General features: G+C 75.1%; 50 protein-coding genes (2 of these 50 cut by a window edge). 30 read left to right on the plus strand and 20 right to left on the minus strand.

Annotation, left to right across the window (positions count from 1 at the left end):
* Positions 1–520: the final stretch of an aminomethyl-transferring glycine dehydrogenase gene (gcvP, locus tag GQ466_RS24285; protein WP_161105339.1), read on the plus strand. Its footprint begins 2,348 nt before the window's first position; 520 of the gene's 2,868 nt are visible here — the last part of the coding sequence; the start codon falls outside the window, past its left edge; the stop codon is at positions 518–520.
* Between the two features lie 123 nt (positions 521–643).
* Entirely contained in the window at positions 644–1,765 is a 1,122-nt protein-coding gene (locus GQ466_RS24290) for a tetratricopeptide repeat protein (RefSeq protein ID WP_161105340.1), read from the plus strand.
* A gap of 184 nt (positions 1,766–1,949) precedes the next feature.
* Here GQ466_RS24290 and GQ466_RS24295 read toward each other — a convergent pair whose 3' ends face one another.
* Complete coding sequence (locus GQ466_RS24295) at positions 1,950–2,375, minus strand: PPOX class F420-dependent oxidoreductase (protein WP_161105341.1); 426 nt, start codon at positions 2,373–2,375, stop codon at positions 1,950–1,952.
* 56 nt (positions 2,376–2,431) lie between these two features.
* Here GQ466_RS24295 and GQ466_RS24300 point away from each other — a divergent pair, with 56 nt between their 5' ends.
* Complete coding sequence (locus tag GQ466_RS24300) at positions 2,432–3,040, plus strand: alpha/beta hydrolase family protein (RefSeq protein ID WP_161105342.1); 609 nt, start codon at positions 2,432–2,434, stop codon at positions 3,038–3,040.
* Positions 3,041–3,105: 65 nt separating this feature from the next.
* Here GQ466_RS24300 and GQ466_RS24305 read toward each other — a convergent pair whose 3' ends face one another.
* Positions 3,106–3,309, minus strand: coding sequence for a DUF5999 family protein (locus GQ466_RS24305; RefSeq protein ID WP_161105343.1), 204 nt, complete (start codon positions 3,307–3,309; stop codon positions 3,106–3,108).
* Between the two features lie 423 nt (positions 3,310–3,732).
* Here GQ466_RS24305 and GQ466_RS24310 point away from each other — a divergent pair, with 423 nt between their 5' ends.
* From GQ466_RS24310 to GQ466_RS32965, 3 genes are read left to right on the plus strand one after another with little or no spacing between them, the layout of a single operon-like run.
* Positions 3,733–4,449 carry a (Fe-S)-binding protein gene (locus tag GQ466_RS24310; RefSeq protein WP_161105344.1) on the plus strand — a complete coding sequence of 239 codons (717 nt, stop codon included), beginning with the start codon at positions 3,733–3,735 and terminating at the stop codon, positions 4,447–4,449.
* Positions 4,446–5,699: an LUD domain-containing protein gene (locus GQ466_RS24315; RefSeq protein ID WP_161105345.1), complete on the plus strand. Its 1,254-nt coding sequence runs from the start codon at positions 4,446–4,448 to the stop codon at positions 5,697–5,699. Before GQ466_RS24310 ends, GQ466_RS24315 begins: the two co-directional genes overlap by 4 nt.
* Entirely contained in the window at positions 5,696–6,310 is a 615-nt protein-coding gene (locus GQ466_RS32965) for a LutC/YkgG family protein (protein WP_337193610.1), read from the plus strand. The genes GQ466_RS24315 and GQ466_RS32965 overlap by 4 nt, the downstream gene beginning before the upstream one ends.
* Positions 6,311–6,476: 166 nt before the next feature.
* Here GQ466_RS32965 and GQ466_RS24325 read toward each other — a convergent pair whose 3' ends face one another.
* Positions 6,477–7,046: a TetR/AcrR family transcriptional regulator gene (locus GQ466_RS24325; RefSeq protein ID WP_161105346.1), complete on the minus strand. Its 570-nt coding sequence runs from the start codon at positions 7,044–7,046 to the stop codon at positions 6,477–6,479.
* 141 nt (positions 7,047–7,187) lie between these two features.
* On the opposite strand from GQ466_RS24325, the gene GQ466_RS24330 reads away from it, so the two are divergent.
* The 4 genes from GQ466_RS24330 (at position 7,188) to GQ466_RS24345 (ending at position 10,358) form a co-directional block, all read left to right on the plus strand.
* On the plus strand, positions 7,188–7,604 hold the full coding sequence (locus tag GQ466_RS24330; protein ID WP_161105347.1) for a plectin: 417 nt from the start codon (positions 7,188–7,190) through the stop codon (positions 7,602–7,604).
* A gap of 187 nt (positions 7,605–7,791) precedes the next feature.
* Positions 7,792–8,478 (plus strand): maleylpyruvate isomerase N-terminal domain-containing protein, encoded by a 687-nt coding sequence (locus tag GQ466_RS24335; RefSeq protein WP_161105348.1) that lies wholly within the window; start codon positions 7,792–7,794, stop codon positions 8,476–8,478.
* 81 nt (positions 8,479–8,559) lie between these two features.
* Positions 8,560–9,948: an MFS transporter gene (locus GQ466_RS24340; protein WP_161105349.1), complete on the plus strand. Its 1,389-nt coding sequence runs from the start codon at positions 8,560–8,562 to the stop codon at positions 9,946–9,948.
* A 161-nt stretch (positions 9,949–10,109) separates the two neighbouring features.
* A complete protein-coding gene (locus tag GQ466_RS24345; protein ID WP_161105350.1) occupies positions 10,110–10,358 on the plus strand; it encodes a hypothetical protein in 249 nt (82 codons plus the stop codon).
* Between the two features lie 24 nt (positions 10,359–10,382).
* On the opposite strand, the gene GQ466_RS24350 is transcribed toward GQ466_RS24345, so the two are convergent.
* Positions 10,383–10,865, minus strand: coding sequence for an NUDIX domain-containing protein (locus GQ466_RS24350; protein WP_161105351.1), 483 nt, complete (start codon positions 10,863–10,865; stop codon positions 10,383–10,385).
* Between the two features lie 381 nt (positions 10,866–11,246).
* On the opposite strand from GQ466_RS24350, the gene nirB reads away from it, so the two are divergent.
* From nirB to GQ466_RS24370, 4 genes are read left to right on the plus strand one after another with little or no spacing between them, the layout of a single operon-like run.
* Complete coding sequence (gene nirB / locus GQ466_RS24355) at positions 11,247–13,787, plus strand: nitrite reductase large subunit NirB (RefSeq protein WP_161105352.1); 2,541 nt, start codon at positions 11,247–11,249, stop codon at positions 13,785–13,787.
* The gene (gene nirD / locus GQ466_RS24360; RefSeq protein WP_161105353.1) at positions 13,784–14,176 is read left to right on the plus strand and encodes a nitrite reductase small subunit NirD; all 393 of its coding nucleotides are present in this window, start codon (positions 13,784–13,786) and stop codon (positions 14,174–14,176) included. Before nirB ends, nirD begins: the two co-directional genes overlap by 4 nt.
* Complete coding sequence (locus GQ466_RS24365; protein WP_161105354.1) at positions 14,160–15,353, plus strand: uroporphyrinogen-III synthase; 1,194 nt, start codon at positions 14,160–14,162, stop codon at positions 15,351–15,353. Before nirD ends, GQ466_RS24365 begins: the two co-directional genes overlap by 17 nt.
* Positions 15,346–16,077: a CbiX/SirB N-terminal domain-containing protein gene (locus GQ466_RS24370; protein WP_161105355.1), complete on the plus strand. Its 732-nt coding sequence runs from the start codon at positions 15,346–15,348 to the stop codon at positions 16,075–16,077. Before GQ466_RS24365 ends, GQ466_RS24370 begins: the two co-directional genes overlap by 8 nt.
* 17 nt (positions 16,078–16,094) lie before the next feature.
* Here the strand turns inward: GQ466_RS24370 and GQ466_RS24375 are convergent, their stop codons facing one another.
* Positions 16,095–16,598, minus strand: coding sequence for a MarR family winged helix-turn-helix transcriptional regulator (locus tag GQ466_RS24375; protein ID WP_161105356.1), 504 nt, complete (start codon positions 16,596–16,598; stop codon positions 16,095–16,097).
* Between the two features lie 99 nt (positions 16,599–16,697).
* Between GQ466_RS24375 and GQ466_RS24380 the strand changes: the two genes are divergently transcribed.
* Positions 16,698–17,678 carry an ATP-binding cassette domain-containing protein gene (locus tag GQ466_RS24380; protein ID WP_161105357.1) on the plus strand — a complete coding sequence of 327 codons (981 nt, stop codon included), beginning with the start codon at positions 16,698–16,700 and terminating at the stop codon, positions 17,676–17,678.
* Positions 17,675–18,562, plus strand: a complete 888-nt coding sequence (locus GQ466_RS24385; protein ID WP_237418323.1) for an ABC transporter permease — start codon at positions 17,675–17,677, stop codon at positions 18,560–18,562. The genes GQ466_RS24380 and GQ466_RS24385 overlap by 4 nt, the downstream gene beginning before the upstream one ends.
* A 30-nt stretch (positions 18,563–18,592) precedes the next feature.
* On the opposite strand, the gene GQ466_RS24390 is transcribed toward GQ466_RS24385, so the two are convergent.
* From GQ466_RS24390 to GQ466_RS24400, 3 genes are all read right to left on the minus strand, one after another.
* Entirely contained in the window at positions 18,593–19,930 is a 1,338-nt protein-coding gene (locus tag GQ466_RS24390) for an RNA polymerase sigma factor (protein ID WP_161105358.1), read from the minus strand.
* Positions 19,931–20,088: 158 nt separating this feature from the next.
* On the minus strand, positions 20,089–21,090 hold the full coding sequence (locus tag GQ466_RS24395; RefSeq protein WP_161105359.1) for a cation diffusion facilitator family transporter: 1,002 nt from the start codon (positions 21,088–21,090) through the stop codon (positions 20,089–20,091).
* Between the two features lie 29 nt (positions 21,091–21,119).
* The gene (locus GQ466_RS24400; RefSeq protein ID WP_161105360.1) at positions 21,120–22,274 is read right to left on the minus strand and encodes an AMP-binding protein; all 1,155 of its coding nucleotides are present in this window, start codon (positions 22,272–22,274) and stop codon (positions 21,120–21,122) included.
* A gap of 130 nt (positions 22,275–22,404) precedes the next feature.
* Between GQ466_RS24400 and GQ466_RS24405 the strand changes: the two genes are divergently transcribed.
* Genes GQ466_RS24405 through menD form a run of 3 tightly spaced genes read left to right on the plus strand, consistent with a single transcriptional unit; the run spans position 22,405 to position 25,966 of the window.
* A complete protein-coding gene (locus GQ466_RS24405; RefSeq protein WP_161105361.1) occupies positions 22,405–23,304 on the plus strand; it encodes a 1,4-dihydroxy-2-naphthoyl-CoA synthase in 900 nt (299 codons plus the stop codon).
* Between the two features lie 47 nt (positions 23,305–23,351).
* On the plus strand, positions 23,352–24,302 hold the full coding sequence (locus tag GQ466_RS24410; RefSeq protein ID WP_161105362.1) for an o-succinylbenzoate synthase: 951 nt from the start codon (positions 23,352–23,354) through the stop codon (positions 24,300–24,302).
* Positions 24,299–25,966, plus strand: a complete 1,668-nt coding sequence (gene menD, locus GQ466_RS24415; RefSeq protein WP_161105363.1) for a 2-succinyl-5-enolpyruvyl-6-hydroxy-3-cyclohexene-1-carboxylic-acid synthase — start codon at positions 24,299–24,301, stop codon at positions 25,964–25,966. The genes GQ466_RS24410 and menD overlap by 4 nt, the downstream gene beginning before the upstream one ends.
* An 86-nt stretch (positions 25,967–26,052) precedes the next feature.
* Here menD and GQ466_RS24420 read toward each other — a convergent pair whose 3' ends face one another.
* The gene (locus tag GQ466_RS24420) at positions 26,053–26,856 is read right to left on the minus strand and encodes a tyrosine-protein phosphatase (protein ID WP_161105364.1); all 804 of its coding nucleotides are present in this window, start codon (positions 26,854–26,856) and stop codon (positions 26,053–26,055) included.
* 185 nt (positions 26,857–27,041) lie between these two features.
* Here GQ466_RS24420 and GQ466_RS24425 point away from each other — a divergent pair, with 185 nt between their 5' ends.
* Positions 27,042–28,073, plus strand: a complete 1,032-nt coding sequence (locus GQ466_RS24425) for a fatty acid desaturase family protein (protein WP_161105365.1) — start codon at positions 27,042–27,044, stop codon at positions 28,071–28,073.
* A 64-nt stretch (positions 28,074–28,137) separates the two neighbouring features.
* Complete coding sequence (locus GQ466_RS24430) at positions 28,138–28,947, plus strand: Fpg/Nei family DNA glycosylase (RefSeq protein ID WP_161105366.1); 810 nt, start codon at positions 28,138–28,140, stop codon at positions 28,945–28,947.
* A 6-nt stretch (positions 28,948–28,953) separates the two neighbouring features.
* On the opposite strand, the gene GQ466_RS24435 is transcribed toward GQ466_RS24430, so the two are convergent.
* From GQ466_RS24435 to GQ466_RS24445, 3 genes are all read right to left on the minus strand, one after another.
* Entirely contained in the window at positions 28,954–30,174 is a 1,221-nt protein-coding gene (locus GQ466_RS24435; RefSeq protein WP_161105367.1) for an isochorismate synthase, read from the minus strand.
* Positions 30,175–30,277: 103 nt separating this feature from the next.
* Positions 30,278–30,877: a biotin transporter BioY gene (locus tag GQ466_RS24440; protein WP_161105368.1), complete on the minus strand. Its 600-nt coding sequence runs from the start codon at positions 30,875–30,877 to the stop codon at positions 30,278–30,280.
* A gap of 103 nt (positions 30,878–30,980) precedes the next feature.
* Positions 30,981–31,691 (minus strand): spermidine synthase family protein, encoded by a 711-nt coding sequence (locus tag GQ466_RS24445; protein ID WP_161105369.1) that lies wholly within the window; start codon positions 31,689–31,691, stop codon positions 30,981–30,983.
* A 75-nt stretch (positions 31,692–31,766) separates the two neighbouring features.
* Here GQ466_RS24445 and GQ466_RS24450 point away from each other — a divergent pair, with 75 nt between their 5' ends.
* Positions 31,767–32,597, plus strand: coding sequence for an SDR family NAD(P)-dependent oxidoreductase (locus tag GQ466_RS24450; RefSeq protein WP_161105370.1), 831 nt, complete (start codon positions 31,767–31,769; stop codon positions 32,595–32,597).
* A 3-nt stretch (positions 32,598–32,600) separates the two neighbouring features.
* Here the strand turns inward: GQ466_RS24450 and GQ466_RS24455 are convergent, their stop codons facing one another.
* Complete coding sequence (locus tag GQ466_RS24455; protein WP_161105371.1) at positions 32,601–33,344, minus strand: ZIP family metal transporter; 744 nt, start codon at positions 33,342–33,344, stop codon at positions 32,601–32,603.
* Between the two features lie 108 nt (positions 33,345–33,452).
* Here GQ466_RS24455 and GQ466_RS24460 point away from each other — a divergent pair, with 108 nt between their 5' ends.
* From GQ466_RS24460 to GQ466_RS24470, 3 genes are all read left to right on the plus strand, one after another.
* The gene (locus GQ466_RS24460) at positions 33,453–35,063 is read left to right on the plus strand and encodes a glycoside hydrolase family 10-like protein (protein WP_161105372.1); all 1,611 of its coding nucleotides are present in this window, start codon (positions 33,453–33,455) and stop codon (positions 35,061–35,063) included.
* A 67-nt stretch (positions 35,064–35,130) separates the two neighbouring features.
* A complete protein-coding gene (locus GQ466_RS24465) occupies positions 35,131–35,331 on the plus strand; it encodes a DUF3040 domain-containing protein (protein ID WP_161105373.1) in 201 nt (66 codons plus the stop codon).
* A gap of 362 nt (positions 35,332–35,693) precedes the next feature.
* Entirely contained in the window at positions 35,694–37,181 is a 1,488-nt protein-coding gene (locus tag GQ466_RS24470; RefSeq protein ID WP_161105374.1) for an MFS transporter, read from the plus strand.
* 6 nt (positions 37,182–37,187) lie between these two features.
* Here the strand turns inward: GQ466_RS24470 and GQ466_RS24475 are convergent, their stop codons facing one another.
* Entirely contained in the window at positions 37,188–40,028 is a 2,841-nt protein-coding gene (locus tag GQ466_RS24475; RefSeq protein WP_161105375.1) for a hypothetical protein, read from the minus strand.
* 263 nt (positions 40,029–40,291) lie between these two features.
* On the opposite strand from GQ466_RS24475, the gene GQ466_RS24480 reads away from it, so the two are divergent.
* The 3 genes from GQ466_RS24480 (at position 40,292) to GQ466_RS24490 (ending at position 44,418) form a co-directional block, all read left to right on the plus strand.
* The gene (locus GQ466_RS24480) at positions 40,292–41,389 is read left to right on the plus strand and encodes a hypothetical protein (RefSeq protein WP_161105376.1); all 1,098 of its coding nucleotides are present in this window, start codon (positions 40,292–40,294) and stop codon (positions 41,387–41,389) included.
* 211 nt (positions 41,390–41,600) lie between these two features.
* Positions 41,601–42,572, plus strand: a complete 972-nt coding sequence (locus tag GQ466_RS24485) for an acyl-CoA desaturase (protein WP_161105377.1) — start codon at positions 41,601–41,603, stop codon at positions 42,570–42,572.
* A gap of 82 nt (positions 42,573–42,654) precedes the next feature.
* A complete protein-coding gene (locus tag GQ466_RS24490) occupies positions 42,655–44,418 on the plus strand; it encodes a fatty acyl-AMP ligase (RefSeq protein ID WP_161105378.1) in 1,764 nt (587 codons plus the stop codon).
* A gap of 175 nt (positions 44,419–44,593) precedes the next feature.
* Here GQ466_RS24490 and GQ466_RS24495 read toward each other — a convergent pair whose 3' ends face one another.
* The 6 genes from GQ466_RS24495 to GQ466_RS24520 all read right to left on the minus strand — a co-directional run bounded on the left by GQ466_RS24495 (position 44,594) and on the right by GQ466_RS24520 (position 52,286).
* Positions 44,594–45,625, minus strand: coding sequence for an alpha/beta hydrolase (locus GQ466_RS24495; RefSeq protein WP_202421046.1), 1,032 nt, complete (start codon positions 45,623–45,625; stop codon positions 44,594–44,596).
* 231 nt (positions 45,626–45,856) lie between these two features.
* Positions 45,857–46,453 (minus strand): GNAT family N-acetyltransferase, encoded by a 597-nt coding sequence (locus GQ466_RS24500; protein WP_161105379.1) that lies wholly within the window; start codon positions 46,451–46,453, stop codon positions 45,857–45,859.
* Between the two features lie 130 nt (positions 46,454–46,583).
* Positions 46,584–47,330 (minus strand): SDR family NAD(P)-dependent oxidoreductase, encoded by a 747-nt coding sequence (locus tag GQ466_RS24505; RefSeq protein ID WP_161105505.1) that lies wholly within the window; start codon positions 47,328–47,330, stop codon positions 46,584–46,586.
* 107 nt (positions 47,331–47,437) lie between these two features.
* Complete coding sequence (locus GQ466_RS24510; RefSeq protein ID WP_161105380.1) at positions 47,438–48,562, minus strand: AAA family ATPase; 1,125 nt, start codon at positions 48,560–48,562, stop codon at positions 47,438–47,440.
* The gene (locus GQ466_RS24515) at positions 48,546–49,334 is read right to left on the minus strand and encodes an RNA ligase family protein (protein ID WP_161105381.1); all 789 of its coding nucleotides are present in this window, start codon (positions 49,332–49,334) and stop codon (positions 48,546–48,548) included. Before GQ466_RS24515 ends, GQ466_RS24510 begins: the two co-directional genes overlap by 17 nt.
* Before the next feature lie 48 nt (positions 49,335–49,382).
* Entirely contained in the window at positions 49,383–52,286 is a 2,904-nt protein-coding gene (locus GQ466_RS24520; RefSeq protein WP_272918099.1) for a helix-turn-helix transcriptional regulator, read from the minus strand.
* Positions 52,287–52,694: 408 nt separating this feature from the next.
* Between GQ466_RS24520 and GQ466_RS24525 the strand changes: the two genes are divergently transcribed.
* On the plus strand, positions 52,695–54,404 hold the full coding sequence (locus GQ466_RS24525) for an ABC transporter substrate-binding protein (RefSeq protein ID WP_161105383.1): 1,710 nt from the start codon (positions 52,695–52,697) through the stop codon (positions 54,402–54,404).
* Positions 54,401–55,393 carry the 5' portion of an ABC transporter permease subunit gene (locus GQ466_RS32970; RefSeq protein WP_161105384.1) on the plus strand. 30 nt of this gene lie beyond the right edge of the window, so only the first 993 of its 1,023 coding nucleotides appear in the window; it begins with the start codon at positions 54,401–54,403; the stop codon falls past the right edge of the window. Before GQ466_RS24525 ends, GQ466_RS32970 begins: the two co-directional genes overlap by 4 nt.

A 55,393-nucleotide genomic window follows, 5' to 3' on the forward strand; every position in this document is an offset into this window, starting at 1 on the left:
CAACTACCTCGCCGCCCGGCTCGCCCCGCACTACCCGATCCTCTACACCGGACGCGGCGGCCTCGTCGCGCACGAGTGCATCGCCGACCTCCGCAAGATCACCAAGCGGACCGGCATCACCGCCGAGGACGTCGCCAAGCGCCTGATCGACTACGGCTTCCACGCCCCGACGCTGTCGTTCCCCGTCGCCGGCACCCTGATGATCGAGCCGACCGAGAGCGAGGACCTCGCCGAACTCGACCGGTTCGTGGACGCCATGGTCGCGATCCGGCGGGAGATCGAGCGCGTCGACTCCGGCGAGTGGGACGCCGAGGACAACCCGCTGCGCAACGCCCCGCACACGGCCGCGTCGCTGCTGACCGACGACTGGAAGCACCCCTACACGCGCGAGGAGGCCGCCTACCCGCTGCCTTCGCTGCGCCAGGACAAGTACTGGCCGCCCGTCCGCCGCATCGACCAGGCGTACGGCGACCGCAACCTCGTCTGCTCCTGCCCGCCGCCGGAGGCGTTCGAGGACTGACCTGCGGGGGCGCGGCGGCCGGCCCGCCGCGCCCCTTCCGGCCGCGCGTCGCGGGTGGGTCCGGGCGTCCGTGAACGCTAGGCTTTTGGGCGCCGACCCCGACCCCCAGAGGGCAGTAGACCGATGAGCGACACGCCGGATCCGGCGCAGTTGTGCGAGCGCGCCCGCGCGCTCGCCGAGAACGGCGACGCGGACGGCGCCGCCCGGCTGTTCGAGCGGGTGCTCGACCTCGGCGACGGCCCGTACCGGGCGCGCGCCGCGCTCGGGCTCGCGGTCGTCCTGGACGACGCCGGGGACGTCGCGGGGGCGCGCGCCGCCGACCGCGCCGCCATCGCCACCGGCGATCCCGAGTACGGGCCGCGCGCCGCCTACCACCTCGCCCTCACGCACGAGCGCGCGGGCGAGCGCGACCAGGCCGCGCCCGCCTGGCGGACGGTCGTGGAGTTCGACAACCCGGCCTACCTCCCGCCCGCCCGCCTCGCCTTGGCGCGCATCGCGGACGACGCCGGGGACTTCGCCGCCGCCCGCGAGCACTGGGAGCAGGCCATCGCCACCGGCGACCCCGAGTACGGGACGCTCGCCGCGCACGACCTCGCGCAGCGGCTGCTGGAACGCGGCGAACCGGCCCGCGCCCAGCGCGTCCTCACCGCCGGCCTGAAGCTCATCGAGCCCGGCGGCGCCCCGTACGCGCACGCCAGGCTCGCCGTCGCGCTCGGCATCGCCTGCCTGGACCAGGCGATCGGCGCGTTCGGCGCCGCGCTCGCCGACGGCCCCGCCGACCCCGAGGTGGCGCCGCTGGCGACCGAACTCCTCGCCCGGACGCTGCCGCTGCGCGGCCGGGGCGAGGAGGCGCGCGAGGCGTGGCGGCGCGGACTCGCCGACCCGGCGGTGGCGGGCCAGGTCCGCGCCCGGCTGCGCCGCGACTTCGCCGCCGACGAGGAGGACCCCGGCGACCCCGCCGACCTCTGGTGGGAGCCGGTGCTGGAGAGCGCCGCCGCCGACGGGACCCTGCCCGCCGTCGCGGGCGAGGCCTTCGGGGCGCTGGACCACATGTACGCGCTGCTCGCCGTCCGCCAGACCGAGGACGCCGACGCCCCGGCCGACCGCCGCGCCCTCGCCGAGGCCGTGCAGGTCCCCGGCGCCTACGCGTGGGGACCTCTGCTGCACGAGAGCTTCGCCGAACGGCTGCGCCTGGCCCTCGGCGCACCGTCCGCCACCGACCCGGCCACCCCCGACCCCGCCTGACCCCCGCCGCGCCCCCTGCGCGCGACCGACGCAGCCGCGGACCTCGCCGTTCGGCCGACGATCTGCGCGCCCGGCACGGCGGCCTTCCAGCCGGTCGCGCACATGGCCGTCTACGGGGCGACCAAGGCGTTCGTGCTCTCCTTCGCCGCCCTCGACCGGGGCCGTCCGCCTGGCGGGCCGGGCGTCAGTCGGCCAGGTCGCGCTGGGCCACGACGTCGCGGACGCGGACGCGGACCAGCAGCTCGCCCGGGACGGCGTTGCGGCGGCCGAACTGCTCGCCGCGCTCCTCGCCCATGTAGCGGGCGCCGATGCGGATCGAGAGCGGCAGCATCGCGTCCACGTCGTCCGACAGCTCCGCCTCGCCGTGGATCGTCACGAACGAGTAGGGCGGGGTGTCGTCCTCGACGCACAGCGCGACCCGCGGGTCCCGGGCGAGGGCGCGGCCCTTGACCGTCTCGGCGCCGGTGTTGAAGACGAGGTCGTCGCCGTCCAGGACGAACCACACGGGCGTGACGTGCGGCGCCCCGTCCTTGCGGGTGACGGCGACCTTCGCGGTGCGGGTGCCCTCGGACACGAATGCGCGCCACTCCGGCTCGCTCATGTTCTCCATGTCCGGGAGTGTGCCCACGGTGATCAACTTTGATGCGGGCCGCTACGGTGACGGGCATGGAGATCGAGACGGGGCGGGGGACGGCCGAGGCGACGCTGGACGGTCCCGCCGATCCGGCCTTCCTGCTCGTGCTCACGCACGGCTCGAACGGGGGCGTGGACGCGCCGGACCTGCTGGCCGTCCGGGACGCCGCGCTCGGGGCCGGGGGCGCGGTCGCGCGCGTCCTGCAGCCTTTCCGCCGGGCGGGACGCCGCGCGCCCGGGCCCGCGGAGCAGCAGGACGCGGCGTGGCTGGAGGCCGTCGCGGCCGTCCGCGCGCTGTACCCGCCGGTGCCGCTGGTGCAGGGCGGACGCAGCAACGGCGCGCGCGTCGCGTGCCGGACGGCCCGTGCCGCCGGCGCCGCGGGGGTGGTCGCGCTGGCGTTCCCGCTGCGTCCGCCGGGGCGCCCGGAGCGGTCGCGGGTCGGAGAGCTGCGGGCGGCGGGGGTGGAGGTGCTGGTGGTGAACGGCGACCGCGACCCGTTCGGGGTCCCGGACGCGGCGGACGCCGCGGCGGTCGTCGTCCTGCCGGGGGAACGGCACGACCTGGCGCGGGACCCGGCGACGGTCGGAGCGGCCGTGCTGCCGTGGCTGCGCCGGTGGGCCGCACCGGCCCTTTCGGGCTAGTCACGCGGATCGGGCGGTGGTCGGGCGGGGGCCGGTGCGGGCACGGCCCGGCGCCCGGACGGAGATCAGGCCGCGGGGACGGCTCCGGTGCCGGTCGGCCGACGCGGGGCGACGACGCCGCCGTCGGGCAGCAGCTCACCGGTGTCGTCGAAGATCACGACGCCGTTGCAGAGCAGGCTCCACCCCTGCTCGGGGTGGCGCGCCACGGTGCGCGCGGCGTCGCGGTCGGACGCGGTGGACTCGGGGCAGGGCGGTTGGTGCGGGCACATCGGCGTGCCTCCGGATCTCGGTCTGAATGTGATGTCGGTCATTGGGACGCGTCCCAGTGTGGAACGGTTCACGGGCCACCGGCCATAGCCCGATGGGACGGTTGTCCGGTGGCCCCGCGCGCGGGCGCCCGCTCGGCCGCCCGCCGCGCGCGTCCGCGAGACGGGCGGCGGCCCGGCGGAGCGCGGCGCGGCACGGACGCGCTGGTCACAGCGTCGCTCTCGATTAGCACGACCGCACGGTCCGACACGCCGAACAGGGGGAAAAGAGGCGCGGGGGTCAGCAGAACGTATCCGTTCGGCGGCCCGCTCCGGCCACGGTCGAACGCCCGTTTCGGTCGGACCGGCGCGGACGGGACCCCTACGATGGCGGGGCGTGGACCGTCGGCGTGGGCGCCGCACGGCCGGGACGAAGGTGAGGGCGCGATGCGCGTGGCGCTGTTCGTCGCGTGTTTCAACGACGCGCTGTTCCCCGGCACCGGCCGGGCCGTCGTGCGGCTGCTGGAGCGCCTGGGCCACGAGGTCGCCTTCCCGTCCGCGCAGACGTGCTGCGGGCAGATGCACTGGACGACCGGCTACCACGCCGAGGCCGCCGGGCTGGCGCGCGGGTTCGCGGCGGCGTTCGCGGGCCACGACGCGATCGTGACGCCGTCGGCGTCGTGCGCGGCGACCGTCCGGCGCGACCACGCGCGGATCCTGCGCGCGGCGGGCGAGCGGGACGTTCCGCCCGCGCCGCCCGTCCACGAGCTGACCGAGTTCCTGGTGGACGTCCTCGGCGTCACCGACGTCGGCGCGTCCTTCCCGCACCGCGTCGCCTACCACCCGACCTGCCACTCCGCGCGGGCGCTCGGCGCGGGGGACCGGCCGCTGCGGCTGCTGCGCGCGGTCCGGGGGCTGGAGCTGGCCGAGATCCCGGCGGCCGACGAGTGCTGCGGGTTCGGCGGGACGTTCGCGCTGAAGAACGCCGACGTGTCGGTCGCGCTCGTCGCCGACAAGGTCCGCCACATCCGGTCCGCCGCGCCCGACGTCGTCTGCGCCGTCGACAACTCCTGCCTCGCGCACATCGGCGGGGCGCTGTCGCGGCAGCGGTCGGGCGTGCGCGTCCTGCACCTCGCCGAGATCCTCGCCGGGGACGGCGCGTGACGCCCCGGCCGAAGTTCGCCGCGGCGGCGCGTCCGGCGCTCGCCGACACCGCGCTGCGCCGCGCGCTCGCCGACACGGCCGCCGACGCCCGGGCCCGGCGCGCCGCCGCCGTCGCGGAACTGCCGGACTGGCCCGCGCTGCGGGCGGCGGGCCGCGCCGTGAAGGACCGGACGCTCCTCAACCTCGACGCCTGCCTGGAACGGCTGGAACGCGCCGTCGTCGACGCGGGCGGGACCGTCCACTGGGCGGAGAACGCGGCGCAGGCCGCGCGGACCGTCGTCCGGCTCGCCGCGGCGGCGGGCGCGGGCGAGGTCGCCGCCCCGGCCGCGTCGGTCCTGGAGGAGATCGGGCTCGACGGCGCGCTGACCGCCGCCGGGATCGCCGTCCACCGCACCGGCGCGGACGCGGAGTTCCCGGCCGGGGCGCGCGTCGCCGTCACCGGCGTCGACCTCATGGTCGCCGAGACAGGGACGATGGTCGCGCTGGAGCGGGCGGGCGACGTGCGGCGGTGTCTGACCGTCCCGGACGCGCTGATCACGGTGGCCGGGCTGGAGCAGGTCGTCCCCGACCGGGCTGACCTGGAGGTCCTGCTGCAGTCGGTGTCGCGGTCGGCGGGGGAGCGGCTGGCGCCGGTGGTGTCGGCGTGGACGGGCGTCGTCGCGGGGGACGGGCCGGCCGCGTTCCACCTCGTCCTGGTCGACAACGGCCGCACGCGCGCCCTCGCCGACGAGGTCGGCCGCGCCGCGCTGCGCTGTGTGGGCTGCGACGCCTGCCTGCACGTCTGCCCGGTGTACGAGCGGACGGGCCCCGAGCCGTACGGCGCGCCGCACGCGGGGCCGATCGGCGCCATCCGCACCCCGCAGCTGCGCGGGGTCGCCTCGGCGGCGAACGCGTCGCTGCCGTTCGCCTCCACGCTGTGCGGGGCGTGCGCGGACGTGTGCCCGGTCGAGATCGACATCCCCGAGGTCCTGGTGCGGCTGCGCGGCAAGGTCGTGGACGCGCGGCGCGGCCGTCCGGTGCCCACCCCCGAGCTGGCGATGATGCGCGCGGCGGCCTGGACGCTGACCGACCCGCACCGGTACGAGGCGGCGCTGCGCGGCGGGACGCGCTGGGCGCGGCTGCTGGCGCGCGGCGGCCGGATCCGGCGGCTGCCCGGGCGCCTCGGCGTGTGGACCGACGCCCGCGACCTGCCCGTCCCGCCCGCGCGCAGCTTCCGGGTGTGGTGGCGCGACCGGGGGGAGCGGCCGTGACGTCCCGCGACCGCGTGCTCGGCCGGATCCGGGACGCGCTCGGCCCGGCGCGCGGGACCCCGGTGGCGGTGCCGCGCGACTACCGCCGCCACCTCGGCGCCGGCCGCGCGGACGTGCTCGCGCTGTTCCTGGAACGCGTCGCCGGGCACGGAACCCCGGTGCGGCACGTCGGCGCGGACGAGTTGGCGACCGCGCTCGCCGCCGCCCTCTGGTCCCGCGACGTGAAACGGATCATCGTTCCGCCCGGCTTGCCGTCCGGGTGGCTCGCCGAGCTGGACGGCGTCGAGATCGCCCCCGACGCCCCCGGCACCGCCCCGGACGCCGCCGACACCGTCGTCACCGGCTGCGCGGCGGCGGTCGCCGAGACCGGAACGATCGTCCTCGACGGCGGACGCGGCCAGGGCCGCCGCGCGCTCACCCTGCGGCCCGGCCTGCACCTGTGCGTCGTCCACGCCGACCAGATCGCCGGGACGGTGCCCGAGGCGGTCGCGCGCCTGCTCCCGTCCCGCCCGCAGACCTGGCTGACCGGCCCGGCCGTCGCGCCCGGCCCGTCCCGCGCCCCGTCCCCGCACGGCCCGTCCGCCCTGGAAGTCCTGGTCGTCGAAGACTGACCCCGCCCCCGCGCGCCGTGTCGCTGCGGGAACCCGCATGTGCGCCGCGTCGGGCGCCCGCGCCTCGCGCCCGTGCCTCGCGCCCGCGCCTCGCGCCCGTGCCTCGCGTCGGGGCCTTGCGTCGGGGCGGCGCGGCCTTGTGGCCGGGGCGCGTGCGGGGCCGGGGTCAGACGGCGCGGAGGACGAGGTCGAGGCCCGCGTCGAAGCGGTGGCGCCAGGCCGGGTCGGGTTCGCCCTCGCCGGCGCGGGGGGTGCCGCGCGCCTCCAGGGCCGCGTGCCCGATCACGTAGCCGAGCAGCGTGTGCGCCGCGACCAGGGCCTCCTGCTCGGGGACGCCGCCGCGCCGCAGGATCTCGCGCAGGGACGCGGCCGTCTCGGTCAGCGCGGCCGGGTTGCGGCGCGTCACGACGAGCGGCAGGACCCCGGCGTGCTCCAGGAGGCGTTCGCGGTAGCCGGCGGCCCAGCGGCGCAGCGCGTCCCGCCAGGACGCGGCGACGGCGGGCGCCGGGGCGGGGGCCGCCGCGACGTGCGTGACGAGCGCGTCCAGGAGCTGTTCCTTCCCGCGCGGCAGATGGTGGTAGATCGCCATCGCCTCGACCTCCAGCGCGTCGCCGAGGCGGCGCATGGTGAGGCGGGCGAGGCCCTGGCCGTCCACGATCCGCAGCGCGGCGTCGATGATCCGGTCGATGGACAGCGGCGGACGGTGCTGGGCGTTGACGCTGGGCTGCCGGACCATGCGGCGCCTGCCTTTCCTGGCCGGGAAAATCGTCTCCGGGCGCAACCTTACTGCGTAAAGGGCGCGGCTTCGGTATCCGGCCGGGCGTGTCCGCGCGTACGCTGGCCCGAAGCGAAGATCGACCTGAGAGGGAGCACCGCCATGCCGCTGGGCCGCCGGGTGAGCAAGGACGTCGCCGCGCCGTACGAGGCCGACCGGCGGGCGGCGGCCGGGTACCGGGCGCTGCTGGCCGCGGCGGGGGAGGCCGAGACGGCGCTGCGCGCCGCGCAGGCCGCCGACGCTCCCGAGCCCGAGATCCGGGCGCTCACGATCGCGTTCGACCAGGCCCTGACGGCCGCGCTCGCCGCCGCCGAGGCCGCCGAGCGCGCCGCGATGGGGCCGCGCGCCTACAGCGTGCCCGGGCAGGACGCGTCCGTCCGCCGCGCCGCGCAGATCCAGCGGCGCAAGGCCAAGGCGCGTCCGGCGGTCAAGCCGTGGACCGAGGAGGCCGACCGGCTGCGCACCGCCCGCGAGGCGCTGCGCCTGGGCTACCGGACGGTCCCGGCCGTCGCCCGCTGACCGCGCCCGGCGGACCGTCCGGCGAGTCGTCGGGCGGACATCGGGCGGACACGGCGCGGACGAGTGGCACCGGCCGCCGAACTCTGGGATTCTGCGGTCGCGGGAACGCCGGACGCCCGGACGGGCGCCGCGGCGCAGGTGCTCGGGCGCGTCCACGCGGCGTCCGACGCAGTGCTCGGGGGGACACGTGGAGCGCACGCCGCCGGACCGCGACCGCGTCCTCGCGTCGTACCGGGACGGGGTCGGCGCGGTCCGCGCGCAGGCCGCCCGGATCGCCGACTGGCGCGCGCCGACGCCGTGCGCGGAGTGGCGGGCGGTCGATCTCGCCGGCCATCTGCGGTGCGTCGCCGAGAACTACCTGGAGTACTTGCAGGACGCGCCGGACAGCAGGCTCGCGAAGCTGTTCGCGGGGGAGACGCCGAGCGCCGTCCTGATCCGGCGGCAGGCGCGGCAGAACGCGGCGGAGCTGGCGGTGCTGCCCGCCGAGTCCGGGCCGGAGCGGATCGCGGCGTTCACGGTGTCGGCCGGGGCGTACGCGGATCTGGTGCCGGACCAGTGGGATCGTCCGCATCTGGTTTATCGTGGGACGAAGTACACCGTGGGGGACCATGTCGGCGCGGCCTGCGTCGAGTGGCACCTGCACGCGTGGGACCTCGCGCGCGCCGCGGGCGCCGACCACCGGCCGGGCGATCCGGACCTGCTCGCGGCGGCGTGGCACTGGGGGGTTCCGCATCTTCCGCTGGCGCCCGGCGAGGCCTGGGACGCCGTGCTGCGGTCGTCGGGCCGGGTGCCGGACCGCTGGCCCGGCGGCGCCGGAAGCGCCGGTTCCGTCCGGTCCTCACCGCCGCCCGCCGCCGAAGTGCGCAGGATGTAGCAGCCCGGGCACAGTTCGCGCCGCCGTCCGTAACGGGCCGTCCCTAGCTTCTGCCGGGACGGACGAACGGAAGGCGAGAACATGACGGCGGTGACGGACGCGACGACCGGGAAGGCCGGCGCGGAGGCTCGCAGGGGCCGCTACTGGATCGACGACTGGGAGCCGGACGACGAGCGGTTCTGGGCCGCGACGGGCCGCCGCGTCGCGGTCCGCAACCTGGTCTTCTCCATCCTGACCGAGCACCTCGGCTTCTCGGTGTGGTTGCTGTGGAGCATCGCGGTGCTGAACCTGCCGAAGGTCGGCATCACCCTGTCGGTCGGGCAGACGCTGTGGCTGACCACGGTGCCGAACCTGGTGGGCGCGGCGCTGCGGATCCCGTACACCTTCGCGCCGGCGAAGTTCGGCGGACGCAACTTCACGATCATCAGCGCGCTGCTGCTGCTGATCCCGTGCGGGCTGTTCGTGTACGCGATCGAGCACCCGTCCATCCCGTTCTGGGCGCTGCTGCTGATCGCGGCGACGACGGGCCTCGGCGGCGGCAACTTCGCCTCGTCGATGGCGAACATCACGCACTTCTACCCGGTGAAGCGCCAGGGCCTGCCGCTCGGGCTGAACGCGGCGGGCGGCAACCTCGGCACGAGCGTCACGCAGCTCGCCATGCCGCCGCTGATCGTCGCGGCCGGGCTCGTCGCGGTCGGCTGGGTGTGGATGCCGCTGGTGCTCCTGGCGGCCGTGCTCGCGTACTTCTTCATGAACAACCTGACGCGGGCCAGCGCGTCCTACACGGGCCGGGAGATGGCGGGCAGCGCCCGGGACCGGCAGACGATCATCATGTCCGTCCTGTACGTCGGGACATTCGGGTCGTTCATCGGGTACTCGTTCAGCTTCGGCGTGCTGATCAAGAACCAGTTCCCCGACGTGACGGGGTCGCACGTCATCTGGCTCGGCGCGCTGGCGGGGTCGCTGGCCCGTCCGCTCGGGGGCTGGCTCGCCGACAGGTTCGGCGGGGCGCGGGTGACGATGGTGAACTTCCTGTTCATGGGCCTCGGCATCGGCGCGGTCGCGTACGCCGTCCACGCCAAGGACTGGGCGGGCTTCCTCACCGCGTTCCTGTTCGTCTTCGTCACGACGGGCATCGGCAACGGCTCGACCTACAAGATGATCCCCGCGATCTTCCGGACGCGCGCCCTGGCGAAGGCGGCGGGCGCGGACGAGGCGACGGCGGTCGCGGCGGCGCGGCGGCAGGCCGCGGCGGCGATCGGGCTGATCTCGGCGGTCGGCGCGGCGGGCGGCGTGCTCATCCAGCAGACGTTCCGGATCTCGATCGAGAAGACCGGCAGCATCGGGAACGCGCTGCTCATCCTCGCGGCGTTCTACCTGGTGTGCCTCGCGCTGACCTGGTTCTCCTACCTGCGGCGCGGCGGGACGGGCGAGAACGCCTCCCGTGTCTTCGCCGAGGCGGGCGTGTAGCCCCGAACTCTTTCCCGGACAGGCGGCGGGCGTTCCCACATGGCCGGGAACGCCCGCCGCCATTTGCGCGCCACGGGAGATGATCAAGCTCGGCGGCGTGGGGACGGGCGGGGCCGGGTAGATCATCCGCGCGGGGCGACGGGGGAGAGGAAACGACTCTGATGGGGACCTGCGAGGTCTGCGGCAACGACTACGAGCTGGCGTTCGAGGTGCACGCGCGGGGCGGCGTGCACACGTTCGACTCGTTCGAGTGCGCGATCACGGCGATGGCGCCGATCTGCGAGCACTGCTCGTGCCGGATCATCGGCCACGGGATGGACGTGGGCGGGCGCTGGTACTGCTCGGCGCACTGCGCGCGGGTCGCCGAGCCGGAGCGGGCGGGCGCGATCCGCGACAGCGTGCCGGTGTGACGCCGCCGCGGCCGGCCTCGTCCCTCAGCGGGGCGGGGCCGGTTCGCGTCCGTCCTCCAGGTAGACGGCGCGGCCCTCGCCGAGCGCGCGCAGGCTCGGCACCATGCGGCGCGCGATGTGCGGCGGCGCGAGGTCGGGAATCTTCTCCGGCGCGGCGAGCGTGTGGTCCGACAGCTCGTCGGGGGGCAGCCGCAGCCGCCCGATCTCCGCGGCGGTGATCGTCCCGCCGAACACGAAGACGTTGACGGCGTCCACGCCGTCGTGCGGCGACCCCCAGTCCACGCAGACCAGGCCGCCGAGCCGGGGGACGAGCCCGAGCTCCTCCTCGCACTCGCGCACGCACGCGCGCAGCGGGGACTCGCCCTCCTCGATGACGCCGCCCGGCAGGAACCAGCCGTTCTTGTAGGTGGGTTTGACGAGCAGCACCCGGCCGAGGTCGTCGAGGAGCAGCGCCGCGGCGGCGCCGCGGGTCCGGGGCAGCGAGGCGAGGTACGCGAGGTCCGGCATGGGACGAGGCTAGACGCGGCGGCCCCCGGCCGGAGGCCGGTTGCGCCGGGACGTGGCCGGTTCGCCCGTGCGGGGGCGCGGGCGCCGCCCGATCCGTGCGGCGGTCGCGGCGGGCGGCGGCGAATGGGCCATGACGGCGGCGGACAACGCTTGACACGTGATCGTCAAGAGGGGCGGCGCGGCGGCGGCACCGCCCGGAGCGCAAGGGATCCCGGCGTTCCCGCCAAGCGGCGCGAGATTTCCGGATCGCGAAAAAAGTTCGGTAATTCGCATGGATCCGATTGCGTTATGACCACGATTCGGTTTCAAAGTGAGCGGCTTTTAACACGCCGGTGACAAAGGGGACGCAATCACGAAACGGCCCCTGCTGAGGATCGCCCCATGAACGACGGAGGGGACGCGCTCATGCATGTGGTGGTCGCCGGTCACGGACCGACGGGCCACCGCCTGGTGGAGGCGCTGCGGGAGCGGGATTCCGAGGGTTCGCTGCGGATCACGGTCGTCGGGGAGGAGACGCGCACAGCCTACGACCGGGTGGCGTTGACGTCCTATCTGACCGAGGACGCCGATCTCGGTTACCCGGCGCACGACGCGGGGGTGGAGGTGCTCACCGGCGATCCGGTCGCGGAGATCGACCGGGCCGCGCGGACCGTCCGGACCGCGTCGGGCCGCGCGCTCGCCTACGACGCGCTGGTCCTGGCCACCGGGTCGTCGCCGTTCGTGCCGCCGGTCGAGGGCCGCGACCTGCCGGGCGTCTTCGCCTACCGCACCATCGACGACCTGGACGCGATCCGCGACGCCTGCACGGCGGCGGGCGCCGGGGCGGGCGGCGTCGTGGTCGGCGGCGGCCTGCTCGGGCTGGAGGCGGCGCGGGCGCTGCAGGGCCTCGGGATGGACACCCACGTGGTCGAGGTGGCGCCGTGGCTGATGCCGCGCCAGCTCGACGAGGGCGGCGGCGCCATGCTGCGCCGCCACATCGAGGGCCTCGGGATGGCCGTCCACGCCGGGACGCCGATGAAGGGCCTGGCGGGCCGCGACGGCCGCGTCGCCCGGGTCGACCTCGCCGACGGCTCGGCGATCGAGGCCGCCGTCGTGGTGTTCTCCGCCGGCATCCGGCCGCGCGACGAGCTGGCGCGGGCCTGCGGCCTGCCGGTCGGCGAGCGCGGCGGCGTCGTGGTGGACGAGACGTGCCGCACCGAGGACGAGGCGATCTACGCGATCGGCGAGTGCGCCCTGGTCGGCGGCCAGGTCTACGGGCTCGTCGCGCCGTGCTTCAGCATGGCCGAGGTCGCCGCCGACGCGCTGCTGGCCCGCGCGGCTGGCCGCGCCAGCGTCGCCCGGTTCGAGGGCGCGGACCTGTCCACCAAGCTCAAGCTGATGGGCGTGGACGTCGCGAGTTTCGGCGACCCGTTCGCCGACGCGAGGGACGGCGCGCTCGGCGTCACCTACACCGACCCGGTCGCGGGCGTCTACAAGCGGCTGATCGTCAGCGACGACGCCCGGACGCTGCTCGGCGGCGTCCTGGTCGGCGACGCGTCGGCCTACCCGACGCTGCGCGCCCGGATCGGCGGCACGCTGCCCGGCACGCCCGAGCAGGCGCTGTTCGGGGACGTCGAGGCGGCCGACGGCGACCTGCCCGACGCGACCGTCATCTGCAGCTGCAACAACGTCTGCGCCGGGACCATCCGGACGGCCGTCCGCGACGAGAGCCTGACCGACGTCGCGGCGGTGAAGACCTGCACCCGCGCCGGGACCACCTGCGGAAGCTGCGTCCCGCTGGTCAAGAAGCTGCTGGACGCGGAGCTGACCGCCGCGGGCATCGAGGTCAGCAAGGCGCTGTGCGAGCACTTCGACCACAGCCGCGCCGAGCTGTTCGACATCGTCAGGGTGCGGGGGATCACGACGTTCACCCGGCTCATCGAGGAGCACGGGCGGGGCCGGGGCTGCGACATCTGCAAGCCGGTCGTCGCGTCCATCCTCGCCAGCCTCGGCAACGGGCACATCCTGGAGGGCGAGCAGGCGGCGCTGCAGGACACCAACGACCACTTCCTCGCCAACATCCAGAAGAACGGCACGTACTCGGTCGTGCCGCGCATCCCGGGCGGGGAGATCACGCCGGAGCGGCTCATCGTCATCGGCGAGGTCGCCCGCGACTTCGGGCTCTACACCAAGATCACCGGCGGCCAGCGGATCGACCTGTTCGGCGCCCGCGTCGAGCAGCTCCCCGAGATCTGGCGGCGGCTGGTGGACGCCGGGTTCGAGTCCGGGCACGCCTACGGCAAGTCGCTGCGGACGGTGAAGTCGTGCGTCGGGTCGACCTGGTGCCGCTACGGCGTCCAGGACTCGGTGGCGATGGCGATCCGGCTGGAGCTGCGCTACCGGGGGCTGCGGTCCCCGCACAAGCTCAAGTCGGCCGTGTCGGGCTGCGCCCGCGAGTGCGCCGAGGCGCAGGGCAAGGACTTCGGGATCATCGCGACCGAGCAGGGCTGGAACCTCTACCTCGCCGGGAACGGCGGGATGCGGCCCCGGCACGCGGACCTGTTCGCCAGCGACCTGTCCGACGAGGACCTCGTCCGGTACATCGACCGGTTCCTCATGTTCTACATCCGCACCGCCGACCGCCTCCAGCGCACCGCGAGCTGGCTGGAGAGCCTGGACGGCGGCATCGACTACCTCCGCGAGGTCATCGTGGAGGACCGGCTCGGCATCTGCGCCGAGCTGGACGCCGCGATGGAGCGGCACGTCGCCGCCTACTCCGACGAGTGGCGCGACACCCTGGAGGACCCCGAGAAGCTCGGCCGGTTCGTGTCCTTCGTCAACGCCCCCGGGACGCCCGATCCCAGCATCGTCTTCGAGTCCGAACGCGACCAGATCAAGCCGGTCCTGGTGACCGGCCCCCGCCTGGAGGTTGCCGCCCGATGACCATGACCACCGAAACGACGATCGGCCGGGAGGCGCCGCCCGGCGCCCGGTGGATCGACGTCTGCGCCTACGACGACCTGCTCCCCGAGCGCGGTGTGTGCGCCATCATCGACGGCGTGCAGGTGGCGGTCTTCCGCACGTTCGACGGCGACCTGTACGCCGTCTCCAACCTGGACCCGTTCTGCGGCGCCCACGTCATCTCGCGCGGCATCCTCGGCACCCGCGCGGGCGCGCCGACCGTCGCGTCCCCGATGTACAAGCAGGTCTTCGACCTCCGCACGGGCGGCTGCCTGGACGACCCGGACGTCGCCCTGCCGACCTTCCCGATCCGCCGCTCGGCGACCGGTGACCGCGTGGAGGTGGGGTTGAGCGATGAGCACCGAGAATGAACCGCTCGCCGGGTTCGCCGTCGGGGTGACCGCGGCGCGCCGCCACGAGGAGCTGGCCACGCTGCTGGAACGCCGGGGGGCGCGCGTCGTGCACGCCCCGGCGATCCGGCTGATCCCGCTGGCCGACGACGTCGAGCTGCTGGAGGCCACCCGCGAGTGCGTCGCCCGCCCGTTCGACCACCTCGTCGTCACCACCGCGATCGGGTTCCGCGCCTGGCTGGAGGCCGCCGACGGCTGGGGCCTGCGCGACGGGCTGCTGGACCGGCTCGCCGAGGTCAGCGTGCTGGCGCGCGGCCCGAAGGCGCGCGGCGCGATCCGCTCCGCCGGGCTGACCGAGCGTTGGTCGCCGTCCTCGGAGAGCTGCGCCGAGGTGCTGAAGTACCTGCTGGAGGGCGATCTCGCGGGCCGCCGCGTCGCCGTGCAGCTCTACGGCGAACAGCTCCCGGAGTTCACCGACGGGCTGCGCGCGGCGGGCGCCGAGGTGATCGAGCTGCCGGTGTACCGGTGGTCGCGCACCGACGACTCCACGCCGCTGCGGCGGCTCGTCGGGCAGGCCGTCGCGGGCACGGTGGACGCGATCACGTTCACCAGCGCCCCGGCGGTCGCGGCGACGCTTGCCGTCGCGGCCGAGGACGGCCTGGAGGACGCGCTGCTGGAGACGCTGCGCACCAACGTCGTCGCCGCGTGCGTCGGCCCGGTCACCGCGCAGGCGCTGACCGAGCGCGGCGTCCCGACCGTCCAGCCCGAGCGGCCCCGCATCGGCGCGCTCGTGCGGGCGCTCGTGTCGGAGCTGCCCCGGCACCGGTCGCGGCGGCTGCAGGTGCGCGGCACGTCGCTGGAGCTGCGCGGGCACGCGGTCGTCCTGGACGGCCAGCTCCGCCCGATCGCGCCCGCGCCGATGGCGATCCTGCGGGCGCTCGCACGGCGTCCCGGGCACGTCGTGTCCCGCGCCGAGCTGACCGGCGTCCTGCCGAGCCGCCTGGTGATGAGCGGCGCGCCGTGGTCGCGCGACACCCGGCCGCAGGCCGACGAGCACGCCGTCGAGATGGCGGTGGCGCGGCTGCGGCGCGGCCTCGGCCGGTCGGGGATCGTGGAGACGGTCGTCAAGCGCGGCTACCGGCTCGCGTGCGACCCGCGGCTGGCCGAACCGGTCGGAGCGGAGTTCGGCGGTGCCTGACAGCGGGCGTGAGGGCGGCGCCCCGGTCCTGCTGGCGGTCGCGCACGGCACCCGCAGCGCGGCGGGCGTCGCGGCCGTGCGGGCGCTGCTGCGCCGGGTCCGGGCGCTGCGGCCGTGGGTGCCGGTCGCCGAGGCGTACGCCGAGATCGCCGAGCCCCGGCTGGAGGACGCCCTGCACGCGGTCGGGGACCGGCCGGTCGTGCCGGTCCCGCTGCTGCTGGCGCGCGGCTACCACGCGCTGATCGACATCCCGGGCCGGGTGGAGCGGCTGCGCCCGGACGCGCTGCCGGGCCGTCCGCTCGGCCCCGACGGGCTGCTCGCCGACGCGCTCGCCGCCCGGCTCCGCGCGACGGGCGAGCCGCGGCGCGGGGACGCGGTCGTGCTGGCCGCGGCGGGCTCGTCCGACCCGGTCGGCGTCGCGGACGTCGAGGCGGCGGCGCGGCTGCTGGCGCGCCGGCTGCGGCGGCCGGTGGCGACCGGGTTCGTCGCGGCGGGCGGCCCCCCGCTCGCCGACGTCGTCGCGGACCTGCGCGCGGGCGGGGCCGAACGCGTCGTCGCGGCGTCCTACGTGCTCGCGCCCGGGTTTTTCCACGGCCGCATGACCGCGTCCGGCGCGGACGCGGTCACCGCGCCGCTCGGCGCGCACGACGCCGTCGCGCGGCTGCTGCTGCGGCGCTACGACCAGGCCCGCCTGAGCGCGGGCTCGGCGGTGCCGGTCCTCTGACCTCGTCCGGCCCCCGGTCAGGGGACCGCGCTTCCGCCGCCGCCCGCGTCGGCGAACCGGGGGTCGTGGTGGGCGAGGACCTTGCGGACGAGCGTCCGGAACTGCTCGGTCTCGTCGGGCGTCAGCGCCGCGAACAGGCGCGCGTCGCGCTCGCGCAGCCGCTCCAGGTCGGCGCGCAGGAAGCGGCGCCCCTCGCCCGTGATCTCGACGGCGTAGCGGCGGCGGTCGGCCGGGTCGCGGCGCCGGACGGCGAAGTCCGCGCCCTCCAGATCGTCCAGAATCCCCACGAGGTCGGCCGGGTCGATGCGCATCCGGTCGCTGATCTCCCGCTGCGCGAGCGCGCCCTCGTCGGCCAGGCACGCCAGGACGATCACGTGCGGCCACCGGACGACCCCGCCCGGGCCCCGTCCCGGCCGCGCCTTCCACCCGCCCGCCTCGCGGCGGATCAGCCGGACCAGCTCCACGGTCAGATACGTCGGCATCGTCAGGAAGGTGTCGGGCGGGGCTTCGCGCTTGTCCATCGGATCGTCCTCGGGGTCGGGCGACATTTCTCTCTTGACCGGAGAGATGGGACAAGCCTACGGTAGGCGCGGCCAAGGGAGCGACCGCGAGGAGGCCGGATGCGGGACGGGGAACCCGCCGTCGAGGTCGACGGACTGGTGAAGACGTTCGGCGACGTGACGGCCGTGGCGGGCATCGACCTGCGGGTCGGGCAGGGGGAGGTCTTCGGCTTCCTCGGCCCGAACGGCGCGGGGAAATCCACGACGATCAACATGCTCTGCACGCTGCTGCGCCCGTCCGGCGGGGTGGCGCGCGTGGCGGGGCACGACGTGGTGACCGGACGCGACGCCGTCCGCCGCAACATCGGCCTGGTCTTCCAGGACCCGACCGTCGACGGCTACCTCAGCGCCGAGCAGAACCTGCGCTTCCACGCCGAGCTGTACGGCGTCCCGCGCGCCCGCACGGCCGACCGGATCCGGCAGGTGCTGGAGATGGTCGCGCTGTGGGACCGCCGCGCCGACCTCGTCCGGACGTTCTCCGGCGGGATGCGGCGCCGGCTGGAGATCGCGCGCGGGCTGCTGCACGCGCCGCGCGTGCTGTTCCTGGACGAGCCGACCGTCGGCCTGGACCCGCAGACCCGCGCGTCCATCTGGGACTACATCCGGCGGCTGCGGGAGGTCGAGGACATCACGATCTTCATGACCACCCACTACATGGACGAGGCCGAGTACTGCGACCGCATCGCGATCATGGACTCGGGGCGGATCGTGGCGCTCGACACGCCCGAGGCGCTGAAGGCGGGCGTCGGCGAGGACCGCGTCCGGATCCGCACGTCCGACGACGACGCGGCCGTCGCGGCGCTGAAGGAGCGGTTCGGGCTGGACGCCGTGGTCGCCGACGGGCAGGTGACGTTCAGCGTCGCGTCCGGCGGGGAGTTCGTGCCGCGCCTGTTCGCGGAGCTGGGCGTGCCGATCAGCGCGGTGAGCGTGGCGCGGCCGTCGCTGGACGACGTGTTCATGAAGTTCACCGGGACGTCGATCCGCGACGCCGAGCGGGGCGGCGCCAACGAGGCGCTGCGGATGAGGATGCGGGGGAGATGACCGGCATGGGAACCGAGGCCGCCTCGGACGTCGTGCGCGTCCGGGTGCCCGAGCGGAGCGCGCGGCACGACCTGCGCGCGATCAAGATCGTCCTGCACCGGGAGCTGATCCGCTTCTGGCGGGACCGGATGCGGATGGTGTCGGGCCTCGTCCAGCCGGTGCTGTGGCTGCTGGTCATGGGCACCGGCCTGTCCAACCTGGTGCGCGGCGGGACGACCGCCGCCGGCGGCACCGTGGACCTGCGGACGTTCATCTTCCCCGGCGTCTGCGCGATGTCGGTGATGTTCACGGCGATGTTCTCGGCCGCGTCCATTGTGTGGGACCGCGAGTTCGGGTTCCTGCGCGAGATGCTCGTCGCGCCGATCAGCCGGGCGTCGATCGTGATCGGCAAGTGCGTCGGCGGGGCGCTGGTCGCGACGCTGCAGGGCGTGGTGATCCTCGCGCTGGCCGGGCTCGCGCACGTCCCGTACCACCCGATGCTGCTGCTGGAACTGCTCGGGATGATGTTCCTGTGCGCGTTCGCGCTCACCGGGTTCGGCGTCATGCTGGCCGCCCGCATCACCAACATGCAGGCGTTCTTCGCTCTGAACCAGATGGCGTTGATGCCGATGATGTTCTTGTCGGGCGCTCTGTACCCGCTGAACGGGCTGCCGGGGTGGCTGGCCGTCCTGACGCGGTTCAACCCGCTCACCTACGCCGTCGACCCGATGCGGCACATCGTGTTCCGGTACCTGCACGCCGACGCCGCGCTGCGCGCCCGCTTCAACCCCGGCGTGACGTGGAACGGGTGGCACGTCCCGATCTGGCTGGAGATCGTCATCGTCGCCGCGATGGGCCTGGCGATGATGGGCGTCGCGATCGTGGAGTTCCGCCACGGCGACTGACGCGCGGGGCGTCAGCCGCCGGGCGGCTTGCTAGACGGCGAAGTCGAGCAGGGGACGGGCGTTGCTCGGGTGCCGCAGCTTGGACAGCGACTCCTTCTCCAGCTGCCGGATCCGCTCGCGCGTGAGGCCGAGCGCCTTGCCGATCTCGTCGAGCGTGCGGGGCGTCCCGTCGTACAGCCCGAACCGCATCGCCATGATCTTCGCCTCGCGCGGGGACAGGACGTCCAGCGTCCGGCGGAGCTGGTCGGCCATGAGCTGGCGGTCGACCAGCTCGGCGGCCTCGGGGCTGTCGGTGTCCTCGATGAGGTCGCCGATGCGGGTCTCGCCGTCCTCGCCGATCGTGGAGTCCAGGCTGATCGGCTGGCGGCTGGTGCGCAGCAGCTCGCGGATCTGCTCGGGGCTGCGGTCCAGCTCGACGGCCATCTCCTCGGGCGTGGGCTCGCGGCCGAGCCGCTGGTGCATGTCCCGCTCGACCCGGCTGACCTTGCTCAGCAGCTCCAGGACGTGGACGGGCAGCCGGATCGTCCGCGCCGAGTCGGCGAACCCGCGCTGGATCGCCTGGCGGATCCACCACATCGCGTAGGTGGAGAACTTGTAGCCCTTGGAGTAGTCGAACTTCTCGACCGCGCGGATGAGGCCGAGGTTGCCCTCCTGGACGACGTCCAGCAGCGACAGGCCCCGGTCGGAGTACTTCTTCGCGACCGACACGACGAGCCGCAGGTTCGCCTCCAGCATGTGCGCCTTGGCGCGCTGGCCGTCGGCGGCGACCCACTCCAGGTCGGCGCGCAGGTCCTCGGGGACGTCCTCGTTCTCCAGCTTGTACTCGGCGTACAGCCCGGCCTCGATGCGCTTGGCCAGCTCGACCTCCTGCTCGGCGGTGAGGAGCTGGCGGCGGCCGATGGCCTTGAGGTAGGTGTGGACGGAGTCGCCCATGACCGTGGTGGTGTCGTCCAGGTCGGGGGCGGGCTCGACCTCGACCTCGGTGACGTCGAACGGCTCGGTGTCGGCGGCCTCGCCGGCGGCGGGGACGGGGGGAGCGGCGGGGGCGGCCATGACGGCGTCCTTGGCGGTCGTTCCGGCGGCGCGGCTGGCGCGGCGCTTGCGGGCGGGGGCCTTGCGGGCGCCGTCGGCGGCGTCGCGGGCGGGGGCGGCCGGTCCGTCGTCGTCGCCCTCGGTCATGCGGATGCCGGAGTCGGCGAGGTCGCGCAGGATGGAGCGACCGCGGGCGGGGCTGACCCCGGCGGCGGCGAAGGCGCGGCGGACCTCGTCCAGCGCGAGACGGCCCTGCGCGCGGCCTCGCTCGATGAGGTCGTCCAGGGCGGGCCCCGGCGGCTCCGTGAGCGGGGTCTCGGCGGCGGATCGCGGCATGGTGGCGCCCCCTCCCTTCGGTGGTGATGGGTGCGGCGGAGACGTTTTCTCTCGTGACGCGCGCAATAACGGGAACGTCGGACAGCGCCCCTGTTGTTCCCGGCGGCCCCGTTCCGGCGGCCCGGGCTTTACCTTACTATGTAAAGGTCACGGGCGGGTCAGCCCGTCGTCGGGCGTTGGCCGAGCGCATGCCCATAGCGGGCGACGACCCGCGCGCGCAGGTCCGGATCGTCGCGGGGAACGGGCTCCAGGAACACCTCGTCGATCTCCGGATACGCGTCCTGCAGCTCGCGGGCCAACCGCACGCACGTCCGCTCCACGTCGCCGGACGTCAGCCCGTCGCGGAAGTCCAGCCGGGCGCACACGAGGACGCGGTCGGCGCCGACGGTCATGGTCACGAGGTCGACCAGCCAGTCGATCTCGGGCGCGGCGGCCAGCCGGTCGCGGACGCCGGCGACGAGCCGCGGGTCGGCCTGGGCGCCGATGAGCAGGTTGAGGTTGACGCGGCCGAGCGCGAGGGCGACGGCGGTGAGGAGCACGCCGATGAGGATCGAGCCGACGCCGTCCCAGACGGCCGCGCCGGTGAGCTGGTGGAGGCCGAGGCCGCCGAACGCCAGCAGCAGGCCGGTGAGGGCGGCCGAGTCCTCCAGCAGGACGCTGAGCGACGCGGGCTCGTCGGTGCGGCGCAGGAAGGCGAGGACGGGCAGGCCCTCGGCGCGGGCGTCGGCGCGGACCTGCCGGACGGCCTGCCGCCAGGAGATCCCCTCCAGGACGAACGAGACGGCGAGGACGGCGTACCCGACGCGCGGGTCGGTCCCCCCGTGCCCCGCGATGATCGTCTCGACGCCCTGGTAGTAGGCGAACAGGGCGCCCATGCCGAAGATCGCGACGGCGACGAGCAGGGTCCAGATGTAGCGCTCCTTGCCGTGCCCGAAGGGGTGGCGGCGGTCGGCGGGGCGTCCGCTGCGGCGCAGGCCGACGAGCAGCAGGATCTCGTTGAAGGTGTCGGCGACGGAGTGGGCGGCCTCGGCGCCCATCGACGCCGAGCCGGTGAGCACGGCGGCGACGATCTTGGCGATGGCGATGCCGAGGTTGGCGGCGAGCGCCAGGAAGACCGTCAGGGTGCTCTCGTGCCCTTGGTCGCGGTCGGGCTGCGTCATGGTGCGGCTCGTTCCCCGCCGCCGGGCTCCTACTCCGGGGGACGGCGCAGGAGGGCGCGGTCGGGCTTGCCGGACGGGAGCAGCGGGATCTCCGGGACGAGGTCGAGTTCGCGGGGCGCGGCGGGGGCGGGGAGGTGGGCGCGGACCCAGTCGCGCAGCTCGGCGAGGGACGGCGGGGGCCCGGCGGGGACGACGACGGCGGTGACGCGTTCGCCCCATTCGGGGTCGGGGCGGCCGACGACGGCGACGTCGGCGACGGCGGGGTGGCGGGCGAGGACGGCGGCGACCTCGCCGGCGACGACCTTCTCGCCGCCGGTGTTGATGACGTCGTCGGCGCGGCCCCGGATCCGGAGGCGTCCGTTCGCCAGGACGCCGAGGTCCTGGGTGACGTACCAGTCGCCGTCGCGGGCGGCGGCGGTGAGGTCGGGGCGCAGCCGGTAGCCGGTGAACAGGACGGGCCCGGCGACGCGGATGCGGTCGCCGGGGCCGACGGCGAGGCGGACGCCGTCGAGGGGGACGCCGTCGTAGGCGCAGCCGCCGCAGGTCTCGCTCATGCCATAGGTGGTGCGGACGCGGGCGCCGCGGGTGCGGGCGCGGTCGAGGAGGGCGGGGTCGGCGGCGGCGCCGCCGAGCAGGATGGTGCCGAATTGGGCAAGGTCGGCGCCGGCGTCCAGGAGGCGGCGGAGCTGGGTGGGGACGAGGGAGACGTGGGCGGCGCGGGAGGCGGCGACGGCGGCGGGGTCGAAGCGGGGGTGGATCTCGGGGTCGGTGCCGGCGATCAGGGACCGGACGAGGACCTGGAGTCCGGCGATGTGGCTGGTGGGGAGGCAGCAGAGCCAGCGGTCGCCGGGGGCGGCGCCGATGCGGTCGAGGGTGGCGGCGGCGGAGTGGCGCAGGGCGGCGGCGGACAGTTCGACGGCCTTGGGGGTGCCGGTGCTGCCGGAGGTGGCGATGAGGACGGCGGTGCCGGGGTCGACGGGGATTCCGCCGGGCCGGGCGGTGGTGCCTTCGGGGGTGGTGACGGCGTGCGGGGCGACGGCGTCCAGGAGGGCGGCGCGGGCGGGGGCGGGCAGGTCCGGGGGGAGGGGGAGGATCGCGGGTCCGGTGCCGTCGAGGGCCGCCGCGAGGGCGGTGAGCAGGCCGGGGCCGGGCGGCAGGGCGACGGCGTGGAGCGGGCGGTCCATGGGGCGTCACGCTAGTACGGGGCGCGCGGCGGGGAGCGGCCACCCCGCTGAACGCGTTCATCTTCCGGCCCGGTTGAATAATGGGCCACGGCCGGGCGGCGACGGCGCCGCGGCAGGGGAAGGGGAACTCATGGTCTCGGAGCTGTTCGACCCGTCCGCGTGGAAGGAGGTGGAGGGCTTCGGGTTCACCGACATCACCTACCACCGGTCGGTCGAGCACGGGACGGTCCGGATCGCGTTCGACCGCCCCGAGGTCCGCAACGCGTTCCGTCCCCACACCGTCGACGAGCTGTACCGGGCGCTGGACCACGCGCGGATGTCCAGCGACATCGGGTGCGTGCTGCTGACCGGGAACGGGCCGTCGCCCAAGGACGGCGGCTGGGCGTTCTGCTCGGGCGGCGACCAGCGGATCCGGGGCAAGGACGGCTACAAGTACGCCGAGGGCGACACCTCCGACACGATCGACCCGGCGCGGGCGGGGCGGCTGCACATCCTGGAGGTGCAGCGGCTGATCCGGTTCATGGGCAAGGTCGTGATCTGCGTGGTGCCGGGCTGGGCGGCGGGCGGGGGGCACAGCCTGCACGTCGTGGCGGACCTGACGCTCGCCAGCCGGGAGCACGCGCGGTTCAAGCAGACCGACGCCGACGTGGCGAGCTTCGACGCGGGGTTCGGGTCGGCGTACCTGGCGCGGCAGGTGGGGCAGAAGTTCGCGCGGGAGATCTTCTTCCTCGGCGACACCTACGACGCCGAGGCCGCGCACCGGATGGGGATGGTGAACGCGGTCGTCCCGCACGCGGAGCTGGAGCGCACGGCGCTGGAGTGGGCGCGCAAGATCAACGGCAAGAGCCCGACCGCCCAGCGGATGCTGAAGTTCGCGTTCAACATGATCGACGACGGTCTGATCGGGCAGCAGGTGTTCGCGGGGGAGACGACGCGGCTGGCCTACGGGACCGACGAGGCGGCCGAGGGACGGGACTCGTTCCTGGAGAAGCGCGCACCCGATTGGTCGCGTTTCCCGTGGTACTACTAGGATTTTTCGATCTTCCTCCGGACGGGACGAGGGCAGGGGGCGAGCGCGTGCGGGTCTACTCCATCCCGATGCGGACGCGGTTCCGCGGCATCACGCGGCGGGACGGGGCGCTCCTGCGCGGCCCGGCGGGATGGGGGGAGTTCTCCCCGTTCGCCGAGTACGGCCCGGCCGAGGCGGCGCGCTGGCTGGCCGCCGCGCAGGAGGCCGCCGAGCAGGGGTGGCCCGCGCCGGTGCGCGACGGCGTCCCGGTGAACGCGACGATCCCGGCCGTCGGGCCGGAGCGCGCGTTCGCGCTGGCCAAGGAGTCGGGCTGCCGGACCGCGAAGGTGAAGGTCGCCGAGCCGGGGCAGACCGACGCCGACGACATGGCGCGGGTGGAGGCCGTCCGCGACGCCCTCGGCCCGGACGGGCGGATCCGGGTGGACGCCAACGGCGGCTGGGACGTCGACCGCGCCGCCGCGATGATCCGCTCGCTGGACCGGTTCGAGCTGGAGTACGCCGAGCAGCCGTGCCCGACGCTGGACGACCTGCGGCGCGTCCGGCTGCGGGTGGACGTCCCGATCGCCGCCGACGAGTCGATCCGCCGCGCGGAGGACCCGCTGAAGGTCCGGGCGGCGGGCGCGGCGGACATCGTGGTGCTGAAGGTGCAGCCGCTCGGCGGGGTCCGCGCGGCGCTGCGCGTGGCCGAGGCGGTGGGGCTGCCGGTGGTGGTGTCGAGCGCGGTGGAGACGTCGGTGGGCCTGGCGGCGGGGGTGGCGCTGGCGGCGGCGCTGCCGGAGCTGCCGTTCGCGTGCGGGCTGGCGACGCTGTCGCTGCTGGAGGGCGACGTGGTGGACGCGCCGCTGGTCCCGGTGGACGGCGTCCTGCCGGTGCGGCGGCCGGACGTGGACCCGGCCGCGCTCGCCCGCCACGAGCCGGGCGCGGACGTCGCGGAGCGCTGGGCGGAGCGGGCGCGGGCCGCCGCGCGGCATCTGCCCGGCGCGGAGCCGTCGCGGTGAACCCGGCCACGGCGCTGGCGACCGTCCTGGTGGACGAGCTGCTGCGGTGCGGGATGACCGACGCGGTCCTCGCGCCGGGTTCGCGGTCGGCGGCGCTGGCGCTGGCGTTGCACGAGGCCGAGACGGCGGGGCGGGTGCGGCTGCACGTGCGGATCGACGAGCGGTCGGCGTCGTTCCTCGGGCTCGGGCTGGCGCGCCGGTCGGGGCGTCCGGTGCTGCTGGTGTGCACGTCGGGGACGGCGGCGGCGAACTTCCATCCGGCGGTCATCGAGGCGCATGAGGCGGGCGTGCCGCTGCTGGTCGTCACGGCGGACCGTCCGCCGGAGCTGCGCGCGACGGGCGCGAACCAGACGATCGACCAGGTGAAGCTGTACGGGACGGCCGTGCGGTGGAGCGCGGAGATCGGTGTGCCGGAGAATCGTCCGGGGATGGTGTCGTACTGGCGGTCGCTGGTCAGCCGCGCGTACGGGCTCGCGCAGGGGCCGTCGCCCGGTCCGGTGCACCTGAACGCGGCGTTCCGGGAGCCGCTCGTCCCGGACGGCGACGACGCGTGGTGCGAGCCGCTGGACGGCGACGCGACGGGCGCGTGGACGCGGGTGCGCGCGGCGACGCCGGGGTCGGTGCTGCACGTCCCGCCGACGCGGCGCGGGATCCTCGTGGTCGGGGACGGCGCGGTGAACGTCAAGCGGTACGTGGCGGCGGCGTCGATGGCGGGGTGGCCGGTGCTGTCGGAGCCGAGCGGCAACGCCCGCTACGGCGACCACGCGCTGTCGGCGCACCACTTCCTGCTGGGCGTGCCGGAGTTCGTGGAGCGGCACCGGCCCGAGGTGGTCGTGACGCTCGGGAAGCCGGGGTTGTCGCGGCCGTTGCTGGCGCTGCTGCGGCGTGCGGAGGAGCACATCGTGCTCGCGCCGGACCTCGCGCGGTGGCCGGATCCGGTCCGGTCGGCGACGCAGGTCGCGCAGGACGTGGAGATCCCGGTGGTGTCGGGCGACGACGCGTGGCTGCGGTCGTGGCGGGCCGCCGACCTGGCCGCCGCCGCCGCGATCGACCGGGTGCTGGACGCCGTCCCGGAGGTCAGCGAGCCGCGCCTGGCGCGGGACCTGGTGGCGTCGCTGCCGGGCGGGGCGCTGCTGTTCACGTCGGCGAGCATGCCGATCCGGGATCTGGACCAGGTGATGCGGCCCCGGCGCGGCGTGCGGATCATGGCGAACCGGGGGGCGAGCGGGATCGACGGGCTGGTGTCGACCGCGCTGGGCGCGGCGCTGGCGCACGGCGGACGGTCCTACGCGCTGCTGGGCGACCTGGCGTTCCTGCACGACCAGAACGGGCTGCTGGCCGGCGCGGGGGAGCGGCGCCCGGACCTGGCGCTGGTGGTGGTGAACAACCGGGGCGGGGGGATCTTCTCGCTGCTGCCGCAGGCGGCGGTGCCCGACCCGTTCGAGCGGGTCTTCGGGACGCCGCACGACGTGGACCTGGAGGCGGTGGCGGCGGCGCACCGCGTCCCGTACCGGCGGCTGGAGGCGGCGGCGGACCTGCCGAAGCTGCTGGCGGGGGAGGGGCTGCGGATGATCGAGGCGCGGACGGACCGGGCGGTGAACGCGGACCTGCACGCGGAGCTGCGGACGGCGGCGCACGAGGCCGTGCGGGAGCTGCTGGCCTGAGCGCCGAGGAAAACCGGGCGGCGCCGGGCTCCGTTGCCCGGCCTGAACTTACAATGTAAAGGCGCCCGGCGGGTCAGCCGCCGATTTCAGGAACCGACCAAACGCTCAACAAGCGCGACAGTGTCCTCGTCGGTCCAGCCGTTGCGGGCGAGCCAGCCGAGCGGGCCGCCGAAGCTCTCGTCCACGCGGGCGAGGAACTTCTCCATGATCTCCGCGTGCGGCCGGTGGGTGTCGGCGGGGCGGGAGTCCAGGTCGGCGGCGTAGGTGCTGGAGTCGCGGAGCCGGCCGAGGATCTGTTCGAGGCGGTCGCCGGTGGCGACGTAGTCGGCGACGACGGCCTCGCGGTGGACGCCGACGGCCTCCAGCGCCAGCGCGCAGACGACGCCGGTGCGGTCCTTGCCGGCGGCGCAGTGGACGATGGCCGAGCCGTCGGCGCGGGTCATGACGCGCAGGGCCGCGACGATGGAGTCGGCGCGGGCGTCGAGGTAGCCGAGGTAGTGGGCGATCGAACGGTCCTGTTCGGGGGTGCCGTGGGCGTCGCGGTTCTGCCAGGGCAGGACGCGGTCGAGGTCGACGGTGTCGGCGGCGACGTCGGTGTTGCGTCCGCCTTCGGCGAAGAGGGAGAGGTGGTGGAGGGTGACCGAGGGGGTCCGGGCGAGGGGGCCGGGGCCTTCGAGGCGTACTTCGGTGTCGCTGCGCAGGTCGATGACGTTCTTCAGGCCGTAGTCGTCCAGGAGGAGGCGGACGTCGGCGACCGTGAGGTCCTGGAGGTTGTCGGCGCGCAGGACCCGGCCGCGCCGGGTGGTCCGGCCGTCGGCGGTGGGGAGCCCGCCGAGGTCTCGCACGTTGACGGCGCCGTCCAGGGGGATCCACCGCGTGCTTTGGTTCATGTCTTGTAACTGTATCGGGCGAAACATGCCGGTCTTTTACTGAGGGTGGGGTTGGCGGGTCAGGCGGTGGGTTGCGGGGGACCGGTACGTGAGGGGTGGTCGGGGGTTGGCTCTGGCGGGGGGCGTGGGTTCGGGGGTGGTGTTCCTAGGTTCGTGGTGACGGTTCACGGACGTGGGAGGGTTTCATGACGGTTGTTCTGGATGCTGCGCCGGAGCGGGTGGGCGGGTCGTTCGGTCCGTTGGTGCGGCGGGTGCGGGCGGCGGGGCTGCTGGAGCGGCGGCGGGGTTATTACGTGCGGGCTGCGGGGTTGAACGTGGCGGCGACGGCGGGGTTGTGGGCGGGTGTGGGGGTGCTGGGGGCTGCGGGTGGTGCGGCGGCGTGGGGTGCGGTGGCGCTGGGTGTTCCGTTGGCGGTGGTGTCGGCGCGGACGGCTTTTCTGGGGCATGACGCGGGGCATCGGCAGATCGCGCGGTCGCCGGGGGTGAATCGTTTTCTGGGGTTGGTGTTCGGGAATTTGATGTTGGGGATGGGGCACGGGTGGTGGACGGACAAGCACAATCGTCATCATGCGAATCCGAATCATGTGGGGAAGGATCCGGATGTGGGGGAGGGGGTTTTGGCGTGGACGCGCGGTCAGGCGGCGGGGCGGCGTGGTGCGGGGGGTTGGGTGGTGCGGCATCAGGCGGGGTTGTTCTTTCCGTTGCTGCTGTTGGAGGGCGTGAATTTGAAGGTGGGGAGCGCGTTGTTCCTGCGGGGGCGTTCGCGCAGGCAGCGGCTGGTGGAGGGTGGGCTGCTGGTGGCGCATCTGGCGGCGTATCTGGGTTTGGCGTTCGGGTTGCTGCCGGTGGCGCAGGCGGTTGCGTTGGTGGTGGTGCATCAGGCGTTGTTCGGTTTGCATCTGGGGGCGTCGTTCGCGCACAACCACAAGGGGATGGCGATGCCGGGGAAGGGCGACCGGTGGGATCATCTGCGGCGGCAGGTGCTGACGTCGCGGAATGTGCGGGGCGGCCGGGTGGCGGATTATGTGTTCGGGGGGCTGAATTACCAGATCGAGCATCATCTGTTCCCGAGCGCGCCGCGGCCGAGTCTGCGGCGGTTGCAGCCGTTGGTGCGGGAGCATTGCGCGCGGGAGGGTCTGCCGTACACGGAGGCGGGGGCGTGGGAGTCGTACCGGATCGCGCTGGGGCATCTGCGGTCGGTGGGCGCGGAGGGGTAGTGGGCGCGGTGCGGTCTCCGGCGGGGTCGGTCCGGGGGCCGCGGGCGGTTTAGGGTTGCGGGTTATGCCGGAGGGTCACACTGTTCATCGTCTCGCCGCGGAGCATCGCCGGGTTTTCGGCGGGGAGCGGGTGCGGGCGGAGAGTCCGCAGGGGCGGTTCGCGGCGGGGGCGGCGTGGATCGACGGCCGGGTGCTGGCGGGTGCGGAGGCGCACGGGAAGCATTTGCTGGTGGGGTTCGAGGGTGAGCGGGTGCTGCACGTTCATCTGGGGATTTACGGGACGTACGGGTTCGGGGCGGTGCCGGCGCCGGAGCCGGTGGGGGCGGTGCGGTTGCGGTTGGCGGGGGCGGCGGGGTTCGCGGATCTGCGCGGGCCGAACGCGTGCGAGCTGTTGGAGCCGGGTGAGGTGAAGCGGTTGCGGGATCGGCTGGGGCCGGATCCGTTGCGGGCGGACGGGGACGCGCGGGAGGCGTTCGCGCGGGTGGCGCGGAGCCGCGTGCCGGTGGCGGCGCTGTTGATGGATCAGTCGGTGGTGGCGGGTCCGGGGAACATCTACCGGGCGGAGGTGCTGTTCCGGCAGGGGGTGTGTCCGGACGTGCCGGGGCGGGAGCTGGGGTGGGAGCGGTGGTCGGCGTTGTGGGACGACCTGGTGGTGTTGATGCGGGAGGGTGTGCGGACGGGGCGGATCGACACGGTGCGTGCGGAGCACATGCCGGAGGCGATGGGTCGTCCGCCGCGTGTGGACGATCATGGTGGTGAGGTGTACGTGTACCGGCGTGCGGGGTCGCCGTGCCTGGTGTGCGGTGGTGTGGTGGCGACGCGGGTGGTGGGGGGCCGGAATTTGTTCTGGTGTCCGGGGTGCCAGGGGGCGTAGCGCCGGTCAGCCTTCGAGGGCGTAGCGCATGGCGCGGAACTTGTTGTGGGCTTCGGCGAGTTCGTCGGCGGGGCGGGAGTCGCCGACGATGCCGCAGCCGGCGAAGAGGCGGGCGCGGTTGCCGTCGAGTTCGGCGCAGCGCAGGGCGATGCCCCATTCGCCGTCGCCGCGCGCGTCGATCCAGCCGACGGGGGCGGCGTAGCGTCCGCGGTCCATGTTCTCGAGGTCGGCGATGAGGTCGAGGGCGGTGGGGGTGGGGGTGCCGCCGACGGCGGGGGTGGGGTGGAGGGCGGCGACGACGTCGAGGACGGAGTGGCGGGCGTTGAGGTGGCCGCGGACGGGTGAGGCGAGGTGGAGGACGTTGGGGAGGGTGAGGATTTCGGGTGCGGCGGGGATGTGGAGGTCGTCGCAGAGGGGGGTGAGGGCCTGGCGGACCATTTCGATGGCGTAGGCGTGTTCGTGGTGGTCTTTGGCGGAGGTGCGCAGGGCGCGGGCGCGTGCGGGGTCGTCGGCGGGGGCGGTGCCGGCGAGGACGAGGGACTCGACGGTGCCGCCGGTGCGGCGGACGAGGAGTTCGGGGGTGGCGCCGACGAGGCCGTCGCAGGCGAAGGTGTAGCAGCCGGGGAAGCGGTCGGCGAGGCGGCGGAGCAGGACGCGGGGGTCGATGGGGGCGTCGGCGGTGGCGTGGAGGTCGCGGGCGAGGACGACTTTGCCGAGGTGGCCGGCGCGGATGCGGGTGACGGCGGTGGCGACGGCGTCCTGCCAGGTGGCGGCGGTGTGGGCGCCGTCGGTCCAGGTGAGGGGGCCGGGCGGGGCGGGGGGGCGCAGGAGGTCGAGGGGGCCGGGGTCGTCGCCGATGGTGGTGATCCAGGCGGTGCCGTCGCGGCGGCCGAGGACGCGGCGGGGGACGATGAGGGTGGTGCCGGGGGAGTCGGGGGTGAAGCCGAAGGTGCCGAACGCGACGGGTCCGGTGCCGGGGAGGCCGAGGGGGTCGTGGACGTCGGCGCCGGCGAACAGGTCGCGCAGGAGGCGGTCGGCGGCGGTGATGCGGTCGGTGCCGCCGGGCAGGGTGATGCGGGCGGCCTCCCCCCAGCCGATGATGCCCTGGCCGTGGCGGATCCAGGCGAGGGCCTGGGGGCCGGGGAGGTGGGCGACGAGGTCGCCGGGGTCGGCGACCGGTGCGGTGTGGACGGTGAGGTGGTCCGTGGTGGTCGCGGCGAGCTTCACGGTCCCCACTGTACGGGAGTTTTGAACCCGTTCAAACAGTGGGGGCGTGCGGGGGTGCTGAGGCGTGCGCCACAAGATCGCCGTGGCGCACGCCGGGGCGGGGTCAGCGGCGGGCGCCGAGGAGGCGCCAGGCGGCGGGGAGCAGCCCGGCCGCCAGGACGATCTTGAGGGCGTCGCCGGCGAGGAACGGCGTGAACCCGAGGTGCAGGGCCGTGCCGAGGCCGACGTCCAGGGACGCCATGAGGTACGGCAGGCCGATCGCGTAGAGGACGGCGGTGCCGGCGAGCATGGTCGCGGCGGTGCGGGCGGGGGTGCGGTCGCCGCCGCGCCGGGCGAGGGCGCCGACGGCGGTGGCGGCGGCGACGAAGCCGAGGAGGTAGCCGAAGGTGGGGCTGCCGGTGCCGGTCTGGCCGTCGGCGAACCAGGGGAGCCCGGCGATCCCGGCGAGCAGGTAGGTGAGCATGGCGAGCGCGGCGCGGGGGGCGCCGAGGGCGGCGCCGGCGAGCAGGACGGCGAAGGTCTGGCCGGTGACGGGGACGGGCGTGCCGGGGAGCGGGACGCTGAGCTGGGCGGCGATGCCGGTGAGGGTCGCGGCGGCCAGGACGAGCGCGGTGTCGCGGGCGAGCGCGCCGGGCAGGAGGTCGCCGAGAACGGCGCGGACGGCGCGGGGGCGCCGGGTGGCGGTGAGGTCGGCGGTGGTCACGGAAGCCCTCCAGACGGTTTTGTTCCTGTTCGCAACTTAGCGAACGGTATGTCCGGGGCGGGTGTGGCGGGGGTACAGGAAGCGGCGGGGTTGTTTTGTCCGGTCAGCCGCTTCCGTCGGCGCGGGGCGCGCGGGCGAGGTAGACGACGTCGGGTTCGCCGCGCGGGACGGGGACCGTCCGGACGTCGACGTGGGCGAAGCGGGTGCGCAGCAGGTCGGTGAAGCCGGGGGCGTCGGCGGCGCTCCAGACGGCGAGGACGCCGCGCGGGGTGAGGCGGCGGGCGAGGCGGTCCAGGCCGGCGGGGGAGTAGAGGCGGGCGTTGCCGGGGGTGACGGTCCAGTGGGGCCCGTTGTCGATGTCGAGGCACAGGGCGTCGTGGGCGCCGGTGTCGGTGTCGAGCCAGTCGAGCAGGTCGGTGAGGTGGAGGCGGACGCGGGGGTCGTCCAGGGCGCTGGCGGAGTACGGGCGCAGCGGGCCGCGGTGCCAGGCGGCGACGGCGGGTTCGCGTTCGATGACGGTGACGGCGGTGAAGCGGGGGTCGGCGGCGGCCTCGGCGAGGGAGAACCCGACGCCGAGGCCGCCGATGGCGATGCTGGCGGGGGCGGTGAGGCGCTCGGCGGCGGCGCGGACGAGGAGGCGCTCGGAGGTGCCGTCGCGGGTGTCCATGAGGAACACGCCGTTGCTGATGATCTCGTGGTGCGGTCCGGTGCGGCGCAGGACGAGCTCGCCGCCGGTGCCGTCGGCGCGTTCGACGACGACGGGGCGCGGGTCGGTGCTCGGGTCGATGCTCGGGTCGATGGCGGCCGTGTTCATGGGCGTCCACGGTAGCGGCGAGGGCGAAGGCGTGGGTCTGGGCAGGGCGGGGGCGGCGGGCTAGGGTGCGAACCCATGTCGGACTTTTCCCCTTCGGATGGTGCGCCGGCCGGGCATGGGACGGACCGGGGCCTGCTGGCGGGCCGCCGGATCCTCGTGGTGGGCGCGGGGACGCGCCGCAGCGACGACCCGGACGCGCCCGCCGGGAACGGCCGCGCGATCGCGGTGGTCGCGGCGCGCGAGGGCGCCGAGGTGGCGTGCGCGGACGTGGACGAGGTCGCGGCGGCGGGGACGGTGAAGCGGATCACCGACGCGGGCGGCGGCGCGCACGTGCTGGTCGGGGACGTCGGCGATCCGGGCGACGCGGCGCGGATGGTCGCCGACGCGGCGCTGCGCCTGGGCGGGCTGGACGGCGTGGTGGTGAACGCGGGCATCGGGACCGGGTACGGGCTGGCGGGGACGCCGGTGGCGGACTGGGACCGGGTGCTGGCGGTGAACCTGCGCGGCCCGTTCGTGGTGGCGCGGGAGGCGCTGCCGCTGCTCGGGGACGGCGGGTCGATGGTGTTCACCGGGTCGCTGGCGGGGACGAAGCCGGGCAGCCGGTCGCCGTCCTACGACGCGTCCAAGGCGGGCCTCGAGGGGCTGGCGCGGCACGCGGCGGTGGAGGGCGCGGCGCGCGGGGTGCGGGTGAACGTGGTGGCGCCGGGGCTGATCGACACGGTGATGGGGCGGATGGCGTCGGCGGGCAACGCCGACCGGGAGCGGTCGGCGAAGCTGATCCCGCTCGGCCGGCAGGGCACGGCGTGGGAGGTCGCCGAGGCCGTGGTGTTCCTGCTGTCGTCGCGGGCGTCGTACATCACCGGGCAGGTCATCGGCGTCGACGGCGGCCTGTCCACCCTGCGGTGACGGTCAGTGGGCGGCGCCGACGATGAGCAGGACGGCGGCGACGCCCGCGCCGGTCGCGGCGAGCGTCGCGGCGCGCGGATGCCCGGCGTGCGCCTCGGGGAGGATGTCGGCGGCGGCCAGGTACAGCAGAACCCCCGACACGAACCCCAGGTAGGGGCCGAGGACGTGCCCGGGCACGGCGAGGACCGTCGCGAGCGACGCTCCCGCGACGGGCGCGAGCATCGCGGCGGCGAGGAACCGCGCCGCCCCCCGCCGTGCCCCCTGTCGTGCGGCGGGGTCGCGCAGGGACGCGAAGGTGACGGTGGTGAACCCGTCGGCGAAGTTGTGCGCGAAGATCGCGACGCAGACGAGCAGGCCGGTCGCGCCGGGCGCGCGCAGCGCCACGCCGATGGTGAGGCCGTCCAGGAACGTGTGGGTGATGAGGGCGCCGGCGGCGACGCGCCCGGACGCGCCGGGGTGGCGGTGCGGGGCGTACTCGCCCTCGTGGGCGCGGTGCGCTGCGGTGAGCTGCTCGGCGACGTGCAGGGTCGCGAACCCGGCCGCGAACGCGATCATCGGGACGGGGACGTGCAGAAGCTCGGGCGCCCCGGCGGCCAGGGCCTCGGGGATCAGGTCGAACGACACGACGCCGAGGACGATGCCGCCCGCGAGCCCGAGGACGAGGTGGCGGCGGTCGCGGGCGCGCAGCGCGAGCGTCCCGCCCGCCAGGATCATCGCCGCGGCCACCAGCGACAGCAGCACGGCCATGACCGGCGTCCTACCCGCGCGCGGGCCGCGTTCCCCGCCGCCCCCTTCCATGATCGTTTTACGGTGTGCGGCGCGAGCACGGCCCCGGGTCGGTGACAATGGCTCGCTATGCGGCGACGGAAGCGAACGGGGACCGGGACGGGCACGGCGGTGCTGGCGGGCGCGGCGGCGGCCGTGCTGCTGGCGGGCGCGGCGGGGTGCGGGTTCGGCGGCGGGGAGGGCGCGGCCGAGGCGGCGCGGGTCCCGGCGGCGGGCGCGTCGGCGGAGTGCCCGGCGGTGCCCGCGCCCGGCGACGACCCGGCCCGGCAGGTCCGCGGGATGTGGATCACGACGGTCGGCGGCGCGGACTGGCCCGCGGGCGCCCGCACCGTGAAGGCCCAGCAGGACCGGTACCGCAAGCTGCTGGACACCGCGCAGGCGATGCGGTTCAACACGGTGTTCGTGCAGATCCGCCCGGACGGCGACGCGTTCTACCCCTCGCCGTACGAGCCGTGGTCGCAGTGGATCACCGGGACGGCCGGCAAGGACCCCGGCTGGGACGTGCTGGGGTTCATGGTGAAGGAGGCGCACGCCCGCGACCTGGAGTTCCACGCCTGGTTCAACCCCTACCGCGTCGCCAACGACCCGGACCGCTCCAAGCTCGCCCCCTCCAGCCCCGCCCGCAAGCATCCCGACTGGGTCCACGCCTACGGCGACGGCCTGTGGTACGACCCGGGGCTGCCGCAGGTCCGCGACCTGGTCACCCGCGCGGTCATGGACGTCGTCGGGAAGTACGACGTCGACGGCGTCCACTTCGACGACTACTTCTACCCCTATCCCGAGGACGGGAAGGACTACCCCGACAAGGCCGCCTACAAGGCGTACGGGCACGGCCTCGGCAAGGCGGCGTGGCGGCGGGAGAACGTCGACGGGCTCGTCCGGGACCTGGACGCCCGCATCCACCGGGCCAAGCCGTGGCTGCGGTTCGGGATCAGCCCGTTCGGGGTGTGGCGCAACGCCTCCACCGACCCCGGCGGGTCGAAGACGAGCGCGCTGCAGAGCTACGACGACCAGTACGCCGACACCCGCCGCTGGGTGAAGGAGGGCTGGCTCGACTACGTCACCCCGCAGCTGTACTGGCCGATCGGGGACCCGCGCGCCGACTACCGCACCCTGGTCGCGTGGTGGTCGGACCTGGTGCGCGGCACCGGCGTGCAGCTCACCATCGGGCAGGCCGCGTACCGCGTCGGGGAGGGCGGCGCGTGGCGGCGCGCCGGCGAGCTGTCGCGGCACCTGGCGCTCAACGCCCGCTACCCGCAGGTCCGCGGGGACGTGTTCTTCAGCGCCGCCGACGTCGCCGCCAACCGCGCCGGGTTCGCCGCCAAGCTGCGCGCCGACCACTACGGGCGGCCCGCGCTGCTGCCGCCCGCGCCCGGCGGCGCCGCGCCGCCCGGCGTCCGGAACGTGACGGCCGTGCCCGCCGAGGGGCCGGGCGTGCGGGTGCAGTGGCGGACGCAGGACTCCGCCGCGTCCTACGCCGTGTACCGGGTGGACGGGACGGGGCCGGCGTGCGCGCCCGTCCGCCCCGACCGGCTGCTGGCCTCGGTGCGCGGCGGCGGGGTCCTGGACGCCACCGCCGAACCCGGCCGGACCTACACCTACTACGTCACCGCGCTGGACCGCCGCCACCACGAGAGCGCGCCCGCGCGGGCCGCGACCGCGACCGCCGCCCACGGCTGACGATCACGGCTAATGATCTTGTAAGCGGGGGAGGAATACGGGCACCACGTCCCCCGGAGGTTGAAGCATGGCGCTGTCGATGGAGGAGCGGCGGCTCCTCGCCGAGATCGAGGTCCGGCTGACCGCGGACGACCCGCGGCTCGCGGTCCGCATGACCAGGCTCGGCCGGGACCGGCGGCGGCGGATCCGCCTCGTCGCCGCCGTCGCGATCGTCGCCGTGGCCGCCGCGGCGGCGCTCGCCGGCGCGCTCCTCGCCGCGTTCGGCTGACCGGCACCCGCACGGCACCCGCCCGGAAAACCAGGAGAAACGACAACGGGCTCCGGCGAGACGGGAAATCTCGCCGGAGCCCGCGGGCGTCCGGATGGCCGGTGCGGACGGTCGCCTCACGGCGAAAGGCACAACGAGGCTCCGGCCCGGAACAGGTCCGGCGGTATTCCCCGAAGGCTGTGAATAGAGCCCGGGGGACACGGTGCCGCACCGGCCACACCCACTCTAACCGCTCCCGCCCCCCTCTCGTGACCACGCCCGCGCCCGTGCGCGCGTCAGGGTGCGGTCCGCCGCAGGGCACGGGTTCGTCAAGGGCGGTTTGGGCGGGCGCGCCGTGCAGCACGCCGAGGAACGGAGGACTCATGACCGACGCCAAGACCGACGATCGTCCCGGCCGCGCCCGGCTGGCGTCTTCGGCGGGCCGACGCGTGCTCACCGCCACCGTCCTCGGCTCGGGCGTCGCGTTCCTGGACGGCTCGGTCGTCAACGTCGCGCTGCCCGCCATCGGCCGCGGCCTGGGCGGCGGCCTCACCGTCCTGCAGTGGGTCCTGGACGGCTACCTGCTCACCCTCAGCGCCCTGCTGCTGTTCGGCGGCGCCCTCGGCGACCGGCACGGCCACCGCCGGGTCTTCACCGCCGGGCTCGTCCTGTTCACCGCCGCGTCGCTGGCGTGCGGGCTCGCGCCCGGCCCCGCCGCGCTCATCGCCGCGCGCCTGGTGCAGGGCGCGGGCGGCGCGCTGCTGGTCCCCGGCAGCCTCGCCATGATCGACGCGATCATCGACGAACGCGACCGCGGCGCCGCCGTCGGCCGCTGGGCCGCGCTGTCGGGCGTCGCCGCCGCGCTCGGCCCGTTCGCCGGGGGATGGCTCGTGGACGTCGTGTCGTGGCGGTGGGTGTTCCTGGTCAACGTGCCGCTCGCCGCGCTCACCCTCGCCGCGCTGCGCCGCGTGCCCGAGACCCGCTCGGCCCGCCCCGGCCGCCTGGACTACCCCGGCGCGGTCACCGTCACCGCCGGGCTCGGCGGCGCCGTGTACGCGCTCATCGAGGTCCCCGCGCACGGGTGGACGCCCGCCGCCGCCGTCCTCGCCGTCGTGGGCATCGCGGGACTCGCCGCGTTCCCGGTCGCCGAGCGCCGCTCCCGCGACCCGCTGCTGCCGCTGGACATGCTGCGGTCCCGGCAGTTCGTCGGCGTCAACCTCACCACCCTCGCGGTGTACTCCGCGCTCGGCGGCGCGCTGTTCCTGCTGACGCTGCAGCTGCAGAACTCGCTCGGGTACTCCGCGCTGCGCGCCGGGATCGCGACGCTGCCCATGACGGTGATCATGATGGTGCTGTCGGGGCGGGCCGGGGCGCTCGCGCAGCGGATCGGCGCCCGCCCCCTCATGGCGGCCGGGCCGCTCGTCGCGGGCGGCGGCGTCGCGCTGCTCGCCCTCGCCCGGCCCGGCGCGTCCTACGTCACCGGCGTGCTGCCCGGCGTCGTGGTGTTCGGGCTCGGGATGGCCGCGACCGTCGCGCCGCTCACCGCGACCGTCCTCGCGTCAGTCGACGAGGACCACGTCGGCGCCGCGTCCGGCACCAACAACGCCGTGTCCCGGCTGGCGTCACTGCTGGCCGTCGCGGTCCTGCCGCCCGCCGCCGGGCTCGGCGCCCACGGCGCCTCCGGACCCCTCGGCGCCGGGTACCCGCGCGCCATGCTCATCGCCGCCGCCGCGTGCGCGCTCGGCGGGCCCGTCGCGTTCCTCACCGTCCGCAAGGCCGCGCGCGTCCACCGGCACATGCCCGCCGGGCTCCACCACTCCTGCCAGGACCCCGGCACCCGCGAACCCGCGCCCGCTCCCGAGCAGACCTGAGCCCGGTCAGGACAGTTCGGCGGCGATGCCCTCGAAGTCCTCGCCGGCCAGCACCAGCGTGCCCGTGCTCCCGATCGCCTGCGTCGCCTCGGCGCGCCCGAGCTGCCGCGTCGCCGCCCGGTCCAGGTAGGTCTCGATGAGCCGTGCGCCGGTCAGGCGGCCCCGGCCGCGCAGCAGCGGCATCTCCTGCCGCACCACCCGCCACGCGTCCGCGCCGAGGCGCAGGCGGCGCTCCTCGGCGAGCAGGCCGAGCAGGCCCTCCCGGACGGCGGGCACCGACAGGTCCGGCAGCCGCACCGCGCGCAGGTCCGTCAGCAGCTCAGGGGACGCCGCCGACAGCTCCCCGACCCGGTCGGGCGCGCACGTCGCCAGCAGCGCCGTCTCGCTCACGCCCTCCAGCCGCGCCCGGTAGATCGCCGTCGCGTACTGGCGGCCCTCGGGATGGTCCAGGATCAGGTCGTCCAGGCCGTCCAGCAGCAGCGCGTGCCCCGCGTGCGCGTCCAGCGCCGCCCGCAGCCCGTCCGGGCCGCCGTCGCGCAGGTCCTCGGCGTGCACCGTCCGGACCTCGCCCGACGACACCTCCACCTCCGCCAGCGCCCGCGCCACCATCCGCGCCAGCCGCCGCTGCCCGCTGGACGGCGCCCCGATCAGCAGCAGCGCCGGCACCGACGCGCTCGACACCTCCTGCCCCCGCAGCCGCGCCGCCCACTTCCCCCGGCGCCGCGCCTCGGTCACCACCCGCTCCACGTCGTCGGCGCCGCACAGGAACCGGATCCCGTACGCCTCGGCGACCCGCGGGCCCGGCTCGTCCCGCGCCGCCTGCGGCGCGGGCGGCGGCGCCTCCGACACCGGCGCGGGCGGCGGCGGCAGCTCCTGCCCGCCCGGACGCGCGTCCAGCCGCGGATCCAGCCGGGGATCGAGCTGCGTGCGGTACGGGTCGGAGTACGGGCCCGAGTCCAGCTGCGTGCCCGGCGCGTGCTCGGCCGGTCCCTGCTCGTCCGGCCACACCGGCGCCGTCCCCGCCACCGGCGGCGCGGGCGCCGGCCCGGGCGGAGGGCCGGGCGGCGGACCCAGGGGCGGCGGACCGGAAGGCGGGGCCTGGCCGGCGTGCGCGGCGGCCTGCGCCCCGCCCTGCTCGTGCCCGGACGGCCCGGCGTGCGCGTCGCCCGCGCCCGGGCCCGCGTCCTCGCCGGGACGCGGACCCGGCGGAGGCGCGGGCGGGGCGGCAGGGGGCTCCATGGGCGCGCCCGCGGGCGGGGCGGGCGGGGGAGCGGCGGGCGGGGGCAGCGGGGGGCGCGCCTGCGGCGACGCCGGGCCCGCCGACCGGCCCGCCGGGTCCCCGGCGCCCGGCGGCTCGGGCGCGACGGGCGCGTCCGGCGCGGGACGGCCCGCCGCCAGATGCGCCCGCGCCGCCGAGATGATGTCCCACGCGCTCAGCTCGTCGGTCGAGGGCGGCGAGTAGTTCGCCGGGCTCGTCAGCTCCGCCGCGACCGCCTGCGGCACCGCGAACCCCGTCGCCGGCGGCGGCACCTGCGCCAGCCGGCACCACGTCAGCCCGATCCCGTACGTCGTGGCCAGCAGCGCCGCCAGCACCCCCGCGTCGCCCGACCGCAGCGCCTCGGGCAGCCGCCCGTCGCGCGGCCACAACGTCCGCAGCGGATGCGCCGGATCGGCCAGCACCGCCTGCAGCGTCCGCGCCGAGTCCGGGTCCAGCCACCGCTGCAGCGCCGGGAGCGCGCCCGGCGCCGCCTGCAAGTCCGCCGCCAGCACCGCCAGGCCCGCGTGCCGCACCCGGTCGTGCCCCCGCCCCTGCCCGCCGGGCCCGCCCGGACCGCCCGGGGCGGCGCCCGCCGGGGCGGGCGGCACCGCGCCCAGCTCCGCGACGATCTGCTGCAGGTCGTACAGGGCCAGGCGCAGGTACTCGCCGGGCGCGGTGTCGCGCAGCAGCGGCGTCGCGAACTCCGCCGGGCACCGCCGCCGCCACTCCTGCACGATCGCCTGCGGCCCGTACCGGACGGTCGCCAGGTCCTGCTGGACGTACTGCAGCGACGCGCCCGTCACCGCCGCGAGCGCGTCCGCGCCCGGACGGAACCGCTCGTCGCCCTGCAACCCCGTCGCGACCTCGTACATCACCCGCGCGACGTGCGCGGCGCCCGGCCCGTCGCCCGCGCCGAGCCGGTGGACGTAGTAGCCCGCCAGCGTCGAGAAGTCCGGCGGCATCATCCAGTGCAGCCGCTCGGCCGGGGTCGTCAGGTAGTAGGTGAACGACTCGATCAGCGGATGCTCGGTCAGCGCGACCGGCGCGCCCGCGCACCACAGCAGCGCCCCCCACGCCGCCGCGACCGTACTCGGCGTCCCCGCCTGGAACATCGGGTCCTGCTGGGCGAACTGCGCCGGGTTCACCGCCAGCGCCGTAGTCAGCGCCTGCGAGATCCGCGCGACCACGCCGGTGTCGGGGAGCGGGCCGAGGAACCCCAGCGACGCCATCCGCCCCGTCGACAGGTCCGGGCCCGTCGGGTACAGCTGCGGCGGCACCGGCGGCGTCCCCGCCCCGCGCGGCGCCGGGACCGCGACGGCCCGGTCGGCGGGATCGGGCGGCGGCGGGCACGGCTGCCACGACCCGTCCAGCCCGCACCGGTACCAGCGGCCCCACGCCCCGAACAGCCACCACTCGCCCGCGCCCCACAGCATCCGCGCCGCGATCTGCTCGCTGCGCTGCTGCGGCGCCGCCGTCCGCCACCACGGCGCCGCGACCAGCTCGCGGACGTTGGCCTCCACCGCGGCGAAGAGATCCCCCGGCCGCGCCGACGCTGCACCGGGTCCCGTCCCGGCCCCCTGCCCGTTCACCCCGCGAATAGTAGTCCTCCCGGGCGAACCGCCCGCATTCCCGCGCCTACCCGCCGGTACCGGCCAGGCACCGGCCAGGCACCGGTCAGGCGCCCTCCCGCCGGAACCGCCGCACGGCGACCGCCACCGCCGTACCCGCCGCCGACCGCGCCTTCGACCTCCTCGAACACGGCCTCGGCGGCCACGGCGCCCGCGACGGCGACAACAAATGAGTGCCGACCGGGTCGCCGGGGTTCTTAGACTCCATGACTGCGGAGGCAATCATGGACACCCCCACCCTGCTCACCCACCTGCAGACCCATGACCGGCCGCTGACCCTTCCCCGGGGCGGCGTCCCCCGGTGGGACGACGCCGCCCTGCACGCCGCCGCCCGCGCCGCCGCCCCCGAGCCCTACGCCCTGCTCGGCCTGGCGCCCGGCGTCCTGCCCTGGCAGCGCGCCCGCGTCCTGCTGCAGCTCCTCACCGCCTCCCAGGCCGGCCTGCCCGACCCCGCCCGCGCCACCCTCGCCGCCACCGCGCACCTGCTCACCCGCGCCGCCCCGCCCGGCCACGTCATCACCGCCCTGCTCGCCCTGCGGCGGCTGCGCGCCAACCACAAGCACACCACCCGCGCCGTCCTGCGGTTCGTCCTGGAGCACCCCGACGCCGACGCGCTCATCGCCGCGCGCCGCTCCGCCCTCGCCGACTGCTTCGAGCACGCCCTCGGCACCGCCACCGCCCGCGGCTGCGCCCGCCGCGTCGCCGCCGGCGACACCGGCTCGGACTACCTGCGCCGCCGCCTCCTGCGGTTCCTCGCCGACCCCGACGCCGCGCTCCCGCGCGTCACCGCCCTCTACGCCGAAACGGGCGCGCACCCCGCGCCCGCGCCGCTGCCGGACGCGGCGCCGCTCCCGCTGGACGGCCCCGTCACCGGCCCGCCCTACGACGGCGCCGTCGCGCTCGTCCTGCCCGCAAGACCCGCGACGCCGCACGCCCGCGCCCTGCACACCGCGCTGCAGAACGCGCTCGCCGCCGCGTGCCCACGGCTGCGCGTCCACACCGGCCACGGCGCGCCCGGCGAACCCGTCGTCGCCGTCGTCGCCGGTGAAACGGGCGGTGAGCTGGCCGGCGGGGCGGCCGGTGGGGGAGGCGGGGCCGTGCGGTGCGGCGGCGCCGAACGCGCCCTGCACGGCCCCGGCGACGTGCCCGCGCTCGTCCCCTGGATCATCGCCCACGCCCCCGGCGGGCCCGGCTGGCTCCACCGCGCCCTGCGCGCCCGCCTCCCCGAACCCCCGCCCGGCCCCGCCGGAGACCGTGCGGGTGACGGCGGGGCGGACGGCGGGCGGGCCGTCCTGACCCGTCCGCGGCGCCCGTCACCGTAGGGAACGCACGCGCCGTTTGTCACCTGACTTCACAACAGACGCCGCAACTGGTGTCCCTGATGCGAAGACCGTCCCGCGATAGTGACCGTACGGTCGTGCCCTATATATGCGGCGGAGTCACGACCGGACCCGTTTCCCACCGCCGGGCCCGCGACGTCACGGCCGCACTCCTGCCGCAAGGAACGCGAACGAACGCCGATAAGGAGCCCTCATGACCGCGGGTGTCGCCGATGTGGGGCGCAGAGCCCCGCTGCCGGACATCGCTCCCAAGCCCGTCCCCATGATCGAACGCATCAGCGTCGTGGTGTTCGTCGTCGCCCCCATCGTCGGCGTCGCCGCCGCCGTCCCGTTCTTCTGGGGCTGGGGCATCGGCTGGACCGACGTCGCGATCTTCGCGTTCCTCTACCCGTTCAACGCGCTCGGCATCACCGTCGGATACCACCGCTACTTCACCCACCAGGGCTTCAAGGCCAAGCGCTGGCTGAAGATCGCGCTGGCCGTCCTCGGCGGGCAGGCGTGGCAGGGCTCGGTCATCTTCTGGGTGTCCGACCACCGCCGCCACCACAAGTACTCCGACCGCGACGGCGACCCCCACTCCCCGTGGGCGTTCGGGCCCGGCGTGTGGGGGCTCACCAAGGGCCTGTTCCACGCCCACATGGGCTGGCTGTTCCGCAAGACCCGCACGTCGCGCACCAAGTACGCGCCCGACCTGCTGAAGGACCCCGACCTGCGGTTCCTCGGCCGCAACGATGTCTACGTCCTCATCGCCGCGTCCACCCTGCTCGTCCCGATGGGCCTCGGCGCGCTGCTCACCTGGTCCTGGCACGGCGCCGTCACCGCCCTGTTCTGGGCCGGGATCCTGCGCGTGTTCGCCGGCGACCACGTCACCTTCTCCATCAACTCGATCTGCCACGTCTTCGGCAAGAAGCCGTTCAAGACCCGCGACGAGTCCCGCAACGTGTGGTGGCTGGCCATCCCGTCGTTCGGCGAGTCCTGGCACAACCTGCACCACGCCGACCCGACCTGCGCGCGGCACGGCGTCCTGAAGGGCCAGGTCGACATCAGCGCCCGCACCATCTGGCTGTTCGAGAAGCTCGGCTGGGTCTGGGACGTCCGCTGGCCCGACGCCGACCGGCTCGCCGCCCGCCGCAACCAGCCCGACCCCGAACCCGCCGCCGCCTGACACCCGGCCGACGACCCGGCCGGCACCCGGCCCGCGCCGGGCGCCGGCCCGCCCACCCGTCCCTCCACTGGAGCGCCCCCTCATGACCACCCTCAAGGAACTCGACCGCACCCCCCTCGTCCAGCGCCTCGCCAAGTGGGCGCAGCTCTACCCCGACGACCGCGCCTACACCTACATGGACTACAGCGAGGACGTCGACGGCGTCGCCGTCGACATGACGTGGGGCGAACTGGACAAGCGCGCCCGCGCCCTCGCCGCCACGCTGCGCCAGGCCACCGACCCCGGCCAGCGCGCCGCGCTGCTCGCCCCCCAGACCCTCGACTACATCATCGGGTTCCTCGGCTGCATGTACGCGCGGGTCATCGCCGTCCCGCTGTTCTCCCCGGACCTGCCCGGGCACGCCGACCGGCTCCTGGCCGTGTACTCCGACTCCGAGCCCGAGACGGTCCTGACGATCACCTCCGCGCTCCCGCACGTCGAGGCGTTCTTCGACCAGAACACCGTCCCGCGGCCCAAGCAGATCATCACCGTCGACACCATCGACACGTCCCTCACCTTCGAGGACGAGCCGATCTCCCCCGACGACCTGGCCTACCTGCAGTACACCTCCGGGTCCACCCGCGTGCCCGCCGGCGTCATGCTCACCCACGGCAACCTCGCCGTGAACGCCGAGCAGTGCTGGGGCGTGTTCGACGGCATCCCGCGCGTGTCGACCGGCGTGAACTGGCTCCCGCTGTTCCACGACATGGGCCTGGTCACCGCCGTCGGCCTCCCCATCGCCTACGCCAGCCCCGCCGTCCTCATGGACCCCGTCGCGTTCATCATGCGGCCCATCCGCTGGCTGGAGCTGCTCAGCAAGCAGGGCCACGCGTTCACCTGCGCGCCCAACTTCGCCTACGAGTACCTCGCCACCAAGGTCAGCGACGAGGAGAAGGCCGGGCTCGACCTGTCGGGCGTCCAGGTGTTCATGAACGGCGCCGAGACGATCCGCGAGGAGAGCCTGCAGCGCTACCTCGACGCCTACAGCCCCTACGGCCTGCGGCCCGAGGTGCAGGTCCCCGCCTACGGGCTCGCCGAGGCCACCGTGTACGTGTCGTCCTCGTCCCGCTACGAGCTGCCGACCGTCCGCGCGTTCGACCGCGACGCCCTCAACGCCGGCGTGCTGGAGCCCTGCGACCACGACGCCGAGCGCGCCAGCGTCCTCGTCGGCTGCGGGCAGCCCTACGGGCAGCTCGTCGCGATCGTCGACCCCGACTCCGGCGAGCGCAAGCCCGACGGGCACATCGGCGAGATCTGGATCCACGGCCCCAACGTCACCGCCGGGTACTGGAACCGCCCCGAGGAGACCGCCCGCACCTTCGGCAACAAGCTCGCCGGGGAGCGCGGCGACCTGCCCGAGGGCCCGTGGCTGCGCACCGGCGACCTCGGCGTCTGGTACGAGGGCGAACTGTGGATCACCGGCCGCATCAAGGACCTCGTCATCATCGACGGCCGCAACCACTACCCGCAGGACCTGGAGTACACCGCGTTCCACGCCCACGAGGGCGTCCGCCGCGGGTACGCCGCCGCGTTCTCCGTCGACGGCGAGGAGGGCGAGGTCCTCATCATCGTCGCCGAGCGCAACCGCCGCGTCCCCATCAAGCGCCTGGACCCGGTCGCCGTCACCGACGCCGTCCGCGCCGCCGTGCAGCAGCACCACGACGTCCGCGTCCACGAGCTGGTGCTCATCGAGCCCGGCGGGCTCGTCCGCACCAGCAGCGGCAAGGTGTCGCACACCGCGACCCGCAAGGCCTACCTGGAGGGTGCGCTGCCCGTCACCGACCTCAGCGGCGCCGGCGAGGGCTGACCCGCCCGAGGGACCCCGTGAACCCGCCCCCCAGGGGGCGGGCGGCGGCCCGTCACCGCACGCCGAGGGGGCGCCGGTGACGGGCCGCCGCCCTTTTCACCCCCCGGTTCACTCTCGGCGCACGCGAAAGGGCGCCCGGCGGAACCTCCCGCCGGGCGCCCTTCGCGCGCTTACGTCACTGCACCTGGTTCGCGCCGATCGACTGCATCAGCGTCGGCCAGATGAACGTCGCCTCGCGGATCCACGCCGGCCAGTTGTGCCGCCCGTCGCCGTAGATGTGCGCGGTGTAGGGGACCTTCGCCTCGTCCAGCTTCTTCTGGAACTCCTTGTTGTCGGCGCCGATCGCGATCTCGCTCAGCAGGCCGATGTCCCACGGCGCCACGTCCGGGTCGCCCGGACCCGGACGGCCCGTCGTCCCCGCCGAGAAGAACAGGCCCGTCCCGCGCAGCTTGTCCACCAGCGACGCCGGGTCGTGCGCCTTCCAGTTCGCGTCGTCGGCCCACGGGATGCCCCAGATCGCGTACGGGTCCTGGCCGTTGCCCGCGTTGGTGAACATCAGCATCGCCGGCATCCCCGGCGACCGCATCGACAGCGTCCCGCTCAGCGCCGCCACGTACTTGAACATCCCCTGGTGCCGCGCCGCGTAGCTCATCGCGCCCTGCGCGCCCGAGGAGTTCCCGATCGCCGCCGCCACCGAACTCGCCCCGAAGTTGCGCTCGACCAGCTCGCGCACCTCGGTGGTGTGGAACGTCTCCCACTTGGGAGTGCCGCCCTTGCCGTAGTTGTACCAGTCGGTGTACGAGCCGTTCTCGCCCTCGGGCATCACCACTAGGACGTTGTACTTGCGCGCCCAGGCCTCGATGTCGGTGTTCTTCGTCCAGGACGTGTAGTTGTCCTGACCGCCGTGGTAGGCGTACAGCACCGGGTACTTCGCCGCCGAGTCCCGCGTCCAGCCCTTGGGCAGCAGCAGCCGCGTCTTCACCGACTTGCCGAGCGACGGCGAGGAGATCGTGATGTCGACCTCCCCGTCGGCGACCTGCTGCTCGCCGGTGATCTTGGCGCCGGTGTCGGCGGCGACGAACCCCGCCGCCTGCGCCGGGACGACCGCCACGACGCCCGCACCGGCCGCCAGCGCGGCGCCGACCGCCGACGCGGCGAGAGAACGGCGCCACCGCACACGGGATCCGACGGTAACGGAGAGGCTCATGACACTCCCAGGGGCCTGCTGAAGACGAAAGAAGCGGCCGACTCCGGCCGCGCGACTAGTGGCCGAGTGTCGCGGAACCGTCCAAGACGATCTATGGGTCCAGGTGACAAGAAAAACAGGCCATCCTGTGCCCTGGTGAGTCCGTAGTGAGTCCGCCGGGCGCGCCCGCGACCGTGCGTCGCCTCCGCCGCCCGCCGCGTCACGCTCCGCGGCCGGCGCGGGGGAGGGGCGTCACTCGCCGACGGCCGCGCCGGCGTCGTGCGCGGGCTCGGGACGCGCCTCCCACTCCCGGCGCAGCATCGCGTACACGACCTCGTCGCTCCACTCGCCCTTGACCAGCTCGTTCTCCCGCAGATGCGCCTCCCGGCGCATCCCGAGCCGCTCCAGCACCCGCGCCGACGCCTCGTTGCGCGCGTCGATGCGGCCCACGATCCGGTGCAGCCCGAGCTCCTCGAAACCGAGGCGCAGCCCCTCGGCCGCCGCCTCCGTCGCGTACCCGTGGCCGTGGAACGCCGGGTTCAGCACGTACCCGATCTCGCCCTGGCAGTGCTCCCGGCTCGACCACTGCAGGTTGATCTCGCCCATCAGCTCCCCGGTCTCGGCCGCGACGACCGCCGCGACCAGCCAGTCGCCCTCCTTCTCCAGCGTCGCCGCGTCCATCTTCTGCCGCAGGAACACCCGCGACTCCTCCAGCGTCCGCGGCTCCCACACCAGGAACCGCGCCACCTCCGGCTGCGACTGGTAGGCGTACAGGCCCTCCAGGTCGCCGGGCTGGAACGGCCGCAGCAGCAGGCGCCGGGTACGGAGCGGGTATCGGGGGCGAAGCACACGACGATCCTAGGACGCGCGGCCCCGAACGCAACGGCGCGTTCGGAGAATTTCACATCGGACGGACGGCGACGGCCGCGTCACCACCCGTCACCGCCCGGGTTCCGGCGCGGTGCCGGCGGGGTGCGGGTCAGCCGCGTCCCACGAACGACGGCATCCCCGTCGCCAGCACCGACATGAACTGCACGTTCGCCTCCGGCGGCAGGTCCGCCATGTACAGCACGCCCGCGACCGCGTTCGCCGCGTCCATCACCGGCTCCGCGCGCACCGAACCGTCCGCCTGCAGCGTCCCCGCCCCGAACGGCCCCGTCATCTCCGTCGCCGCGTTCCCGATGTCGATCTGCCCGCACGCGATGCCGTGCGCGCGGCCCTCCAGCGACAGCGCCTTGGTCAGCCCCGTCACCGCGTGCTTGCTCGCGGTGTAGGCCACCGACCGGGGACGCGGCGTGTGCGCCGACAGCGACCCGTTGTTGATGATCCGGCCGCCGCGCGGATCCTGGTCGCGCATCAGCGCGAACGCCGCCCGCGCGCACAGGAACGCCCCGGTGAGGTTCGTGGCGATGACGGCGTCCCACTCGGCGACCGGGAACTCCTCCACCGGCGCCGGCGCGCCGAACACGCCCGCGTTGTTGAACAGCAGGTCCAGCCGCCCGAACCGGTCCGCGACGGCCGCGAACAGCGCGTCCACCGACTCCGGGGACGTCACGTCCGCCGCGACGGTCAGGGCCCGGTCCGCCGCGCCGCCGCCCGCCGACCGGACGGTCGCCGCCAGCCGGTCCGCGCGCCGCCCCGCCAGCGCCACCCGCCAGCCCCGGGCCAGCAGCGCCGCCGCCACCCCGGCGCCGATGCCCGAGCCCGCGCCCGTCACCAGCGCCACCCGCCCCGCGCCCTGTTCCGGGCCCTGTTCCGCGTTCCCGCCCGCGTCCTGAACCGCGCCGTCCACCCGCGCCCTCCCTTCGGCGCGATCATCACACCACACGCCGGTCAGCCCGTCGCGACCCACTCCACCCGGTGCGCCTCGGTCGGGTCGGGGGCCTCCCAGCGGCGCGCGAGCCGGTCGATCACCGCGTCCGGGACCGGGACGCGCCGCGCCCGGTTCCGCGCCCGCAGCACCTTCGGCGGCGCCTCCACCGCCACGACCTCCACCCGCGCCCGGTAGGACGCCGCCAGCCCGACGCACTGCTCGCGGAGCTGCCGCGACACGTTCGTGGCGTTCCACGCGAACGACCGCCCCGCCCGCAGATGCCCGCGCGCCGCCTCGAACGCCGCCGCCGCGACCGGCCGCTGGTCGCCGCCCGGGTCCACGCCGAGCGCGCGGCGCAGCGCGTCCAGGCTCACCACCGGCACGCCGGGGCGGTGCGCGGCCAGCCACGTGTCCTTGCCCGCCCCCGGCAGCCCCGACATCACCGTCACCGTCGCGCGCGTGTCGTCGTAGGCGGCGTAGGACGGGTCGCGGCCGTCCTTGCGGAAGTACCAGAACCGGGCGTGGTCGGACGGGAACGCGCGCGGCCGGTCCAGGCACTCCTGCTCGGCGCAGTACTCGGCGAACAGCGCGATGCTGTCGAGCACCTGCGCGGCGTCCCCGCACACCCGGCCGAGCAGGTCCGCCGTCGCCAGCAGCGCCAGGTCGTCGTTGCGGGCCACCAGGCTCACCCGGAACGCGATCCGCTGCAGGTCCGGGCGCTCCAGCGCCCAGAACGGCACCTGGTGGTGGCGGACCAGCGCCGCCACGTGCTCCCGCCACGCCGCCGGCGCGCCCAGCTCCCACAGGATCCGCCGCACCATCAGGTCCCCGGCCCGCGAGTGCCCGCGCGCGGTGATCCGCCCGTCGTCCTCGTGCCGCGTGCAGGACGGCTTGGCGACGTCGTGCATCAGCACCGCCGTGAACAGCCGCACCCGCTCGTCGTGCGGCCGGGCCCGGAACTGCGGCAGCGCCGCCATCGCCTCGCACGCCATCCGCGTGTGGACCGCCACGTCGCCCTCGGCGTGGTGGACGGCGTCCTGCGGCACCCCCGCCAAGTCCCGCACCCACCCGAACGCGTCCCGGATCCGGTCCCACGGGACCTCCCAGCGCGGCGGCGCCGGGCACAGCTCAGCCAGAACGCGCATACAGCACCCCCGGATCGGCCAGCCCGTTGGCGACGATCGGACGGTCCAGCCAGTGCGACCCCGCGTCCAGCACCGCCGTCACGAACCCCGCCCGGACCCACTTGTAGCGGCCCACCGTCCGGCCGCCCTCCTCCACCTTCACGTAGAGGCCCTCCATCTCCTCGGCCGCGTCGGTCTCGGCCGCGACCCGCTCCGGATCGGCGCCGCCCGCCCGCGCCGCCGCCGCCAGCGCGTCCCGCCAGCGCGGCGTCCGGCACGTCGACGGCCCCACCAGCGCCGTCAGGTCCTCCAGCCGGTGCAGCGCGCCCTCGAACAGGACGGGCACCGGCACCACCGGTGTCCCCGCCAGCAGCTCGGCGCGGGCGGGCGTGGACAGGAACGTCCCGTCCCGGCGGTCCAGGACGTCGAACGCGCAGAAGTAGTGCGGCAGCGCGTCGTAGAACACGGTGTGCTTGGCGTACAGCCACTCCCCGTACAGGACGTACCGGTCGGTCAGGCGCGGGTGCAGCAGGTCCCGCACCGACGCCGCCCACGCCTTCAGCGGCGCGAACTGCCGCTCGCGCGGCCCGCCCGACAGGTAGTGCCCGCGGCTCTGCAGCAGCAGCTCCCCGCCCGCGCCGAAGCTGACGCCCGCGTTCGCGCCGTCCAGCTTCTCCTCGACGACCAGGTGCCGCCCGGCGATCTCCGCGAACGGCGCCGCCGCGAGGTCGTGGTCGCCGGGCTGCAACCGCGACCCCGCCAGATGCCGCGTCCGCGGGTACTTGCGAAGCATGGTGCAGTTGTAACGGCGGCGCGGGACCCGCACCAACCGGTTTTCCGGTCAGCCGACGCCCGCCATCATCCGCGCCAGCGCCGCCCGCGACGTGATGTGCAGCTTGCGGTAGATCCGGGTGAGGTGGACGTCGACCGTCCGGGGGCTCAGCGACAGCTCCTCGGCGATCTCCCGCGTCTTGCGGCCGAGGCCCGCCCGCTCGGCGATCTCCCGCTCCCGCACCGTCAGCACCGCCAGCCGGTCCTCGGTCACCGGCGCGTCCGCGCCCGCCGGCACCCCGTCCAGGTCCAGCCGCCGCACCTGCTCCTCCACCGCCGCCGCGCCGCTGCGCCGCGCCAGCTCCGCCGCCAGCAGAACCGCGCCCTCGGCCTCGGCGCGGCGGCCGAGCGCCGCCAGGCACGCCGCCTGCGCCGTCACCGCCAGCGCCTGCGCGTGCGTCGCGCCCGCCGCCGCGAACAGCCGCACCGCCTCCCGGTACAGCTCCAGCGCGCCGCCGGGGTCGCCGTCGGCGCGGCGCGCGTGCGCCAGCGCCGTCAGCGCGTGCGCGCGCGGCCCCGGACGCAGCGCCGCGTCCGCCGCGTCCGCCGCCCGGCGCGCCAGCTCCGCCCACTCGCCGGTCAGCGCCGCCGGGACCGGCGCCGCGCCCGTCCGCCGGATGTCCAGCGCCGCCGCCGTCAGCGTCTCCAGCGCCGACGCCCGCAGCCCGCGCGGCAGCGCGTTCAGGCCGCCGCCGCCCGCGTCCAGCAGCAGCATCATGCAGCGGCGCGGATCGCCCGACAGGCGCGCCGCGACCGCCAGCGCCACCGGCGCCGCCGCGCTCCAGTGGAACCGCCGCTCGTGCAGGACCCGCTCGGCCTCCTCGCCCAGCTCCACCGCCTCGGCGGGACGGCCCGTCCACGCCGCGGCCAGCGACTCCAGCACCAGCGCCATCCCGCGCACGTGCTCGGCGTTGACGCGCTCGGCGACCTCGCGGGCCTCGGCCGCCAGCCGCCGCGCCTCGCCGGGACGGCCCGCGTTCATCCGCAGCGCCGCCTCGCCCACCAGCAGCACCGGCAGCAGGTGGACGTGGCAGCGCTTGCGGGCGATCGTCGTGCCGCGCCGCAGATGGCGGCGCGCGTCCTCGGCGCGCCCGATCAGCGCCTCCGCCCAGCCGAGGATCCCCAGGTACTCCGGGTGCGCGGCCAGGTCGGCGTCCGACAGCCGGTCGGTGAGCGCGGCGGCGGCCGTGGCGTAGTGCGCGGCGCCCTCGGCGTCGTCCTGGAACGCGTCGCACAGCGCGCCGAGCGCCAGCGCGCCCACCTCGGCGACCCGGTCCTCGTGCAGCGCCGCCAGCCGCCGCGCCAGCTTCACCTGGTCGCAGGTCGGCGCGACGCCGTCGACCGCGCCGATCGCGCCGTGCGCGATGATCAGCGCGGTGGTCTCGCGCGGCGGGACGTCGGCGGGGAGCTTGGTCAGCTCGCCCTCCAGCAGCGACCGCGCCTTGGCGTAGTCGCCGAGCAGGCACACCACCAGCGTGTAGAACGCGGTCGTCGTGACGCGCGCGTCGTGGTCGTCGTCGGCGGGGATGAGCCGCAGCGTCTCGTCCAGCAGGTCCCGGCTCTCGCGCAGCCGCCCCGCCACCCCGAGCGCCTTGGCCAGCCGCAGCATCGTCGCGATCCGCGCCCGGCCCTCGCCCTGGAACCGCAGCGCCGTCCGCAGCAGCCGGATCGCGGTCTCGGGGTCGGACATCAGCGCGTCGTCGGCGGCGGCGCACAGCACCGCCAGGTCGCCGGAGTCGGGGCCGGAGATGCAGCGCTCGACGTGGACGGCGAGCTGCGCCGCCGACGCGCCCCGGCCCGCAAGGAACTCCGCCGCGCGGCGGTGCGCGGCGGCGTGCCAGCTGCGCTCGGTCCGGTCGTAGACCAGGCGGCGCACCAGCGGGTGCCGGAACGTGAAGTAGGAGCTGTCCCCGATCGGGCGCAGCAGGTCGCGGCGGGTCAGGCCGCCGAGCGCCGTCCGCGTGCCCTCCAGGCCGATGTCGGCGACGGCGGTGAGGGTGTCCAGGTCGGACTCGTCGCCGAGGACGGCCGCCGCCGAGATCACCCGGAACTCGCACGCGTCCAGGTGCCCGATCTCGTCCAGGATCAGCGTGGCCTGCTGCTCGGGCACCCGGCCGCGCTCGCGCTCGCCCGCCAGCGCCCGCAGGTACAGGGGGATGCCGCGGCTCTCGTTGTGCAGCTCGCGCAGCGCCGCGTCGTCGGCGGACGCGCCGAGCACCTCGGCGGACTGGTCGGCCGTCAGCGGCGCCAGCTCGATCCGCCGGACCGTCCCGATCTCCACGCCGTGCGCGAGCGCGCCGCGCAGCCGCGCCGACGCCTGCCGGGGGCGCTGCGCGACGACCATCAGCAGCGGCGCCGCCAGCGGGCGGTGGACGAGCTGCTCGACCATCTCCACCGAGCCGCCGTCGGCCCAGTGCGCGTCGTCCAGCAGCACCACCAGCCCGTCCGACGAGCACGCGCTCAACAGGATCCGCATCGTCTGGTACAGCATGTGCCGGTTCTCGTGCTCGCCCGGATCGCCCCACACCCACGGGCTCCCCATCAGCTCGATCAGCCGGTCGCGGGTGCCGCGCGGCAGGCTGTCGACCAGGTCGGGCGCGCCCTCGGGGCACAGCGCCATCGCCAGCGTCCGCAGCAGAGCGTTGCGGCGGCTCTCGGTGTAGCGGTCGTGCATGACGCGGATCCCGCGCGCCGCCGCCTCCCGGGCCGTCTCGTTGAGCAGCCACGTCTTGCCCATCCCGGGGTCGCCGACCAGTTCCACGACCTGCGCGCGGCTGCCCCCGAGACCGTCGAGCGCGGCGCTCATCAGCCGGGACTCGCTCCGGCGGACGCCGTGGGTCCGAAGACCGCGCCTGATGCCTTCCACCACTGACCGGTTCCTCTCGTTGCACTCCGCGCGACCCCCCGCGACCATGGCGGACGAGAACTCCGGGACGTCCCCGCGGTTGCCTGACTGGACGTTGACAAGGAACACGGAAAACCGTAATCCGAGCCGGTTACGCCAAGGTAAAATCTCACCACACGCTGTATGCCCGTGTTGTCGACCGGAAAACTAGGAAAGCCTTCGGGGAAAAGATCGGGAAAAGCGGTTCCGTGCGAGGCGCCGCAGGCTTCGCCGGGCCTGTCGAGCCGTGCCCGGCGCCGTCCGGCGCCCGGGGAACGGCCGCTTCCGGCCGTTCTCGAATTCCGATCTTTCCATCCCGCCGAAGCGCGGTCAAGGTCGCTGGATTCGCATTTAGGTCGGATTAAGGTTTCATTTAGACGCGTCCGGAATCATGTCCTTACGGTGCTGCGGCATATCTGTGCAAGAAAGTGAGTTCCGTTGGACGACGTCTCGCCTTCCCGCCCCGCCGCGGACGGCGGTTCCCACCCTGCCCGCGCGCCGCGCCGCGCGCCAGAGCGCGCCCCGGCCGGACCCGGCCCCGCCCGGCCCCGGACGCGCGGCCCGGCGGCCGTCGCCGCCCTCGGGCTGGCCGGCGCGCTGGCCGCCGCGTGCGGCGGGTCCGGGCACGCCGGCGGCGACGCCGCGGGCCTCACCTACGCCAGCGCGGGCCTGGTCAACTGCCTGGACCCGCAGGCGAGCGCGTCCCGGCTGATCTCCATCATCGACCGGAACCTGTTCGACTCCCTCGTCGCGACCGGGCCCGACGGGAAGATCCAGCCGTGGCTCGCGACCAAGTGGGAAGTCTCACCGGACGGTAAGACCTACACGTTCCATCTGCGCTCCGGCGTGACGTTCCACGACGGCACCCCGCTGGACGCCGCCGCCGTCAAGGCGACGATGGACCACGCCGTCGACCCCAAGACCAAGTCGGTGTACGCCTCCAGCCTCCTCGGCCCCTACACCGGCACCAAGGTCGTGGACGCCTCCACCGTCCGCATCGACCTGGCCAAGCCCTACACGCCGCTGCTGCAGTCGCTCAGCACCCCCTACCTCGGCATCCAGTCGCCGAAGGCGCTGCGCGCGTCCTGCACCAAGCCCGTCGGGTCCGGGCCGTTCTCGTTCGTGAGCTGGACGCAGAACACCAGCATCGTCCTCAAGCGCAACCCGTCCTACGCCTGGCAGTCGCCGACCGCCAAGCACACCGGGCCCGCCAAGCTCGCGCAGCTCACGTTCCGGCTCGTCCCCGAGGACGGCGCCCGCTACGGCGCCCTCACCAGCGGCCAGGCCGACCTCATCGACGACGTGCCCACCGCGAACGTGAAGGCGCTGAAAAGCGCGTCGGGCCTGCGGTTCCTGCAGAAGGACATCCCCGGCACCGTCGAGAACATCACGTTCAACCCGAGCCGGCCGCCGCTGAACGACGTGAAGGTCCGGCAGGCGCTCCAGCGCTCCGTCAACGTCGACCAGCTCGTGAAGTCGGTGTTCAACGGCGTGTACGCCCGCGCGTGGAGCGTCCTCAGCCCCGCCAGCCCCGGCTACACCGCGTCGCTGCAGAACTCGATCCCCTACGACCCGGCCGCCGCCGCCAAGCTGCTGGACGAGGCCGGCTGGACCGGACGCGACGCCGCCGGCTACCGCACCAAGAACGGCAAGCGGCTGTCGGTGCGCTGGCCCGTCGGCGCCCAGCTCATCCGGCCGTCGGAGAACATCCTCGCCCAGGGCGTCCAGGCCGAGGCCAAGAAGGCCGGCATCGAGATCCAGTACGTCTCGGAGGACTCCGGCGCGTTCGTCCGCGACGTCATCTCCGGCAACCTCGACCTCTACATCAACAACTGGCGCGCGCTGAACCCCGACATCCTGCGCAACATGTACGCCTCCGACCGCGTCCCGGCCGTCGGCGGCAGCAACATGTTCCACATCAAGGACGCCCAGCTCGACGGCTGGCTCAACGGCGCCGCCGCCACCGAGGACGCCGCCGCCCGCCAGAAGGCCTACGCCGACGTCCAGACCCGCATCGTGCAGCAGGGGCTGTCGCTGCCGCTGTTCGTCCCGTCCGAACTGCTCGGCGTGTCGGACAAGGTGCAGAACCTCAACTTCGACGCGTCCCTCTACCTGCAGTTCTACGACGTGTCGCTGGGCAAGGCGTGAAGCACGACCCCGACTCCGAACCGGACGCGGAACCCGGCGCGCCATCCGCCGGAGGACCCGGCGCGCCGCGCGGGGGCGGCCGTGCCGCCCTCGCGCGGTGGGTCGCGCGGCGGCTGCTGCTCGCGGTCGTCGTCGTGCTCGGCGCGGCGACCGTCACGTTCGGGGCGCTGCGCCTCACCCCCGGCGACCCGGTCAAGGTCATGGTCGGGATCAGCGCCGCGCAGAACCCCGAGATCGTCGAGCAGGCCCGGCACGAGACGGGCTTCGACCGGCCGCTCGCCGTCCAGTACGCCGACTTCCTCGGCGACCTGGCGCGCGGCGACCTCGGCTGGTCCTACCAGCTCCAGGAGTCCGTCCCCACCGTCATCGGCGACAACCTGTGGCCGACGGTGTCGCTGACGCTCGCCGGGTTCGCGCTGGCGTTCCTCATCGCCGTCCCGCTCGCCGTCGCCACCGCCGGCCGCCGCCCGGCCTGGCGCGCCCTGTCGTCGCTGCTGGAACTCGTGACCGTCTCCATCCCCGGCTTCTGGGTCGGGCTGCTGCTGCTCACGTTCTTCTCCTTCCGCCTCCACCTGTTCCCCGCGACCGGCGGCACCGGGCTCAGCGGCCTGGTCCTGCCCGCCGTCACCCTCGCGCTCGGCCTCGTCGGGCTGTTCACCCAGATCCTGCGCGACGGCATGGCCCGCGCCCTGGACGAGCCGTTCGCGCTCAGCGCCCGGGCGCGCGGCACCGGCGAGACCGCCGTCCGGCTCCGGCACGCCCTGCGGCACGCCCTCATCGCGATCAGCACCATCTCCGGATGGACGGTCGGCGCCCTGCTCACCGGCGCCGTCGTCGTGGAGACCGTGTTCGGGCGCCCCGGGCTCGGCCGCGTCCTCGCCACCGCCATCCAGAACCGCGACTTCCCCGTCGTCACCGGCATCACCATCGTGTCCGGCGCCCTGTTCACCCTCATCACCCTCGGCGTCGACCTGCTCTACCGCGTCGTG

It is taken from the genome of Actinomadura rayongensis (genome assembly GCF_009831215.1).
In the GTDB taxonomy this organism is placed as follows: Bacteria; Actinomycetota; Actinomycetes; order Streptosporangiales; family Streptosporangiaceae; genus Spirillospora; species Spirillospora rayongensis.

Excerpts from the sequence above, each read along its gene's own strand:
- GQ466_RS24290 (WP_161105340.1), top strand. The coding sequence starts at position 644 with ATGAGCGACACGCCGGATCCGGCGCAGTTGTGCGAGCGCGCCCGCGCG.
- GQ466_RS24295 (WP_161105341.1), bottom strand. The coding sequence starts at position 2,375 with ATGGAGAACATGAGCGAGCCGGAGTGGCGCGCATTCGTGTCCGAGGGC.
- GQ466_RS24300 (WP_161105342.1), top strand. The coding sequence starts at position 2,432 with ATGGAGATCGAGACGGGGCGGGGGACGGCCGAGGCGACGCTGGACGGT.
- GQ466_RS24305 (WP_161105343.1), bottom strand. The coding sequence starts at position 3,309 with ATGTGCCCGCACCAACCGCCCTGCCCCGAGTCCACCGCGTCCGACCGC.
- GQ466_RS24310 (WP_161105344.1), top strand. The coding sequence starts at position 3,733 with ATGCGCGTGGCGCTGTTCGTCGCGTGTTTCAACGACGCGCTGTTCCCC.
- GQ466_RS24325 (WP_161105346.1), bottom strand. The coding sequence starts at position 7,046 with ATGGTCCGGCAGCCCAGCGTCAACGCCCAGCACCGTCCGCCGCTGTCC.
- GQ466_RS24330 (WP_161105347.1), top strand. The coding sequence starts at position 7,188 with ATGCCGCTGGGCCGCCGGGTGAGCAAGGACGTCGCCGCGCCGTACGAG.
- GQ466_RS24340 (WP_161105349.1), top strand. The coding sequence starts at position 8,560 with ATGACGGCGGTGACGGACGCGACGACCGGGAAGGCCGGCGCGGAGGCT.
- GQ466_RS24345 (WP_161105350.1), top strand. The coding sequence starts at position 10,110 with ATGGGGACCTGCGAGGTCTGCGGCAACGACTACGAGCTGGCGTTCGAG.
- GQ466_RS24350 (WP_161105351.1), bottom strand. The coding sequence starts at position 10,865 with ATGCCGGACCTCGCGTACCTCGCCTCGCTGCCCCGGACCCGCGGCGCC.
- nirB (WP_161105352.1), top strand. The coding sequence starts at position 11,247 with ATGAACGACGGAGGGGACGCGCTCATGCATGTGGTGGTCGCCGGTCAC.
- nirD (WP_161105353.1), top strand. The coding sequence starts at position 13,784 with ATGACCATGACCACCGAAACGACGATCGGCCGGGAGGCGCCGCCCGGC.
- GQ466_RS24365 (WP_161105354.1), top strand. The coding sequence starts at position 14,160 with ATGAGCACCGAGAATGAACCGCTCGCCGGGTTCGCCGTCGGGGTGACC.
- GQ466_RS24375 (WP_161105356.1), bottom strand. The coding sequence starts at position 16,598 with ATGGACAAGCGCGAAGCCCCGCCCGACACCTTCCTGACGATGCCGACG.
- GQ466_RS24380 (WP_161105357.1), top strand. The coding sequence starts at position 16,698 with ATGCGGGACGGGGAACCCGCCGTCGAGGTCGACGGACTGGTGAAGACG.
- GQ466_RS24385 (WP_237418323.1), top strand. The coding sequence starts at position 17,675 with ATGACCGGCATGGGAACCGAGGCCGCCTCGGACGTCGTGCGCGTCCGG.
- GQ466_RS24390 (WP_161105358.1), bottom strand. The coding sequence starts at position 19,930 with ATGCCGCGATCCGCCGCCGAGACCCCGCTCACGGAGCCGCCGGGGCCC.
- GQ466_RS24395 (WP_161105359.1), bottom strand. The coding sequence starts at position 21,090 with ATGACGCAGCCCGACCGCGACCAAGGGCACGAGAGCACCCTGACGGTC.
- GQ466_RS24400 (WP_161105360.1), bottom strand. The coding sequence starts at position 22,274 with ATGGACCGCCCGCTCCACGCCGTCGCCCTGCCGCCCGGCCCCGGCCTG.
- GQ466_RS24405 (WP_161105361.1), top strand. The coding sequence starts at position 22,405 with ATGGTCTCGGAGCTGTTCGACCCGTCCGCGTGGAAGGAGGTGGAGGGC.
- GQ466_RS24420 (WP_161105364.1), bottom strand. The coding sequence starts at position 26,856 with ATGAACCAAAGCACGCGGTGGATCCCCCTGGACGGCGCCGTCAACGTG.
- GQ466_RS24425 (WP_161105365.1), top strand. The coding sequence starts at position 27,042 with ATGACGGTTGTTCTGGATGCTGCGCCGGAGCGGGTGGGCGGGTCGTTC.
- GQ466_RS24430 (WP_161105366.1), top strand. The coding sequence starts at position 28,138 with ATGCCGGAGGGTCACACTGTTCATCGTCTCGCCGCGGAGCATCGCCGG.
- GQ466_RS24445 (WP_161105369.1), bottom strand. The coding sequence starts at position 31,691 with ATGAACACGGCCGCCATCGACCCGAGCATCGACCCGAGCACCGACCCG.
- GQ466_RS24450 (WP_161105370.1), top strand. The coding sequence starts at position 31,767 with ATGTCGGACTTTTCCCCTTCGGATGGTGCGCCGGCCGGGCATGGGACG.
- GQ466_RS24455 (WP_161105371.1), bottom strand. The coding sequence starts at position 33,344 with ATGGCCGTGCTGCTGTCGCTGGTGGCCGCGGCGATGATCCTGGCGGGC.
- GQ466_RS24460 (WP_161105372.1), top strand. The coding sequence starts at position 33,453 with ATGCGGCGACGGAAGCGAACGGGGACCGGGACGGGCACGGCGGTGCTG.
- GQ466_RS24465 (WP_161105373.1), top strand. The coding sequence starts at position 35,131 with ATGGCGCTGTCGATGGAGGAGCGGCGGCTCCTCGCCGAGATCGAGGTC.
- GQ466_RS24470 (WP_161105374.1), top strand. The coding sequence starts at position 35,694 with ATGACCGACGCCAAGACCGACGATCGTCCCGGCCGCGCCCGGCTGGCG.
- GQ466_RS24480 (WP_161105376.1), top strand. The coding sequence starts at position 40,292 with ATGGACACCCCCACCCTGCTCACCCACCTGCAGACCCATGACCGGCCG.
- GQ466_RS24485 (WP_161105377.1), top strand. The coding sequence starts at position 41,601 with ATGACCGCGGGTGTCGCCGATGTGGGGCGCAGAGCCCCGCTGCCGGAC.
- GQ466_RS24490 (WP_161105378.1), top strand. The coding sequence starts at position 42,655 with ATGACCACCCTCAAGGAACTCGACCGCACCCCCCTCGTCCAGCGCCTC.
- GQ466_RS24495 (WP_202421046.1), bottom strand. The coding sequence starts at position 45,625 with ATGAGCCTCTCCGTTACCGTCGGATCCCGTGTGCGGTGGCGCCGTTCT.
- GQ466_RS24510 (WP_161105380.1), bottom strand. The coding sequence starts at position 48,562 with ATGCGCGTTCTGGCTGAGCTGTGCCCGGCGCCGCCGCGCTGGGAGGTC.
- GQ466_RS24515 (WP_161105381.1), bottom strand. The coding sequence starts at position 49,334 with ATGCTTCGCAAGTACCCGCGGACGCGGCATCTGGCGGGGTCGCGGTTG.
- GQ466_RS24520 (WP_272918099.1), bottom strand. The coding sequence starts at position 52,286 with ATGGTCGCGGGGGGTCGCGCGGAGTGCAACGAGAGGAACCGGTCAGTG.